This is a genomic window from Shewanella sp. ECSMB14101 (assembly GCF_000773485.1).
Taxonomy (GTDB): Bacteria; Pseudomonadota; Gammaproteobacteria; order Enterobacterales; family Shewanellaceae; genus Shewanella; species Shewanella marisflavi.
In genome coordinates, this window is record NZ_JSFF01000025.1 from 1 (window position 1) to 57,671 (window position 57,671).

General features: G+C 51.1%; 56 protein-coding genes (1 of these 56 running past the window's edge). 34 read left to right on the plus strand and 22 right to left on the minus strand.

Features of this window, described 5'->3' with window-relative positions; translation table 11 throughout:
- Positions 1-28 precede the first annotated feature (28 nt).
- Genes NY07_RS15805 through NY07_RS19640 form a run of 3 tightly spaced genes read left to right on the plus strand, consistent with a single transcriptional unit; the run spans position 29 to position 2,381 of the window.
- Positions 29-1,384, plus strand: a complete 1,356-nt coding sequence (locus tag NY07_RS15805; protein WP_033540329.1) for an AAA family ATPase — start codon at positions 29-31, stop codon at positions 1,382-1,384.
- 3 nt (positions 1,385-1,387) lie between these two features.
- Positions 1,388-1,987: a hypothetical protein gene (locus NY07_RS15810; protein ID WP_033540330.1), complete on the plus strand. Its 600-nt coding sequence runs from the start codon at positions 1,388-1,390 to the stop codon at positions 1,985-1,987.
- Positions 1,980-2,381 (plus strand): hypothetical protein, encoded by a 402-nt coding sequence (locus NY07_RS19640; RefSeq protein WP_033540331.1) that lies wholly within the window; start codon positions 1,980-1,982, stop codon positions 2,379-2,381. The genes NY07_RS15810 and NY07_RS19640 overlap by 8 nt, the downstream gene beginning before the upstream one ends.
- A gap of 157 nt (positions 2,382-2,538) precedes the next feature.
- Here the strand turns inward: NY07_RS19640 and NY07_RS15820 are convergent, their stop codons facing one another.
- Positions 2,539-2,754, minus strand: coding sequence for a TIGR02450 family Trp-rich protein (locus tag NY07_RS15820; RefSeq protein ID WP_033540332.1), 216 nt, complete (start codon positions 2,752-2,754; stop codon positions 2,539-2,541).
- A gap of 455 nt (positions 2,755-3,209) precedes the next feature.
- On the opposite strand from NY07_RS15820, the gene rimK reads away from it, so the two are divergent.
- From rimK to NY07_RS15845, 5 genes are all read left to right on the plus strand, one after another.
- A complete protein-coding gene (rimK, locus tag NY07_RS15825) occupies positions 3,210-4,115 on the plus strand; it encodes a 30S ribosomal protein S6--L-glutamate ligase (RefSeq protein WP_033540333.1) in 906 nt (301 codons plus the stop codon).
- Entirely contained in the window at positions 4,116-5,138 is a 1,023-nt protein-coding gene (locus NY07_RS15830) for a succinylglutamate desuccinylase/aspartoacylase family protein (protein WP_033540334.1), read from the plus strand.
- Positions 5,139-5,170: 32 nt separating this feature from the next.
- Positions 5,171-5,596 carry an ATP-dependent zinc protease family protein gene (locus NY07_RS15835; protein ID WP_033540335.1) on the plus strand — a complete coding sequence of 142 codons (426 nt, stop codon included), beginning with the start codon at positions 5,171-5,173 and terminating at the stop codon, positions 5,594-5,596.
- Positions 5,597-5,753: 157 nt separating this feature from the next.
- Complete coding sequence (locus NY07_RS15840) at positions 5,754-7,124, plus strand: magnesium transporter (protein ID WP_033540336.1); 1,371 nt, start codon at positions 5,754-5,756, stop codon at positions 7,122-7,124.
- 148 nt (positions 7,125-7,272) lie between these two features.
- Positions 7,273-8,220: a YeiH family protein gene (locus NY07_RS15845; protein WP_033540337.1), complete on the plus strand. Its 948-nt coding sequence runs from the start codon at positions 7,273-7,275 to the stop codon at positions 8,218-8,220.
- Here NY07_RS15845 and NY07_RS19455 read toward each other — a convergent pair.
- The 8 genes from NY07_RS19455 to NY07_RS15880 form a co-directional block, all read right to left on the minus strand.
- Positions 8,161-8,352 carry a hypothetical protein gene (locus NY07_RS19455; protein WP_140946952.1) on the minus strand — a complete coding sequence of 64 codons (192 nt, stop codon included), beginning with the start codon at positions 8,350-8,352 and terminating at the stop codon, positions 8,161-8,163. The two genes, NY07_RS15845 and NY07_RS19455, sit on opposite strands and share 60 nt — an antisense overlap.
- A 197-nt stretch (positions 8,353-8,549) precedes the next feature.
- Entirely contained in the window at positions 8,550-9,722 is a 1,173-nt protein-coding gene (locus NY07_RS15850; RefSeq protein ID WP_033540338.1) for an HD-GYP domain-containing protein, read from the minus strand.
- A gap of 242 nt (positions 9,723-9,964) precedes the next feature.
- On the minus strand, positions 9,965-10,171 hold the full coding sequence (locus NY07_RS15855) for a hypothetical protein (protein WP_081953856.1): 207 nt from the start codon (positions 10,169-10,171) through the stop codon (positions 9,965-9,967).
- A gap of 23 nt (positions 10,172-10,194) precedes the next feature.
- Positions 10,195-10,932 carry a DNA-binding protein gene (locus NY07_RS15860; protein WP_033540383.1) on the minus strand — a complete coding sequence of 246 codons (738 nt, stop codon included), beginning with the start codon at positions 10,930-10,932 and terminating at the stop codon, positions 10,195-10,197.
- Positions 10,933-10,952: 20 nt separating this feature from the next.
- Positions 10,953-11,495, minus strand: coding sequence for a core component of ECF transporter (locus tag NY07_RS15865; protein WP_373681761.1), 543 nt, complete (start codon positions 11,493-11,495; stop codon positions 10,953-10,955).
- Positions 11,496-11,503: 8 nt separating this feature from the next.
- The gene (locus NY07_RS15870) at positions 11,504-12,094 is read right to left on the minus strand and encodes an energy-coupling factor transporter transmembrane component T (protein WP_235363949.1); all 591 of its coding nucleotides are present in this window, start codon (positions 12,092-12,094) and stop codon (positions 11,504-11,506) included.
- An 82-nt stretch (positions 12,095-12,176) separates the two neighbouring features.
- Complete coding sequence (locus NY07_RS15875) at positions 12,177-13,553, minus strand: ATP-binding cassette domain-containing protein (protein WP_033540341.1); 1,377 nt, start codon at positions 13,551-13,553, stop codon at positions 12,177-12,179.
- 10 nt (positions 13,554-13,563) lie between these two features.
- Positions 13,564-15,621 carry a TonB-dependent receptor gene (locus tag NY07_RS15880; RefSeq protein ID WP_033540342.1) on the minus strand — a complete coding sequence of 686 codons (2,058 nt, stop codon included), beginning with the start codon at positions 15,619-15,621 and terminating at the stop codon, positions 13,564-13,566.
- Between the two features lie 386 nt (positions 15,622-16,007).
- On the opposite strand from NY07_RS15880, the gene NY07_RS15885 reads away from it, so the two are divergent.
- A complete protein-coding gene (locus NY07_RS15885) occupies positions 16,008-17,366 on the plus strand; it encodes an isochorismate synthase (RefSeq protein ID WP_033540343.1) in 1,359 nt (452 codons plus the stop codon).
- Here the strand turns inward: NY07_RS15885 and NY07_RS15890 are convergent, their stop codons facing one another.
- The gene (locus NY07_RS15890) at positions 17,367-18,122 is read right to left on the minus strand and encodes a substrate-binding periplasmic protein (RefSeq protein ID WP_033540344.1); all 756 of its coding nucleotides are present in this window, start codon (positions 18,120-18,122) and stop codon (positions 17,367-17,369) included.
- A 241-nt stretch (positions 18,123-18,363) separates the two neighbouring features.
- Between NY07_RS15890 and NY07_RS15895 the strand changes: the two genes are divergently transcribed.
- Together NY07_RS15895 and NY07_RS15900 are read left to right on the plus strand one after the other, a co-directional pair.
- Positions 18,364-19,032, plus strand: a complete 669-nt coding sequence (locus NY07_RS15895) for a 7-cyano-7-deazaguanine/7-aminomethyl-7-deazaguanine transporter (RefSeq protein ID WP_033540345.1) — start codon at positions 18,364-18,366, stop codon at positions 19,030-19,032.
- Between the two features lie 80 nt (positions 19,033-19,112).
- A complete protein-coding gene (locus NY07_RS15900; RefSeq protein WP_033540346.1) occupies positions 19,113-19,574 on the plus strand; it encodes a GNAT family N-acetyltransferase in 462 nt (153 codons plus the stop codon).
- A gap of 197 nt (positions 19,575-19,771) precedes the next feature.
- On the opposite strand, the gene NY07_RS15905 is transcribed toward NY07_RS15900, so the two are convergent.
- Both NY07_RS15905 and NY07_RS15910 read right to left on the minus strand, forming a co-directional pair.
- Positions 19,772-21,913 carry a sensor histidine kinase gene (locus NY07_RS15905; protein WP_033540347.1) on the minus strand — a complete coding sequence of 714 codons (2,142 nt, stop codon included), beginning with the start codon at positions 21,911-21,913 and terminating at the stop codon, positions 19,772-19,774.
- A 2-nt stretch (positions 21,914-21,915) separates the two neighbouring features.
- Entirely contained in the window at positions 21,916-23,346 is a 1,431-nt protein-coding gene (locus NY07_RS15910; protein ID WP_052125827.1) for a sigma-54-dependent transcriptional regulator, read from the minus strand.
- Positions 23,347-23,578: 232 nt separating this feature from the next.
- Between NY07_RS15910 and NY07_RS15915 the strand changes: the two genes are divergently transcribed.
- From NY07_RS15915 to mutM, 8 genes are all read left to right on the plus strand, one after another.
- A complete protein-coding gene (locus NY07_RS15915; RefSeq protein ID WP_033540349.1) occupies positions 23,579-24,391 on the plus strand; it encodes a substrate-binding domain-containing protein in 813 nt (270 codons plus the stop codon).
- Positions 24,388-25,095, plus strand: coding sequence for an ABC transporter permease (locus NY07_RS15920; RefSeq protein WP_033540350.1), 708 nt, complete (start codon positions 24,388-24,390; stop codon positions 25,093-25,095). The genes NY07_RS15915 and NY07_RS15920 overlap by 4 nt, the downstream gene beginning before the upstream one ends.
- Complete coding sequence (locus NY07_RS15925) at positions 25,092-25,814, plus strand: ABC transporter ATP-binding protein (protein ID WP_235363950.1); 723 nt, start codon at positions 25,092-25,094, stop codon at positions 25,812-25,814. The genes NY07_RS15920 and NY07_RS15925 overlap by 4 nt, the downstream gene beginning before the upstream one ends.
- Positions 25,798-26,388, plus strand: coding sequence for a molybdenum cofactor guanylyltransferase MobA (gene mobA, locus NY07_RS15930; protein ID WP_033540352.1), 591 nt, complete (start codon positions 25,798-25,800; stop codon positions 26,386-26,388). The genes NY07_RS15925 and mobA overlap by 17 nt, the downstream gene beginning before the upstream one ends.
- A 13-nt stretch (positions 26,389-26,401) precedes the next feature.
- Positions 26,402-28,201 carry a bifunctional molybdopterin-guanine dinucleotide biosynthesis adaptor protein MobB/molybdopterin molybdotransferase MoeA gene (locus tag NY07_RS15935; protein WP_033540353.1) on the plus strand — a complete coding sequence of 600 codons (1,800 nt, stop codon included), beginning with the start codon at positions 26,402-26,404 and terminating at the stop codon, positions 28,199-28,201.
- A 61-nt stretch (positions 28,202-28,262) separates the two neighbouring features.
- The gene (gene moaA, locus NY07_RS15940; protein WP_033540354.1) at positions 28,263-29,249 is read left to right on the plus strand and encodes a GTP 3',8-cyclase MoaA; all 987 of its coding nucleotides are present in this window, start codon (positions 28,263-28,265) and stop codon (positions 29,247-29,249) included.
- Positions 29,250-29,312: 63 nt separating this feature from the next.
- Complete coding sequence (locus tag NY07_RS15945; protein WP_033540355.1) at positions 29,313-29,765, plus strand: hypothetical protein; 453 nt, start codon at positions 29,313-29,315, stop codon at positions 29,763-29,765.
- 23 nt (positions 29,766-29,788) lie between these two features.
- The gene (mutM, locus tag NY07_RS15950; RefSeq protein WP_033540356.1) at positions 29,789-30,604 is read left to right on the plus strand and encodes a bifunctional DNA-formamidopyrimidine glycosylase/DNA-(apurinic or apyrimidinic site) lyase; all 816 of its coding nucleotides are present in this window, start codon (positions 29,789-29,791) and stop codon (positions 30,602-30,604) included.
- Between the two features lie 79 nt (positions 30,605-30,683).
- Here the strand turns inward: mutM and NY07_RS15955 are convergent, their stop codons facing one another.
- From NY07_RS15955 to NY07_RS15970, 4 genes are all read right to left on the minus strand, one after another.
- Complete coding sequence (locus NY07_RS15955) at positions 30,684-32,189, minus strand: capsule assembly Wzi family protein (protein ID WP_033540357.1); 1,506 nt, start codon at positions 32,187-32,189, stop codon at positions 30,684-30,686.
- Between the two features lie 10 nt (positions 32,190-32,199).
- Positions 32,200-32,676, minus strand: a complete 477-nt coding sequence (coaD, locus tag NY07_RS15960) for a pantetheine-phosphate adenylyltransferase (protein WP_033540358.1) — start codon at positions 32,674-32,676, stop codon at positions 32,200-32,202.
- Positions 32,677-33,071: 395 nt separating this feature from the next.
- Complete coding sequence (locus NY07_RS15965; RefSeq protein ID WP_033540359.1) at positions 33,072-33,464, minus strand: adenylyltransferase/cytidyltransferase family protein; 393 nt, start codon at positions 33,462-33,464, stop codon at positions 33,072-33,074.
- On the minus strand, positions 33,461-34,531 hold the full coding sequence (locus NY07_RS15970) for a CDP-glycerol glycerophosphotransferase family protein (RefSeq protein WP_181404196.1): 1,071 nt from the start codon (positions 34,529-34,531) through the stop codon (positions 33,461-33,463). Before NY07_RS15970 ends, NY07_RS15965 begins: the two co-directional genes overlap by 4 nt.
- 308 nt (positions 34,532-34,839) lie before the next feature.
- Between NY07_RS15970 and NY07_RS15975 the strand changes: the two genes are divergently transcribed.
- The 3 genes from NY07_RS15975 to NY07_RS15985 all read left to right on the plus strand — a co-directional run bounded on the left by NY07_RS15975 (position 34,840) and on the right by NY07_RS15985 (position 37,832).
- Positions 34,840-35,967 carry a glycosyltransferase family 9 protein gene (locus NY07_RS15975; RefSeq protein WP_052125828.1) on the plus strand — a complete coding sequence of 376 codons (1,128 nt, stop codon included), beginning with the start codon at positions 34,840-34,842 and terminating at the stop codon, positions 35,965-35,967.
- Between the two features lie 16 nt (positions 35,968-35,983).
- Positions 35,984-36,832, plus strand: coding sequence for a glycosyltransferase (locus NY07_RS15980; RefSeq protein ID WP_033540360.1), 849 nt, complete (start codon positions 35,984-35,986; stop codon positions 36,830-36,832).
- A gap of 205 nt (positions 36,833-37,037) precedes the next feature.
- Positions 37,038-37,832: a glycosyltransferase family 2 protein gene (locus NY07_RS15985; protein WP_033540361.1), complete on the plus strand. Its 795-nt coding sequence runs from the start codon at positions 37,038-37,040 to the stop codon at positions 37,830-37,832.
- 14 nt (positions 37,833-37,846) lie between these two features.
- Here the strand turns inward: NY07_RS15985 and NY07_RS15990 are convergent, their stop codons facing one another.
- The 3 genes from NY07_RS15990 to NY07_RS16000 form a co-directional block, all read right to left on the minus strand.
- Positions 37,847-38,938, minus strand: coding sequence for a glycosyltransferase (locus NY07_RS15990; protein WP_033540362.1), 1,092 nt, complete (start codon positions 38,936-38,938; stop codon positions 37,847-37,849).
- Complete coding sequence (locus NY07_RS15995) at positions 38,928-40,004, minus strand: glycosyltransferase family 9 protein (protein ID WP_033540363.1); 1,077 nt, start codon at positions 40,002-40,004, stop codon at positions 38,928-38,930. The genes NY07_RS15990 and NY07_RS15995 overlap by 11 nt, the downstream gene beginning before the upstream one ends.
- A 100-nt stretch (positions 40,005-40,104) precedes the next feature.
- Positions 40,105-41,148 (minus strand): glycosyltransferase family 9 protein, encoded by a 1,044-nt coding sequence (locus NY07_RS16000; protein WP_033540364.1) that lies wholly within the window; start codon positions 41,146-41,148, stop codon positions 40,105-40,107.
- 124 nt (positions 41,149-41,272) lie between these two features.
- Between NY07_RS16000 and rfbC the strand changes: the two genes are divergently transcribed.
- The 4 genes from rfbC to NY07_RS16020 all read left to right on the plus strand — a co-directional run bounded on the left by rfbC (position 41,273) and on the right by NY07_RS16020 (position 44,566).
- Positions 41,273-41,821: a dTDP-4-dehydrorhamnose 3,5-epimerase gene (gene rfbC / locus NY07_RS16005; RefSeq protein ID WP_033540365.1), complete on the plus strand. Its 549-nt coding sequence runs from the start codon at positions 41,273-41,275 to the stop codon at positions 41,819-41,821.
- Positions 41,814-42,899 carry a dTDP-glucose 4,6-dehydratase gene (rfbB, locus tag NY07_RS16010; protein WP_081953857.1) on the plus strand — a complete coding sequence of 362 codons (1,086 nt, stop codon included), beginning with the start codon at positions 41,814-41,816 and terminating at the stop codon, positions 42,897-42,899. The genes rfbC and rfbB overlap by 8 nt, the downstream gene beginning before the upstream one ends.
- Entirely contained in the window at positions 42,896-43,774 is an 879-nt protein-coding gene (gene rfbD, locus NY07_RS16015; RefSeq protein WP_033540366.1) for a dTDP-4-dehydrorhamnose reductase, read from the plus strand. The genes rfbB and rfbD overlap by 4 nt, the downstream gene beginning before the upstream one ends.
- A 66-nt stretch (positions 43,775-43,840) precedes the next feature.
- A complete protein-coding gene (locus NY07_RS16020; protein WP_033540367.1) occupies positions 43,841-44,566 on the plus strand; it encodes a 3-deoxy-D-manno-octulosonic acid kinase in 726 nt (241 codons plus the stop codon).
- Positions 44,567-44,600: 34 nt separating this feature from the next.
- Here NY07_RS16020 and waaA read toward each other — a convergent pair whose 3' ends face one another.
- Positions 44,601-45,866, minus strand: a complete 1,266-nt coding sequence (waaA, locus tag NY07_RS16025) for a lipid IV(A) 3-deoxy-D-manno-octulosonic acid transferase (protein ID WP_033540368.1) — start codon at positions 45,864-45,866, stop codon at positions 44,601-44,603.
- A gap of 259 nt (positions 45,867-46,125) precedes the next feature.
- Here waaA and NY07_RS16030 point away from each other — a divergent pair, with 259 nt between their 5' ends.
- The 5 genes from NY07_RS16030 to glpG all read left to right on the plus strand — a co-directional run bounded on the left by NY07_RS16030 (position 46,126) and on the right by glpG (position 50,657).
- On the plus strand, positions 46,126-46,779 hold the full coding sequence (locus NY07_RS16030) for a TetR/AcrR family transcriptional regulator (protein ID WP_033540369.1): 654 nt from the start codon (positions 46,126-46,128) through the stop codon (positions 46,777-46,779).
- A 400-nt stretch (positions 46,780-47,179) separates the two neighbouring features.
- Complete coding sequence (locus tag NY07_RS16035; protein WP_033540370.1) at positions 47,180-48,373, plus strand: glycine C-acetyltransferase; 1,194 nt, start codon at positions 47,180-47,182, stop codon at positions 48,371-48,373.
- 10 nt (positions 48,374-48,383) lie between these two features.
- Positions 48,384-49,409, plus strand: coding sequence for an L-threonine 3-dehydrogenase (gene tdh / locus NY07_RS16040; protein ID WP_033540371.1), 1,026 nt, complete (start codon positions 48,384-48,386; stop codon positions 49,407-49,409).
- Positions 49,410-49,497: 88 nt separating this feature from the next.
- Positions 49,498-49,803 (plus strand): thiosulfate sulfurtransferase GlpE, encoded by a 306-nt coding sequence (glpE, locus tag NY07_RS16045; protein WP_033540372.1) that lies wholly within the window; start codon positions 49,498-49,500, stop codon positions 49,801-49,803.
- A gap of 17 nt (positions 49,804-49,820) precedes the next feature.
- Positions 49,821-50,657: a rhomboid family intramembrane serine protease GlpG gene (gene glpG / locus NY07_RS16050; protein ID WP_033540373.1), complete on the plus strand. Its 837-nt coding sequence runs from the start codon at positions 49,821-49,823 to the stop codon at positions 50,655-50,657.
- Positions 50,658-50,718: 61 nt separating this feature from the next.
- Here glpG and elbB read toward each other — a convergent pair whose 3' ends face one another.
- Positions 50,719-51,372 (minus strand): isoprenoid biosynthesis glyoxalase ElbB, encoded by a 654-nt coding sequence (gene elbB / locus NY07_RS16055; RefSeq protein ID WP_033540374.1) that lies wholly within the window; start codon positions 51,370-51,372, stop codon positions 50,719-50,721.
- A 387-nt stretch (positions 51,373-51,759) separates the two neighbouring features.
- On the opposite strand from elbB, the gene polA reads away from it, so the two are divergent.
- Positions 51,760-54,510 carry a DNA polymerase I gene (gene polA, locus NY07_RS16060; protein ID WP_033540375.1) on the plus strand — a complete coding sequence of 917 codons (2,751 nt, stop codon included), beginning with the start codon at positions 51,760-51,762 and terminating at the stop codon, positions 54,508-54,510.
- Positions 54,511-55,165: 655 nt separating this feature from the next.
- Here polA and yihA read toward each other — a convergent pair.
- Positions 55,166-55,822, minus strand: coding sequence for a ribosome biogenesis GTP-binding protein YihA/YsxC (gene yihA / locus NY07_RS16065; RefSeq protein ID WP_033540376.1), 657 nt, complete (start codon positions 55,820-55,822; stop codon positions 55,166-55,168).
- A gap of 168 nt (positions 55,823-55,990) precedes the next feature.
- Between yihA and NY07_RS16070 the strand changes: the two genes are divergently transcribed.
- Positions 55,991-56,611, plus strand: coding sequence for a c-type cytochrome (locus tag NY07_RS16070; RefSeq protein WP_033540377.1), 621 nt, complete (start codon positions 55,991-55,993; stop codon positions 56,609-56,611).
- Between the two features lie 774 nt (positions 56,612-57,385).
- On the plus strand, positions 57,386-57,671 hold the start of the coding sequence (locus tag NY07_RS16080; RefSeq protein ID WP_033540379.1) for a methyltransferase domain-containing protein. 383 nt of this gene lie beyond the right edge of the window; only the first 286 of its 669 coding nucleotides appear in the window; it begins with the start codon at positions 57,386-57,388; its stop codon lies off the right edge, out of view.

Here is a 57,671-nt window from a genome sequence, read left to right on the forward strand (position 1 = left end):
ACACCACACCGCTTAATCAGGAGGCAGCATGAAATTTAACTTTGCACACTTAGGCGGTATTGATAACGGCACCGTTGAGCTGGGTGATTTAACCGTGATTTGCGGCCCTAACAATATGGGCAAAACCTATATTAGCTATGCCATTTATGGTTTGTTGCGCCATTTTAAGCAGTGGATTGATTTGTCGGTATCGCGTGAGCGGTTAGCGCAACTGCGCGACGAAGGTACCTTGTTGATTGAGCTGACTGACTATCAAGCGAAATTAGCCGATTATCTTAAAAACGCCTCTTCAGAGTTTTCTGAAAACTTGCCGCGCTACTTCAACGTACCGGAAGATTTTTTTAACGGTGCGAAAGCCAAGTTTAGCCACGACCAGCTAGTGTTTGACTTTACTAATGAGTTCAAACAAACCGTGAGTTTTGGGCAGTCAGAACAGTTAAGCTTTTACAAGGCTGAGAATGAAACCGTGTTATCTGTCACTTTCCAAACCAAAAGCGGTAGCCGTGTACCGAATCAGATTTTGGATGATGTGATTAGCGATCATATTGCTGATTGTTTGTTTGCTGATTTGTTGCCGCGTCCCTTTGTCGTGACATCAGAGCGCACCGGCATTGCCTTGTTCTACAAAGAGCTTGATATCAGCAAAAACGCCATTATCGAGCACATTACTAGCGGCGATAAGGTTAATCCGCTTGAACTACTCAACAGTATGCGCTCTCGTTATGCCCAGCCAATCCACGACAATATTAACGTCGTGCGTGAGTACGAAAACCTCTGTAAGCGCAAGAGTTTTATCCGTGAAGAGAGCGACTGCAAACCGATTCGGGATGCACTGCAAGACTTAATGGGCGGCTCTTACAAGGCGGTCGATAAACAAGTGATGTATATGCCCAAGAAAGAGCGTGGCCGCGATAAAGTGGCGGTGCCGGTTTACGTGGCTTCCTCTTCCATTAAGTCGTTGTTTTTAATTGATCTTTACATCAATTCGCTAGCCGAGAAAAACGGCATGTTGATTATCGACGAGCCAGAGCTGAACCTGCACCCAGATAACCAGCGAAAAATGGCAGGGCTATTAGCGCGTCTAGTCAATTCTGGCGTGAAAGTGCTGGTGACAACCCATAGTGATTATTTGATCCGCGAGCTCAACAACCGCGTGATGCTTAACCTTGAGGTAGAAAACAAAGAGCAGATTATGAAGTCGGCCAAAATGACTGATTTAGACTTGCTGAAACCTGAACAAATCAAAGCCTACAGCCTAAAAGATGATCACCAGATACATTCCGTAGAAGTGGACAAGTACGGTATCAATATGGAGGTGTTTGACAACTTAATCGCCGATGCAAACGAGCTGGCCGATAAAATTTATTACGGTATCAAGGAGTGATACATGCTGGCAGCGATAAAGAAAATCATCAACCCTGATGTGGTTATCAATTACGATACCGCCAAGAAACAGTTAAAGCTGAAAGAAGAGGGAGCTGATAGCAAGGTAGCTGAGCTTTATATCGAGCATATGCCCGATAATGCACTTGCCTTTACTTTGGATTATCAGCCCAGAAGAGACAAGCAGAAATATAAACAGCTATCTCTTTATGTAAACTCGACTAACGATGTAGGCGTCAATAAAGGCTGTGACCTGATTATTTTATGGCAAGATACCGAACAAAAGCGGGCTTTAGTATTCGATCTTAAATCCGATAGGCTCAAGCCTAAGGATAATCAGAAGCAACTGGATAATTCGGAGCTGTTCTTAAAATACCTATTGAGCATGGCAGAAGTCCATTACGAAATAGATGCCAACGGTATTGAAATTGACAAAGCTATCGTGACCACCAATGCCAGAAACGTACGCAAAAGAACCACATACCAGCCAAATGCTGATACGGCACAGATCGGTAATTACAAAGTTGAAAGTGTGATGGCTAACTCCTCAAAAACAGCCTGTATTTCCTTTCGGCAGTTAACCAGAGGCGCTGCAAATGGCTAAAGACCTAACCGCATCATCACATGACCGCCAAAATAGCCTTAAAAACCACTACGCCCTGCAACAAGCCGTGCAGCACTTAGGTTTTGGGGGGGGGGTGATCTTTGAAGGTGAGGCAGTATTCACCAAAGCTCAGGTGGTGTCACTCTATGACGTTACAGAGCGAACTCTTGAGCGCATCAATTTTTCTAATGCAAAACCACTGACTCAAAATTGCATTAGTGCAAATACTTTAACGGATAATGGGGCAAACGAGTTTAATACTGAAAGACATCAGCCTCTCCTTCCACTGGAAGCACACCTTAAAGAAGTGACTAGTTTTCTGGAAACTGATAACATCAAAACTCAAGATTTAGGAAAAATAGCTAAAAATTACTATTTTTCTGGAAAAGGCTAGTAGCCTTATCACACAAACCTTTCCAGATTTATTGCTGAAATCACCTGTATAGGTAAATCAATACCATGCGTTAATCCGCTTGTTGCTTGATTGACAAAGCGACTAGAGGCCAGACAACTGTCTGGCCTTTTTGTGAGTCATGTTTCCAAAGGCCTAACTACTTCCACCCCTGAAGCCACTTATCTCGACTTTTCAATTCTGTCCAATCGATTAAATACTCATTCTTTGAAAGTATTGCTTCCAACTTGCACAAAATAACAGCCCCCTCTTCATCAAACTCCATTTCTGATACTAAGAAATGCTTTTCTCGATTCATCGGCTTTACCGCCATCCATTTACTATTAGGTAACTTAGCAGGGTTAATTCGGTTCATCTCGACTCCGCAGCGCACTGACTATGTTTGGAAAACTACTCAGTGTTACGCACAGAGCAAGACCCAAGTTCATTAACGCTTAACGTTAGCGGAGTTAACACTCCCACCACGCGTAGGCCTTTGCAATAAAATCCCTTGTGGTCACGACAAAAAAAATTAGCTTTTCTCCGCTGGGGTTTATCAATAAGGTCGCGCCCTAAACAGGCGATGGAAAACCTCAGACAATCGAATGATTACCAAGGAAAAACGAGCAAACGCATCACGCTGGCGGCTAATTATGGCTATAGTTAAGCCACTGAGTTATTCCGCAGGCACCGCTTTGCGATCGGGTGAATTGCTCCTGACGCAGCGTCTTTAGCCGTCGATATCGATTGTTCGCCCTGAGGCCAACAATCACTTAAATTTGAAAGCATTACTTTTTTATTATTAAAGTTTTACCACTAAGGAATGTAGACATGCGTATTGCAATCTTGTCTCGCAACGAAAATTTATACTCTACCAAGCGCCTGAAAGAGGCCGGGGAAGCGCGCGGCCATGAAGTAGACATCATAGACACTCTTCACTGCTACATGGATATCACCAGCAGCAACCCAACTGTGCGCTACATGGGTAAGGTATTGCCTAAGTATGATGCGGTGATCCCTCGTATCGGCTCATCAATCACCTTCTACGGCACGGCCGTGGTGCGTCAGTTCGAGATGATGGGCACCTTCTGTGTCAACGAATCTGTAGCCATCAGCCGTTCACGCGATAAGCTGAGATCCCTGCAGCTGCTATCGCGCAAGGGCATAGGCCTGCCACGTACCGGATTTGCCAGCAAGCCGGATAAGATCCAAGATTTGATCAAGAATGTGGGCGGTGCACCGCTGGTGATCAAGCTGCTAGAAGGCACTCAGGGGATCGGCGTGGTGCTTGCCGAAACCAATAAGGCGGCCGAGAGCGTGATCGAAGCCTTCATGGGGCTTAAAGCCAACATTCTGGTGCAGGAGTTCATCAAAGAAGCCGGCGGTGCCGATATCCGCTGCTTCGTCGTAGGCGATAAAGTAGTAGCGGCAATGAAGCGTCAGGCGGCCGAAGGTGAATTTCGCTCTAACCTGCACCGCGGAGGGATAGCCCAGTTGGTACGCCTATCGAAAGATGAGCGGGCAACCGCCCTCAACGCCGCCAAGGCGATGGGGCTCAATCTGTGTGGTGTGGACATTTTGCAGTCTAACAACGGTCCTGTGGTGATGGAAGTGAACTCTTCACCTGGTCTGGAAGGGATAGAACAGGCGACCAGTAAAGATGTGGCCGGACTGATCTATGAATTTATTGAGAAAAAGGCGAAACCCAACGCCAATAGAACTCGCGGAAAAGGCTAAATGAATTCAGCACTAACCATAGCCGGGATAGACATTCTCCCCGGCACCGAGCAGCAGCTAGAACTCCCTGTGGCCAGTCTCTACACTGACACTCAGGTCTCGATTCCGGTCCATGTGATCCGGGCTAAGAAGGATGGCCCCAAGGTGTTTGTCAGCGCCGCGGTGCATGGCGATGAACTCAATGGTATTGAGATCATCCGCCGCCTGATCCAGAGCAAGCTCAAGTTGCTAAAGGGAACATTGATCTTAGTCCCCATGGTCAATGTTTATGGGGTGCTTAATCAGAGCCGTTATATGCCAGACAGACGCGACCTTAACCGCTGTTTTCCGGGCTCCCCCAAGGGCTCACTGGCTGGCAGGGTGGCGCATACCTTCTTAAACAGCATAGTGCAGCACTGCGACTACGGCATCGACCTACATACCGGGGCGATCCACAGATCTAACCTGCCGCAGATCCGCGCTAACCTGGATGACGAACAGACGCTGGCGCTGGCCCAGGCCTTCGGCGTGCCTGTGCTGCTCAACGCCAACGTGCGCGACGGCTCATTGCGGGAATCCGCCGTCAACAAGGGCACACGAGTACTACTGTATGAAGCAGGCCAGGCGCTCAGATTCGACGAGCTGTCGATCCAGACAGGTGAGCGCGGTATTCTCAATGTACTGTCATCACTTGGGCTGGTACGTAAGCGCCGCCTGCGCAAGAAGATAGAGCCCTTTATCGCCAACCGCAGCGACTGGACCCGCGCCTCGGTCAGCGGCTTTGTGTGTGAGTTTGCCAAGCTAGGGGCCCATGTCGAAAAAGGTGAGGTACTGGCGGAGATCAACAGCCCCTTGGGCGAACTGATCCAGAGCGTGGTATCCAACCGGGCGGGTATTGTCATTGGTAAGCAGAATATCCCCCTGGTACTGGAAGGGGACGCCATGTTCCATGTGGCCTACTTTGGCAGCGCCGCCGACGAGGTGGCCGAACATATAGAGATAATGAACGATCAGATTATGCCGCTGACCACCCAGACCATCTAGGTCGCGGCCTGACGCTAAAGGAAGAATAACGGATGAACAAGATCATCATAGGCAACTTAGAGGCATGCGATCTGCCGGATCTCGGCATCAAGGATCTGCATGTGCGCATCGACACCGGCGCCAAGACCTCCGCCCTGCATGTGGACAATCTCAAGCGGATCAAGGTAGGTGGTCGCCCCTATGTCGCCTTCGACCTGCACCCGGATGTTTATGATCTCGAGCAGATAGTCCATTGTAAGGCTCCGGTACATGACTCACGCCGCATCAAGTCCTCCAATGGCGAAGTGGAGCAGCGCTGCGTGATCGAAACCACCCTCAAGCTGGGGGAGCATGAGTGGCCCATAGAGCTAACCCTGAGTAATCGTCAGGACATGACCTATCTGATGCTGCTGGGCAGAGAAGCGATGGGCGATCGGGTTCTGGTAGACCCGTCGGAGAGTTTTCTGATCAACGTCTAGCCATCTAAGTGCTTGCCTTAGGCAAGCACTTTTACTGCCGTAAGCTTTCAATGACGCCGATGTGCAACAACCAGACTTTGATTAACCCAGTGTTTCAATGGTTTAGTTAAGGTCTTTGCCTTAAACTGTCCCTCAAGTTCACCCAAGGACATCAACTATGACAATGCCAGACCCCTCACCACAAGCAGAGCAAGCGGCCAGAGACGATCTTCTCGCCCGCGTCATCGACATTGTCAGTCATCCCGAGGCCGAGGAACTGCCCTCACTTGGCTTTATCAGCGACTATTCCGATGCCGATCTGGCCGACCTGCTGGAGTCGGTCAGTGATCAATATCGTTCGCCCATCTGCCGTAAGATCCCGGTAGAAAGAGGCTGGCCCATACTGCACCTGCTGCACTATGAAACCGCACGCCACGTACTCGATCTACTCAGCCCAGAGCAGCTCCAAGGATTGGCGAGACGTATCTCTGAGATAGATATTCTCACCTTCGCCGAGATCCTACCTAGCGACATAGTCGAAGATTATCTGGATCAGCAAGAAGCCCTCACCACAGAGCAGATGCAGCAGGCACTGAGCTATCAGGATGAGGCGGTTGGTCGTTACCTTAACAACAACATCTTACGCTCACGCCCCACCGCAACCGTTGGCCGGGTGTTAGACCGGCTCAACCGACAGAAGCAGCGCGAATACGTAGCGGTTTACGCCGTGGATGCCGAGGGACAGTTTCATGGTGGCTGCACCTTGGAGCAGCTCTATCGCGAGGATCCCGCCACTCCGCTAGCCGAATGCATTACCGAACTAGAGGCCATCGGCGACGAGCTGGATATCACTCAGGCGGCGCAGCAGTTTAATCCGGTGGCAGGCTTTGCCTGGGTGCCGGTTGAAAAAGGCGGCAAGATCATCGGTGCAATCGCGCTCTCCACCCTGATGCACCGCCTCAAGGAACGAAGCCTGGAGGTGTTGGTGTCTGAGACCCCCCAGGATGAGGAAGACCTCTTTACCCCTGTAGGGGTGGCGGCGCGTATGCGAGCCATCTGGCTGACGACCAACTTGCTGACGGCCTTTCTCGCCTCCTGGGTGATCGGCCTGTTTGGCGATGCCTTGCAACAGGTGGTGGCACTGGCCATTTTAATGCCTGTCGTCGCCAGTATGGGCGGTATCGCCGGCAGTCAGACCTTAGCGGTAGCGCTTAGAGGTATTGCGCTCAACCACTTGAAACGTAGCAACTTGACTCTGCTACTGGACAAAGAACTCAAGATTGCCGCCTTCAATGGTGTGCTGCTAGGCGCATTGATTGGCCTAGTGGTCAGTTGGTGGTTTAGCTCCTGGGCGCTGGGTGGCATCATCTTTGTAGCGATCGTCTTCAATAGTCTGGCGGCAGCGTCATCGGGCACAGTGATCCCTTTCGTGCTCAAGCAGATGCGTATCGATCCTGCGGTGGCAGGCTCGGTGATCCTGACCACTGTGACCGATGTGGTGGGCTTCTTCATCTTCCTTGGACTAGGTAGCCTACTGCTGCTTAACTAAGGGAGAGGTCCATCATGCCTTTGTGGGGCGGCTTTTTCCGCTGCCCCAGCAATTAAATAAAATTGAATCTACAGCTAAGCCATATTGAATTTTATAAACGCTTGACGGGCCTTATACTAGCCACCTCGTTAAACAAGATATGAGTCCGATGAAAGCATTCTTCGAAAAGTGGCCGTTCCATCCCAACCAGGCGATCTTCTTTCTCGCCGGCGCCCTCTGTCTGACGCCGGTGATCTCCTCGCCCATTGCACTGGTGATAGGTTTCACCCTGGCAAGTCTGGGCTTAGTCCCACAGCAGCTGGATATCGGCGCACTCACCAAGAAGTTACTGGCCTACTCTATCGTAGGGCTGGGATTTGGCATTCAACTCGATGCCGCCATTAGCGCCAGCAGCCAAAATATGGGGCTCATCCTGGGCTCAATCCTGTTTACCTTGCTGCTGGGCACTGTGCTGGGCAAGCTACTCAAGATAGACGCCAAGTTGAGTCATATGATCGCCTCAGGCACCGCCATCTGTGGTGGCAGCGCCATCGCCGCCGTGGCGCCAGCTATCAAGGCCGACAGCCAACATACGGCCATCGCGCTGGCTACGGTGTTCGTGCTCAACTCCGTTGCCCTGTTTCTGTTTCCGGCGCTGGGCCATCTGTTGCAGCTCAGTCAATATCACTTTGGGGTATGGAGCGCCATCGCCATCCATGACACCTCCTCTGTGGTGGGTGCAGCGTCGGCCTATGGTGATGAGGCCCTGCGGACAGCCACCACGCTCAAGCTGGCTCGCGCGCTGTGGATAGTGCCAGTAGCCCTGATTAGTGCCATGGCCTTTGGCGGCAATCGCCGTAAGATCGCCGTGCCCTTCTTTATCCTCTTCTACTGTCTGGCGATATTGCTGGCGCACTATCTGCCACAGGGACAAGTGTTCTACGACGGACTATTTGCCTTGTCCAAGCGGGTGTTGGTGCTGTGTCTTTTTCTGATCGGCGCGGGGATCACCGTTGGTAAGATGCGTCAGGCGGGTATGCGGCCGATGGTGTTGGGATTACTGCTCTGGTTTGCTATCGGCGCTGGGTCTTTGCTCTATATCATCAACTTTGTTTGAGCCACCAGTACGCCACACCAGAGCCAAAATAGCGATAAAGGCGGCCAGCTCCACCAAGGCGCGAGTCAGCCCAGAGGTAAACCAAGACGCCAATAGGAAGGCGAAGCATAACAGCACAAGCCACTTTTTCATCTTTGCCTCCTCAATAATTAGGCTAAGTGATCGAGTGGCTATTATTTATTGGTGTCAGAGTCTCAGCAAATACCCGTTTTTACTAACAAATAGCTGAATCGGCTAAGCACCAAATTATCTACCTTATGACGGCATAAGAGACCTTACTGTCCCAAACATTTGGTAAGCTCCTCAATCCTTCAGATCTCAGCCTGCCATCAATAGAAGGGGGTTGGGTCCACGTCCAAGCTGCTGGGCGAAATACCACGCTCGATAAAGAGATCCGATTTAAGCAGATCCACCATAGCCACCTCGGTATAACGCTTGTGTTTCACCGAATAGAAGGTCTTGAGTACCGGATGCAGTGCGTCCCTGTCTTTGGCCTCCCAGACAATCCCCACCCGCCCGTCAGAGAGCTGCACCAAGGAACCAACCGGATAGACGCCAACACAGCGAATAAATTCATACACCAACTTTTCATCCAGATGGAAGGGGGTCAGGCTGAGCAAGATCTTAAACGCCGCTGCTGGGCTCATCGCCTCCTTGTAACAGCGGGTCGCCGTCAAGGCATCGAAAATGTCGACGATACAACTCATGCGACCATGGAGAGAGATCTCCTCCCCCTTAAGACCTGCCGGATAACCCTTGCCGTCGAGTTTTTCATGATGCATCAGACAAACATCACGACTGATCTGCGATAAGCCTGCCGTTTCGGCCAAGATCTCCTGGGCGTAGACTTGGTGCAACTTCATGTGCTCAAACTCTTCCGGCGTCAAACGTCCCGGTTTATGCAAAATACGGTTATTGACCCGTACCTTGCCGATATCATGCAAGATACCGCCGACCGCCAACTCTTTGAGTACGCTGCGCTTAAGTTTGAGGTAACGACCGAAGGTCACAAGCAAGAAGGCGACATTGATAGAGTGCTCTAACAGGTAGGCATCTTTGGAGCGCAGGGCTGAGATACACATAAAGGCATCGGCATCGAGCATCACAGACTCGAGCATCTTGTCTGCCATAGCCTCAAACGGTGCGACTTCGACCGCCTTACCCTCAAAGGTCTCCGACAGCACCTTCTTGACCAGATCCTTTGCCTCACTCATCAGGCGCTTGGCCTTGTCCTGAGACTGAGTTCGGCTCAGTACCTTGGTTTTCGTCGGTGTCTGCTTGGGCTTGAGCCCGCACTCAGGAGATGAGCGTTCCACATCGACCCACACATACTCGATACCGTTTCGTACCAACTTGTCTATGGCTTGTCGATCCTTAATCTGTCCTGGATTAGTTATATTGACTCTTCCCTGATGATCGATAGCCGTAACATACATACCCAGGGCCAGGTTTGGCACGGGCACCTTCATTACATCTGCTTTATCATTTACGCTTTCGGTCATACAGCTCACTCACCCAAAATGTCACTTACATCTCGCGGTCGCCACTTTTTAGCCTAGTCTAAATCCCTGCCATTCGGGATAGCGAACCAGAAAAACACTGTGATAGAAGAGGCTCATAGTATGCCTGGCGGCGCCAGAGAACCAGAGGTAGAAGGAAAAGCTTTGTACTCAGGAGAGGCCAAAAATGCCCTTATTGGGGATCTTAACTATGTATGTGACTGTAAGCAAAGCCTAAATTAGCACTACAAAAAGGTACATTCTATTGCGTCAACCAACCAGCGCCGTCTGGCGCAATTGACACAGGAACGTTCAATATCATCGACCTGCTCATCTTCATCGTCATCGATAAAACCATCGCACTGGTTAGCCTGCTGCCGGGCGAGGCGGTAATCCTCCCCCTCAATGGCCAGCAGCCAGCGCCCCTGGCTTAACACAAATACTCTTTGCATATATCCCTCGTTAAATAGGTACCTTAATAGCGTTTCAGCTGTTGCTTGCGCGCGTTGCGCCAGCATCCCTGATCCCGATAGACCAAGAGCGAAACCTGATGATCGCGATAGACAGCCTTCACCTTGCCCGACAGGAGCAGCGTCGTCTTGAAGCAAAGCTGCTCACCACAGTCACTCAGCACCCTGTCGACCCCCGTCAGTTCGATCACCTCTGCGACCGAGAGAGCAACCTCGCCCTCCTCAAGACCTGGCAAGGTAAACTGGCCCTTGATGCGACCATCGTTACCCTGAAGTCGAAGCCCTAAACCCGCTAAGGCGCCAATCACACCTTGTCCCGTGCCGCCATGTTCGCTCAGGTGTACCCCGAGACGATCGGCCAGCTCATAGGCCTGGGCCTTGGTTTTTACCTCCACCTTGGTCTGCTCACCAAAGGCGATCAAGGCCTCGCGATCCAGCGGGCGGTAAAGATCTAACAGGCCGAGGCCCGGATCGGACGCCGCGGCGCTTTGACTGCGCAGATGCGCTGTGGCGATCGTCAATATCTCATCTTGGGTCTTAGTGGTGCGCACCTGAAAACACATGGCGCTATTGTGTGAGGTATAAGGAATATCCGGATGCACATAGAGCTGATGCCGGGTTACAAAAGCGCAGCGACTCAAGTGACTGTCGCTCAACAACTCCGCTATCTCTTCGGCAATCTCTCCCGTACCTTTGGTCCCTATATCATCGGTATCGTCGATACACACCAACCAAGATCTCAGACCCACTTCTCTAGCCATCACTAAAACTCCTCTCTATCTAATAGATCATGGCTTCTAAGCCGCTCCAACACGCCTGGCACTAACACCGCCGCCAGCACAGCAAAACCGCTGCCAAACAGCAGGCTTTTGGCAAATTGCACCGCCATCACCTGAGCGCTCAGTCCGACCAATGCCCCTTCGATCAGCCCCTTACTGGCCCAAGCCAGGGTCGCCACCAGCGCCAATATGATGCAGCGCCACTTAAGTGACATCAGCGCAGGAACCAAGAATAAACAGAGGTCCATGGCCAAAGCTGGTAAACCAAACTTCACTAACAGCAAAGGGCCTCCTTTGCCCACTCCCAGGGTCATGGCCATCATCCCGGCCAGCAGACCACAGGCACTGATGGCGCCGCGCTTACCCACGGCGCCGTAACAGATCAGATAGAAGAAACTCATCAGAAACATAGAGTGACCCGACAAACCAAGCTTTAGCCGTAATACTCCCTTCAAAGCCACCAGCAAGGTGGCACAGAAGCCGATAAACAAGGCGTCATGTAGGTTAAAATCTCTGTTATTCATCATGATTCATCTCACTCATAGGGCCAATGGGTCGGCTTGCGAGCACGACCAAACTGGCGCAGCTTGGCCGCAGTAGCCATCTGCTTGGATAGTTTTAATAGCTGGATCAACAAGGGATACAGCACACAATAAATCAGCTCTTGCCAATTCTGGGGGCGCCACAATGCCTTAGGCTGAATCTTGGCGCCGCGCATGACCTGCATCTGATAGATCTCCCGCGCCTCCTGTCCCAGATAAGGCAAGAGACCAAAACAGGCACCCAGCACGAAGGCCCATTTGCTTGGCAAACAATAGCTAAGCACCTCGCCAATCCGCTGTGGGGCGCAGACGATGGACAACCACCAGCCTGGGATCATGGCCAATAAGATCCGCGTCACCGCTATCACCCCCTCGGGCAAACGCGCTGCGCCGTGTAACAGGAGATAGAGCAAGCTGGTGATCACTAACTGACTGATGAAGATTACCGCTAGCCCCTTTAGCCGTCCCCCAAAATAACGCCCCTGCAGCAGAAGCAACGCATTGGTAAGGCCAAGATAAAGCAGCCACCCCTGAGGCACTAAAAACGCGCCACCAGACAGCGCCAAGACCAAGAAGATCGCCAATGCGCACCAAGTGACATCATTGATGACAAAATATCGCTCACCAGCACCATGAGCGCTTTTCAGGGCTCGTGCCCCTGACCGCCTAGCCCACACTGGAGAAGGCCGGTATCGCACCGGCGCCCCGGTTTCCCAAGCTCTGCAGATGCCCTTCAGCCACCTGCCAGACGCGATCGACAGGCAAGGCGTCTATCGGCCTGTGGCTGGCCACCACCACAGCGGTTCCCTCATGACTAAGCTTGAGGATCAGGTCCACTATCTTGGCGCTAAAATAGGCATCTAACCCTGCAAAGGGATCATCGAGCAACAAGAGTTTCGGCCTGAGGCAGGCAAGAGAGGCCAAGGCAATCAAATGCTGCTGACCGTAAGAAAGCGTATGCGGTGAATGACCCGCCAAGGTAGTTAACCCGAGCTGGCCAAGCATCTCGATGGCCCGCGCCAAAGGCAGGCCATAACGCTTGAGGCTAAACTGCATCTCTTGCAGCACGCTGTTTTCAAATAGCTGCCGACTCGGCCGCTGATGCAGCAAGGCCAGATCAGCCCCATAGCGTCCCAGCTTAGGTCGCACGCCCAATACCTTGATCCCAATAGGGGCGATATCGGCCTGAATACCCGCCAGACACTTCAGCAGGGTGCTCTTCCCACAGCCATTGTCGCCTACTAGGGCTGCGACCTCGCCGGGGAACAAACAGAGTCCCTTTGCATTGAACAGTTGCTGACCACCATGAAAAGCCAAGCTAAAACCTTGGCTGTCGATAACCGGCGCACCGAGGAATGGCCCAGTCGTCTGACGCCAACAGAGTGATTCACCTTGAAACGTTTGCTGCAACAGGGCCAGCGGCTGCAGCTGCCTCTTAGTCAGATGCCACCTATGGGTCACCAACTCGGCAAAGACGCCTCTGTTATGCTCAACGATCAGCAGGGCCAGCCCTTCACGCTGCAACTGCACCAGCACCTGTGATAATTCTCGCACACCTTGGTCGTCCAACTGGGCCCAGGGTTCATCCAGCAGCAAGATATCAGGCTTAAGCACCAACTGAGCCGCGATCATGAGTCGGTATCTTTGCCCCAGTGAGAGACTGGCGATGGGAGTATTCAGGCTAATATAAAGGCCAACGCGTCTGAGGGCAGAACGCACCTGCAACAGCATCTCGTCACTGGCCACGCCTAAGTTTTCCAGCGCAAAGGCCACCTCTGCGCCCAAGGTCTGACGTAGCAGTTGCACGTTGGGGTCTTGCATCACGACGCCCAGGGTCACGCCTTGGCCGATAAGGCGCTCTCCCTCCCAGGGGCGATCTAAGATCCCCAGCAGTAAGCGCAGCAAGGTTGACTTACCACACCCGGTTGCGCCGTGAACAAGATGACACTCTCCGCGCTGCAAGATCAGATTAAGATCCTCAAACAGCGGCGCCGCCGCTGAGTGAAAACGAAAATCAACCTGACTAAGTTGCATCAAGGCCATAGCAGATGTCCTACAGCTGCCAGTTCACACCAAGGAACACCTGACGACCCGCTTGAGGCAGCCCCTCGCTCTGATAATAGCGTTCATCGAGCAAGTTGGTGGCTCTGAGGTAAAGCGATAACGCATCCCCAGCAATAGGGTGACTCAGCTTGAGATCAACCAAGGTATAGTCATCCAGCGACTTCTCCATCAGCAGTCTCTTACCGGCGACCTTCTCTTGGGCCTGATAAACCTGGCCCATGATATGTTCGATGTTGAAATGGATACGGGTCGCAAAGCTAAACTCATAATCTGCCTGCAGCCTGAGCTGATGACGCGGACGGTACTCTAAGGTCTCCAAGCCTGGCTCCGCATCTCTGTCTTCGCTGTCTAAGAAGCTATAGCCGAAGCTGAGCGACAAGTTGTCGATGCTCTGATCACGCACCAGTAAATCGATCCCTTTGAACTGATAACGCCCCATGTTCTGATAGATGCCATCGACATCCTTGGCAATATAGTTATCGGCGTCGGTGTAGTAAGCCGCCAGACTAAGGTCCGTATTGTGCCCCAGCCCCTGTGCCAGGCTCAGCTCAAGATGTTTAGAGATCTCAGATTGTAGATCCTGATTACCCGATGACAACGAATAGAGGTTACGCATAGAGGGAAAACGCACCTTACGGGCCAGACCTAAATTGATGCGCGTCGCCTCAGCAGCCTGCCAGTAGGCCGAGGCCTGGGCCGAATAATCTGATTCATCCTCACGCACACGCTGCTGCTCGTGTAGGGCGCCGCCCAGACTGGCACCAAAATGAGCCTGTTGATACTGATATTCAGCCGCCAGGGTGTATAGCCAGGAGCTATCATCGAAGGCCTCGGCGCCGCCTGAGCCATTACCCGAACCTGAACCCGAGCCACTACCTGAACCGCTACCGCCACCAGTACCCGAGCCAGAACCCTTGCCTGAACCGCTATCAGCATTATTGTCATCCAGCTGTTTGCTGCTGGACTCCCAGCTCTGGTGCTCGGCGATCACGGCGCCGGTCAGCAGATGCCCCTTATCAAAATCGGCAATTAACTGAATATTGCCGCCACTCACCACAGAGCGACCATCAAGCGTCTGCTGCAAAGCCTCGAAGCTATCGTCCAGATAGCGTGTTTCCAGCACATCCGACTGATTCTGATAAACAAAGCCCCTCAAGGTCAGCAGTTCATTGAAGCTATGGGCCACGCCAAGCTGCAGAGTATGTTCGTCATAATCATCGACGCGCTCAAACTTCGCCTTGCGACTTGTGGTGCCATCTAGGGTAGGCTTGCCCCACTCACCGCTACGCAGGCTCACATTCGCCATCAGCTGAGTACTGTCCGACAGCCAATAACTGCCCTGAGCAAACAGGTTATTCACTGTCTTGTCGCTGTTGACCCGTGTATCCCCTTGTTGCAGTTCGGTATCCGGCTGGTCGTCAGACACAGGCCAGCCATCGCTCTGCTGACGGGAGAACGACACCAGCCCCTGCCAGCGATCACCAGATCCAGCAAGGGTGACGTCGCCATTAAAGGTATCATTTTCGCCGCCCTCGAGATGGCCAGAGAAACCAGGGATATCGGCGCCTTGCTTAGTGCGAATATTAATCACACCACCCGCACCGCCCGGACCATAAAGCACAGAGGTAGGGCCCATAGAGACAGTCACTGATGCAATTTGACTGGCAGGCACCACACTTGGATCGAATTGACCATCTTCGGCGCCGTTGGCGGGTACACCATTGATCAGGTAGATAACATGCCTGGATTTAAAGCCGCGTATATCCACCCTGGGCGTGCCTTGCCCACCGGTGCGTACATAAACACCCGGGGCATTTTTCAATATCTGGTCCAGACTCTGGGCGCCCGATGCTTGGATCTCTTCGGCGCTGATGCTCCAGGTACTGGTCGTCTGCTGTAACGGGGTCGGTTTTTCACCTTTAACCACTATGACTTCGGTAACATCTAATAGCGGCTCATGCTTGACCTGTTCGGCCATCGCCTGTGGACTGGCCGCAACGGCGGCCGCAATGAGTGAATATTTGAGAACTTCTTGTTTGTTTTTCATGCTTTTATCATTGTGTGATTTCCCTATGGCCGTCATTCTTCCGGCTTACAGGCCTAGCAACAAGCTAACGAAACCCAAAAACAAACCCAGATCGACAAATTTGAACAACTTCCGTAAAAATCTGATTGTGATACGGACATTTTGTCGCACAAGAAGCACTGGTTAGACAAAAATACACAGGAATTAAACGCTTACCCAAAATATCTTAACCTCTCATTTCTTGGGCAAGCTCACAGCTTAACTGCCTGTAACTTGACAGGTTACAGTCGGCACATTAGTTTGTGGTAAAGATTCTTATTACCAATTCAGATAAGTCTCAACTTAGAGAGTTTGAAGTCCTTACCCGCCCTCAAACCAGGATACTTTTTACAAGGTTGGAGTATTTTTTGAGCGTTTCCTCGCTGCCACAGGCCATACAATCCCTAGCCCAAAAACTCGAAAAACTCGACATACACCAGCATGGTGAGCCGATTATTCAGTTGTCGGTGACGGCCTGTGTGATGCCTATGATCGCTTGGCTTGCCAGCCAACCTTGCTACCCCAGAATTTACTGGCATGGCCGCGATACTCAAGAGGAAGTGGCCGCCCTGGGCTGCTGTAAGGATTTTATTTTCGAAGATGCGGTAGACGACAATCAACTGTCTCAGGCCTATCAGAACCAACGAGCCCTTTCGACCAATCAAGAGATACGTTACTACGGTGGCGTAGCCTTCGATCGGCATACCGAGTGTTGGCCCGAGTATGGCCGCGCCCACTTTATTCTGCCCAGAATAGAGCTCAGACGTAGCGGTGACGAATATAAACTGTTGGTGAATCTGAATGTGGAAAATCGTGGCATTGAAGAGGAGCGCGCCCAGGCATTAGATGCCCTAAAGCAGCTTGCCCCCCCCAGCCCACTGGCGCCACCCAATAAGATCCAACTCTTGAGTCGTAGCGACAGACCCAATAAGCGTCGCTGGCATGAGTTGGTTAATCAGGTTACCCAGGATAAGTTTATTCAAGACACCCCCAAGGTGGTCTTGTCTCGCCTGACTCAGCTCGAGATTAACGAGCGAGTCGACCCATGGATGCTGCTCGCCAGTTGGCAGGGCCGCAACCAAAACAGTTTTCAGTTTGGTTTTCAATTTAGCCCGGATAGTGCCTTTATCTCCTGCACGCCAGAGCGGCTCTACCGACGCCGCCAGCGAGAGGTTTTCACCGAAGCGCTAGCAGGCACCACCACACGCGGCCTTAATGAGGCTGAAGATGCCATGCTGGCTCAGCAGCTCTTAGATGACAGTAAAAATAGTCATGAAAACCAGCTGGTGCGCGAACATATCGTGGCCGCATTGACACCCCTAAGCAACTATGTGGGCGCCGACGAGCTGGCCAAGGTGTTCAAGTTAAGCCATATCCAACATCTGCACCGGGCGATACGCGCCGAGCTAAAACCTGGTGTGAACGACTTTCAGCTGTTACAAGCACTGCACCCGACGCCAGCCGTTGGTGGTCTGCCAAAGGCTTCGGCCATCAACTTTATCCGTCAGCGTGAAGGCTATACCCGTGGCTGGTATGCTGGCGCCTGCGGCTATTTCAACAAGTATGAGAGTGAATTTGCGGTCGCTATTCGCAGCGCCTTAATTGAACCGGGCCGTATTAACCTGTTTGCCGGAGCGGGGATAGTGTCAGGCTCAGAGGCCGATGCCGAGTGGAATGAGCTAGAGAACAAGCTCAAGACCATATTATCCATTTTGACCGAAGTCTGATTAATGGGTTTGTGGCACCCGTGAGCGGTGGGTAATATAGGCCTCAAACAGCCTGTCCAACTCACCGCTGGCGAGCAGACGCAACATAGCCTGATTGAAACTCCGCTTGAGCCGCTTACCCTTCTCGGTTTGAGGGAAAACAAAAAAGACCTCAGGGTTGAGGACGTTTTCTTTGATCACATACTGCTGAGGCCGTTTTAGTTTGCTGGCAAGTCCCTGCAGTGAGCGCTTATAGTCGAGTACGGCATCAATTTGCCCGGCATTGACATGGTTAAGCATCTGCAAGAGATCGCTGCCCTCCTCATAATACATAGGCACCTTGATAAAAGTATCGTAGCGATACTCCAGCATCGCCTTCACCTTCTTTCTTTTAAGACTATTGATATCTTGCCAGATAGCGGCGAGTTCCGGGGTCAGGGCAACGTCAACCTGATCCACCTCTACCGGTAGATCACTGTAGTATTCTGGATTGACTTCATCTATGTAAAAACCCAGTCCAACATCCACCTGTTGCAGTTTCACCATGTGAATCGCCCGAGAAAATGGCACATAATCTACCTGCAACTGCCATTGTGGCGTAGGAAAAACCTTTCGCATCAGTGCCAGATAATACCCATCACCATCTGGCGTGCTATAACCGGGCCAATTGCCAGTAACCACTTTGATCACCTCAGCCTGGCTGGGCTCGGCGTGAGCACTTGGCGTCAGTAGCCAGCAGGCGCACACACAGGCCAAGATGAAACGCCACACGCTCATGGACACTCCTAGAAATCATGGTAATAATCAATCAAGTGTAGACCCTTTACACCCACCCAGAGCGACCAAGGCAGAGAAATCGGCGCAAAAACCTTGCTCAATCAGGCTTAATGACTATAATTTGCCGCCCTGTCTCCAAGCCGAACATTTGGCGCCAGGCAATTAACAAAGGCATTAATGCCATAAGATTCACTTTAGCGGGTTCCCTCACCCCGCGTTAACTCACTAAAAAGGCCACAAGATGTTAATGTTATCCCAAGCGCAGATTCAGCGTGCGCTCTTGCTGCTTGTCAGCTTTCATATCGCCATCATTACTGCGAGTAACTATCTGGTTCAACTCCCCTTTCAGTTGTTTGGTTTCCATACGACCTGGGGCGCCTTTAGCTTTCCCTTCGTCTATCTGGCAACGGATCTCACCGTGAGGATCTTCGGTCAGCAGGCGGCACGAAAAATCATTTTAAGGGCTATGGTACCGGCGCTGTTTATCTCCTACCTGATCGGTGTGCTCTTTCATCAGGGCAGCTTTCAGGGCAGCGAATCGCTGATGCAGTTCAACAGCTTTGTGTTTCGTATCGCTTTTGCCAGTTTCGCCGCCTATCTGGTGGGCCAATTAATGGACATTACCGTTTTTGCAAGGCTCAGACAGGCCAAGGCTTGGTGGGTAGCTCCTGCCGCCTCAACCGTGATGGGTAACCTCATCGATACTCTGGTCTTTTTCAGCGTGGCTTTCTATGCCTCAAGCGATGTCTTTATGGCCGAGCATTGGGTGGAAATCGCCAGCGTCGACTATGGTTTCAAGCTAATTGTCAGTCTGGGTTTGTTCCTGCCCGCCTACGGTGTGCTGCTGAAGGTGTTACAAGAGCGGATTTTGCGAGAAAACCCGCTTAAATCGCACAACAAACTGGCCTGACCAGTTGATTTGTACTATCATCGCGGCACTCAATTTTTCACCAATGCTGCGATGGTAGCGAGCAAGTTTGGAGAGCCTAGATGTACACCACAAGTATCGAACACCATACCCAATTGAGCGATGAGCTCATCGACACAGTGATTGGTCTTAGCCAACAGGTACCTGAGTTCGATGCACGTCATCAGGCAGAGGAATATCGTGCCAGACTCAACGGCAAGACTTTCTTGGTTCAGTTGATCCGCATTCAGGGTGAGTTGGCCGGATATAAGATTGGCTATGGCGAAAGCAACGGTGAGTTTTATAGCTGGTTAGGCGCCATTGTGCCCGAGTTCAGACAGCTGGGACTCGCCAAAGAACTGATGAAAGATCAGGAGCGTTGGGCCAAAACGCAGGGTTTCAATACCTTGGCGGTTAAGACCTATAACCGCTTCGCCAATATGCTACAACTGTTGGTCCAGCAAGGTTACAAAATTACCGGCCTGGAAAATACCAGTCAGCATATCGATGATAACAAATTGGTTTTAAACAAATTATTGAATTAGAGCAGGTTGTTTCCAATCTTTACATAGGAAAAGCTTGCAAACCTAAATGATAATTATTACTATTTAGGTGCGTTCCAAAGCTCAGTCTGTATTAAGCACTTCATCTCTGCTTTCTATGATGAGTTCGCAAGCACAACATTGCTCACACACTCTTTGTGGCCGGAATATGACTATTCCGGCTCTTTTTTTGCCAGCCTTTAAGCCTCGCGTGCCTTCTTATCTATTCCACTCGAGAAATGCAGGCCTTCATAGGGCGGGTTAAATTGATCATCTATCGCCTTGTGATACAAGCCTATGGTAAACAGAGTGCCCTTACCCACGGTCGAACTCACCTCTATGGTGCCACCAATCCGTTTGATAATGCCGTAGCTTAAAGACAGCCCCAAACCCGTGCCGTCTTTACGTGTGGTATAGAAAGGATCGAAAATGCGCCCCAGCTGCTCCTCGGGGATCCCTTTACCTTCATCTTCCACCTCTATTTTCACCCCAATGGGCTCACCACCTTGCACCCAGTCATAGGTACGGATCCAGATACGTCCCTGCCCATCCATGGCATGGGCAGCGTTGACCACCAGATTAATCAATACCTGCAATAACTGCGGCCGATTGACCTCGATAGGATAGCTGGCATTGAGATCTTGGATCAGCACAACCTCCTGCTTTCGGATTGAGTGGCGCACTAGAATCGCCATCTCCTCGACAATAGGTGTCAGCTGATGCATCTCCAGCGGCGCATTAAACTCGCCGGGACGACTGTATTGCAACAGGCTACGAATAATGGTGCTGATACGCCCTACCTGCTCGATAACGATATCTATCTCTTCCTCGACATCCTCAGCCTTATCCCCTAACTCAAACTTGAGCAGCTCCATGTTCCCCAAGATCACCGCAGTCGGGTTGTTGATCTCATGGGCGATACCCGCCGTCAGTTCACCCAGTGCAGTCAGTTTCTCGTTGGTCACAAGCTGTTGCCGGGTCTCGTTCAGCAGGGCAACGTTGAGCTGTAGCTCCTCCGTTTTCTCCTGCAGGCTGCGGGTACGCTCCTCAACCTTAACTTCCAGCTGCTCCGCCGCCGCCTGAATCTGCGAGTTACGGCGCTGCAAGAGATCCAGCATGCGGTCGAACTGCTCGGCCAAATTGGCCAGCTCGTTGTCGCGCTCAAGTCCCAGTGAGCCGATACGCAGGTTACGACCCGATTGTACCGCCTTCACCACATGGTGAATACGCTCTATGGGTTGCAGCAAGCTGTAGGCGCCGCGATAGACCAACAAGCCAGAGACCAACAGCACCAGCATAAGAATGGTGCCCAGTTCTATGATGTTCAGCAGATAGTTGTGAATAAAGGGCGACTCAGAAAAACCTGTATAGATCATGCCAATACGTTCACCGCGAATATCTCTAAGTGGCGCATAAGCCGAGATAAACCAGTCGTTATAGACGAAGGCGCGATCGACCCAGAGCTGCCCCTGAACCAGTACCTTTTGTCTAACTTCCTCCGACACCAAACTGCCTAAGGCGCGGCCACGTTTCTCACTATCTTGGGGAAAGAAATTCAACGGCACATTGGTACTGATGCGGGTATTGTCGAGGAAGATGGTTACAGTACCAATGGAACGCTCCGGCAGGGTGCCCTTGTCATACACGAGATCACGAATATGGTCGACAATGCGAATATCTCGATTTAATAAGATCCCGCCATCTAGGTACCAACCGACGCTACCGTCGGCGCCGAAAATGGGCAGTAGGCTACGGCTCAACATGCCGCGTTTCTCCACATCCTTACTGGGCTTTTGCGATCTGGGCGTATCCACTAAGGTGATCACCGCTTCCTGATCTAAACCTGGTGCCAATCGGGCAAGGCGTTGTGGCTGGAGCACCATGAGGCCGGAATATGGCTGGTTATCTTTGAGTTTAGGTAGCATGACCCTGAGATCTGGGTCCTGAGCCGCTTCGGACACACTGATAAGACGCAGAAAATCCAGATCCAGTTCAACCTGCTTCTGTTTAAGCAACGCCGCGAGTTTGGCCCTAGCCGCTTTGCTGTCTGTATCTATACTGCGAAAATCGTTTTGAAACTCCCAGGACGCCCGCACCAGTTCCAGCTGATTTTCCTGCTTATCCTGCACTGAGATAAGCGTATTGCTGGCCACAGTCAGATCAGCCTTCACCTTCATAAACAGCTGCTTACCTGTGTAGCTGATGTTCCAGTAGATGGTAATAAATACCAGGCTGACCAAGGTCAATAGAATAGGAAGCAGAGTCAGTATCAAGATACGATAACGCACCTTAGCCTGCAGCTGTTGCCAGTTAACACCAAATATACGCGAGAAAAAAGACACGGTTATTCTTCCTCGTGATGGTTGAGATCAAACCATTCTTTATATTTGCGATCCAGCGTCTTGCGAGAGACCCCCAGATCACGCGCGGCGGCAGACTTGTTGCCTTGGTGCAGATCCACCACTGAGGTCACATGGTGTTTTTCCACCTCTTTGAGGGACCAATCGAGGGGATAACCCAACTCGCCAGCCACCTCGGCCTTGGGCTGCTGTTTCCAATATTCTGCCGGGGGTTTACCCAACAAGATACAGCGCTCAATCATGTTGCGCAGTTCGCGAATATTACCCGGCCACTCATGCTGTTTCAGCTTGAGCATATCTTCATGGCTCCACACTACCTCTTTGACGCCAAGCTCTGCGGCGAGCAGGCGGGTAAAGTGATGGGTCAGCTCCACCACATCTTCGGGGCGTTCACGCAGTGGTGGGATCACTATATCCAACACATTGAGTCGATAGAAGAGATCCCGACGGAAGTTGCCCTCCTCGACTTCGTCCGCCAGCTTGCGGTTGGTGGCCGCCAGCACCCGGACATCAATATTGATCTCTTTCTCGCTGCCGACCGGGCGTATAGTGCGCTGTTCGAGCACCCTGAGCAGGGCCGTCTGCATCTTCAGCGGCATCTCGCCAATTTCATCGAGGAAGATAGTACCGCCAGAGGCAAAACTAAACAGACCCTCCCGGTTACCCTTGGCGCCGGTAAAGGAACCCGCCGCATGGCCGAAAAGTTCGCTCTCCAGCAATTCGGGGGCGATAGCACCACAGTTAACCGGCACGAAAGGCCCTTGGCGACCACTTAACAGGTGTAACTGCCTGGCCACCAGCTCCTTGCCTGTGCCCGATTCGCCTTCAATCAGGATCACCGCATTAGTGGGTGCCACCCGTTCAATCACATGCTTGACCTCCATCATGGCATCACTGCTACCAATAATGGTGGAAGACTGGCCAATGGAGACTTCGCGGCGAAGCATCAGGTTTTCACGTTTCAGCAGACGGCGTTCGATACAGCGATCGACCGCCTTCATCATCTGCTCAAGGTGGAATGGTTTCATGATAAAGTCAGAAGCGCCGGCACGCAGTGCCTTAATCGCCACGTCCATATCGGCATAGCCTGTCATAAAGATGATGTCAGAGCGCCGTTCCTGATCGCTGAGGGCCTCATCCCATTCGATACCCGAACGACCTGGCAGGCGAATATCCACAATCAGCAGATCGAAGTGACAACGACTCCTGAGCTGCTCTGCATCTTCGACACTTCCCGCCGTTTCCACCAAGGCAAACTTCTTCGATAGCGCCTTCTTAAGAAAACTACGCATGCCGGGCTCATCGTCAACGATCAGCACAGATACAGCGGAAGGTAGGGGCTTCATCTCTTTATTAGCTTGGCTCATATTGTCTTCTTTAGGACATTTTGACTCACATTGAACAGATTCTAGCATCAAACATCAGCCAATTGGTCACCCTGAACCAGTAGAATCACGCCCTGGGACATAATGTCTGCCGATAATTTATTGAGCTTGCGATCTGCTTCACACTTTAGTAGCAACTTGTGAGCTTTTTTTACCAAGTGCCAAGCTGGCACCCTTCTTGCTGAATGGAGGGGCGTGAATAACTCATAACGAGCGTGGTTTCGGCAAGGCCGCGTGTTCTAGCACATGCCAAGGAGTAAAAATGTTAAAGCTAAAATCCATATTGAGCCTAGCGGTTGTCGCTAGCGCCTTAGTCCTGATCCCAGCCCATGGTGAAGAGGTGATTAAACTCGCCACGACCACCAGCACTGAAAACTCAGGGCTGCTGAAACACCTGTTGCCTAAGTTTGAACAAGAGTCAGGCTATAAGGTTCAGGTCATTGCCACAGGTACCGGCAAGGCGCTCAAACTCGCTCGTCAAGGCGATGTGGACGTGGTTATGACCCACGCACCCGCTGCAGAAGCCAAATTCGTTAACGAAGGCTATGGCATGATGCCACGTGGCATCATGGAAAACGATTTTGTGATCTTGGGCCCGAAAAATGACCCAGCTAAGATCCGTGGCAGTAAGACAGCCGAAGAGGCCTTTGCTAAAATAGCCGATTCTGGCGTAGGCTTCATCTCTCGCGGTGACAACTCTGGTACCAATATGAAAGAGTTGATCATCTGGAAAGGTGCCAAGGTAGAACCTAACTTTAAAGGCTATCGTTCAGTAGGCCAGGGCATGGGTAAAACCTTGCTGATGGCGAACGAGCTGCAGGCCTATACCCTCTCAGATCGTGGTACCTTTGTCGCTTACAAAGCCAAAATGGATCTGGCGGTCGACTATGATGGCGGTAAGGCATTGGCCAACCCCTATCAAATCATGCTAATCAACCCAGAAAAATACCCAGACCTTAACCACAAAGGTGCTAAGGCCCTGAGTGACTGGCTGATTAGCAATGAAGCACAAGGCATGATTAACAGCTACACCGTACAAGGTGAGCAACTATTTAAGGCAACATATAGCGAATGAGTGAAGGCTGGTTAGCCCTATTGCAGCAGGCGTTGAGCCTGCTGTTTTCATTAGACCCCGATGTTTGGTCTATTGTCAGCGTCTCTTTTACCGTGTCTTTTGCGGCGCTGGCAATCACCCTAATTCCATCGCTGGTACTGGGATTTGTACTGGCGTTTGCGCGTTTTCCAGGGCGCTGGTTTGCCACGAACCTGATACAGACCATCCAATCTATCCCCACCGTAGTGATCGGACTATTGGTCTATCTGATGTTGACCCGCATGGGTCCGCTGGGAGACCTAAAGTGGCTATTTACTCAGAAAGGCATGATACTGGGTCAGATGATGATCTGTGCACCCGTATTAATCGCCATGAGTCAGGCTGCCTTTACCAGTGTCGACAAACGCGCCTGGGAAACCTCTCGAACCTTAGGCGCCTCTTGGGTACGTTCTGTCTGGCTGGTTTGCCGGGAACTTAAGGTGCCACTGTTGATGGCGATAGTCGCTGCGTTTAGCCGTATTCTGACCGAAGTGGGTTGCTCTATGATGGTGGGCGGAAACATCGCCGATGTGACCCGTAATATTCCTACCGCTATCGCCCTGGAAACCAGCAAAGGCGACTTCGCCCAAGCGATCGCCCTGGGACTCGTGCTGCTTATTCTGTCACTGGTGCTCAATTTCACCTTAGGCACCCTCAGAGGCCGAGCCGAACCGAGGAGCTTATAGTCATGGTCAAGATCATTGCCAATAACATAGAGATGCGCTTCGGCAACCGCTTATTGTATCGCTTCGAACGCCTCAGCCTTTCCCAGCACCAAACGATACACCTGCAGGGTGACAACGGCAGCGGCAAGACCACACTGATGAAGATGCTGGCAGGGCTGCAGGCCCCCAGTCATGGAAAGATTTACACCGAGGGCTTTACCCCCACTCCTTGGTGGCGCCGTAACCCGCTGCTCGGAAAAGCCGTTTACCTGCATCAGCATCCTTATCTATTTGATGGAACTGTGGCTTACAACCTCAACTATGTACAGCCCCTGTGCGACCTGACAAAGCAGGAGATCACCTCGCGAACGCAAACCGCAATCGACATGGCGCAACTCGGTGACTTGCTCAACCAGAGAGCCGCTAGCCTTTCGGGTGGTGAGCGCCAACGTTTGGCCATCGCCCGCGCCTGGATCATGCGCCCACAACTGCTGATGTTAGATGAGCCCACCTCCAACATGGATAAACTGTCTCAGCAACTGGTACTGACCATGATTAGTCACCTGAAACAGCAGGGCACAGGTATGCTGATCAGCAGTCACCAAACTTGTTCTCTGACCAGCCTTTGTGAGCAAACCTGGCAAATCCAGGCACAATCTATTCAGGTAAGCCCCTCGACACTCGATGAGCTTACCATCATCCCATCACAGCAGGAGCTGAGATATGTCACCGCAAATTGATGCCGTGATCCTTGCCGGCGGAATGGCCAGACGCATGGGCGGCAACGATAAAGGACTGGTCGAGTTAAACGATCGGCCTATGATTCAACATGCTATCGACAGGATAAAACCGCAAGTTAAGCAGATCCTGATCAACGCAAATCGCAACCAAAGCCGTTATGCTGAGTTTGGCTATCCGGTATTAAGCGATGAAGACTCGGGTTATCTGGGGCCATTAGCTGGCATGATCACCGCCCTCGGACAAACCCAGGCCGACTATCTGATGGTAGTGCCTTGTGATTGTCCCTTGCTACCGACCGACCTGGTTCAGCGCATGCTAAGTGCGATTCAGGCCGAAGGGGCCGAGATGGCCGTGGCCAGCGATGGTAAGCGGGAACAACCTGTGGTGTTACTGATAAAACCTGCACTACGAGAGTCGATGAAAGCCTTCTTAGACGCCGGCGAGCGTAAGATCGATTTCTGGTATGCCAAACACCATTGCGTTGTGTGTGACTTTTCCGATCAGCCTAATGCCTTCGTGAACGTCAACACGCCAGAACAAAAACAACAATTATCTGAGGCAATTGCCCACTAAAACAGAGGTGTACATGAGCGTACCGTTTAACAATCCACTGCCGATCCCTGTCCTTGGATTTTGCGCCTACAGCGGCACAGGCAAAACGACACTACTGAAAAAACTGATCCCCGAACTCAATCGTCGTGGTCTACGTTTAGCCGTTATCAAACATGCTCATCACAACTTTGATGTGGATATACCGGGTAAAGACAGCTTTGAAATGCGCAAGGCGGGGGCTCGCCAGATGCTGGTCGCTTCCCATGTGCGTTGGGCCTTAATGACAGAAGATTTGGTAGAAGACGCGCCCAAATTACCCCACCTGCTGGCACAAATTGAAGCCGACAAGGTCGATATCGTTCTGGTTGAGGGCTTCAAAAAACTGGCGCTGCCCAAGATAGAGCTACACCGCGCCGTCCATGGCAAGCCTTTTATCCATACCCATGACGACAACATACAGGCCATCGCCTGCTGTGATGACACCCAGCTTCCTACAGACCTCAGACGCTTGGATATCAACAACGTGGGCCAAATTGCCGACTTCGTCATCGAATATGCCAACAACTGGCAACCTTGCAAGCCAACACTCCCCCTAGCCCCCGAATGCGGCTGTGAATTGGATACCAGCAAGACGCTGTCGGTCAGACAAGGGATAGATAAGATCCTCTCCTATGTCACGCCTGTCTCGACCACAGAAGAGGTGGCTATCGACGACAGCACAGACAGGGTATTGGCAGAAGATGCCATCTCCCCTGTCGATGTCCCCCAACACACCAATTCGGCGATGGATGGTTTTGCATTTGCCTACTCAGAGCCTATGTTAGACAGCTACCAACTGGTGGGTGATGTGATGGCCGGTCATAGCTATCAAGGTACGCTTAAGCCTGGTGAAGCGGTACGTATCATGACGGGCGCCCCCATGCCTGACGGCGCCGATACCGTGCAGATGAAAGAGATGGCCGAAGACGGCGGCAACAGCGTGAGCTTCCAAGGCAATATCAGCCTGGGGCAACACGTACGCCAGGCCGGTGAAGATATTGCCAAGGACCATACGGCCCTTGCAGCAGGTCACAGACTCAAGGCCGCCCATCAGGGCATGTTAGCCTCCTTGGGCTTTGGCCAGCTCCCCGTCTATCGCCGTCCTAAGGTCGCGGTCTTCTCGACCGGTGACGAGGTATGCCAACCGGGTGAGCCTTTGAAGCCCAACTGTATCTACGACTCTAATCGCTTCACCATCAAATCCATGGTGAAACAGCTAGGTTGCGAGGTGATCGATCTTGGCATCATAGAAGATAACCAAGATGCCCTGGTCACGGCGCTACAAGGTGCGGCGCAGCAGGCCGATGTGGTGATAAGCTCCGGCGGTGTCTCTGTCGGTGATGCCGACTTTATCAAGCTGGCATTGGCACAGGTAGGTCAGATCAACTTCTGGCGCATCAACATGCGTCCGGGCCGACCATTAGCCTTCGGTCAGATTGGCGACAGCCTCTTCTTCGGCCTACCAGGTAACCCTGTTGCCGTGATGGTTTCCTTCATGCAGTTTGTTCAACCGGCCCTGCGTAAATTAGCAGGTGAGCTGGAGTGGGCGCCAACATTAGTGCCGGCTGTGGCCGACTGCACGCTGCGTAGTCGCACTGGCCGCACCGAGTTTACCCGCGGCGTCTACCACCTTGGCAGCGACGGTCGCCTGCATGTCACCAGCACAGGCGCCCAGGGCTCGGGCATGTTGAGCTCAATGGTTAAAGGCAATTGCCTTATCGTGATCGCCGAGAAAGATGAGCAGCTCAACCCAGGCGATACCGTTTACATTCAACCCTTTGCCGATCTTTTATAGTGGACAATAGCATTAGCCAGGCGGACGAGCCCATCTTGTCCGCCGCAGTAGGTGATTCTGTATGAGTTTGATAGTCGATACCTTTGGCCGCACGGTGGAATATCTCCGCCTCTCGGTAACCGACAGATGCGATTTTCGCTGTGTCTACTGTATGAGTGAAGATCCCTGTTTTCTCGACAGAGAGCAGGTGCTTAGCCTGGAAGAACTGGCCTGGATAGGTCAGGCCTTTACCGAACTCGGTGTAAAGAAGATCCGCCTCACAGGTGGTGAACCTTTAGTGCGTACCGACTGCGATCAACTGGTGAAACTGCTGGGACAACTGCCCGGCCTGAAAGAGTTGTCCATGACCACCAATGGTTCGCGCCTGAGCAAATTTGCCGGCAAGATGCGTGAGGCGGGACTGAGTCGACTTAACATCAGCTTGGATACCCTGAAACCTGAACTCTTTACCCAATTGACCCGCAACGGCAACCTGGAGCGGGTGATACAGGGGATCGATGCCGCCAAGGCCGCAGGCTTTAACCGCATCAAGATCAACGCCGTGATTCTGCGTGGTCAGAATGATGATGAGGTACTGGATCTGATCGAGTTTTGTCGTGAGCGGGAACTGGATATCGCCTTTATCGAAGAGATGCCCTTAGGCATTATCGACGAGCGCAAGAAGAGCCGTCACTGCAGTAGCGAAGAGGTCAAGGCGATCATCAGCCAGCGCTACCCGCTGAGTGTGTCCGATAAGCGCACCGGCGGCCCAGCGCGCTACTACACCATGCCCGGCAGTTCGATACATGTAGGCTTCATTTCCCCCCACAGCAACAACTTCTGTCACGAGTGCAACCGGGTACGGGTCACGGTTGAGGGTCGTTTACTCCTCTGTCTGGGCAATGAAAACTCGGTAGATCTCAAGGCAATCGTTAGAGAATACCCCGGCGATATCGAGCGTCTAAAACAGACGATTCTTGATGCAATAAAGCTCAAGCCTAAGGAACACCATTTTGGCCCTGAAGGTGATACCCAAATCCTCCGCTTCATGAATGCCACCGGCGGCTGATGCTCTGGGCCATTTTCGATGATAGACTCTAAAGCATCTTATACTTATTGATTCTGACTCGAGATGGCCCTGACCCGAAGAAAATGGAATAACATCATCATCTTCGCCTCCGTCGCTATGGTGGGCATACTGACCTTTTTAGATGGTCAACGCCAGACGATACCGGACGATGCCCAGCCGCTCTTCGATAAACAGGCTCCTCTGTTTCAGCTGCAATATGACGATCTCTGGCTGGCCCAGCAAGGCTTTGGCTGGCAGTGCGACCCTAAGATAATCAACTGTCGCCAGTGGGCCGAGGCCTGGAGTGGCATTTTAGTCTCCCCTATCGCCAAACCGGCAGACTTAGCCACACCCGCCCATGAGCTGGTGATCCAGATCCGTGACATAGAGACGCCACAACTCTGGCTTATCTACCCAGAGGCAGGCCTGCTCAGTTCACCGGCGGGTAACTGGTATCAGATCCCACCTAGCCTACGCCCACAGCTAGAGCCGATCCTCAAACTCGATAATCCCTAAGCAAGCTAAACGAAGAGATTAATATGCCCGAACTCCCCGAAGTCGAAGTAACCCGTCAAGGGATCTCTCCCCACCTGCTCGATCAAGAGGTCACAGGGTTAACCGTGCGCAACGCATCCTTACGCTGGCCAGTCCCAGAGATAGCCCAGCAGATAGTCGGGCAGACCATCAGAGGCATACGCCGCCGCGCCAAATACCTACTGCTGGATACCGATGCCGGCACCACCATAGTCCATTTGGGCATGTCGGGCAGCCTGCGCATATTGCCCAAGTCGACGCCGGTGGAGAAGCATGACCATATCGATCTCGAGCTTGCCAGCGGTAAGGTGCTCAGGTTTAACGACCCCAGACGTTTCGGCGCCTGGCTATGGTGCGAGCTACCGGAAGCCGCTCACCCCTTGTTGGCTAAACTGGGACCAGAGCCCCTGCAGTCTGGCTTCAATGTCGACTACCTGGCTAAGGCATTGGACGGCAAGAAGAAGGCGATAAAACTCTGCCTGATGGACAATCATATCGTGGTGGGTGTTGGGAATATCTATGCCAACGAAGCCCTGTTTGCCGCCGGTATTCACCCGCAAACCGAGGCAGGCAGAATCGATATGGAGCGGCTCACTGTGCTGGTCGCCGAGGTAAAACAGATCTTGGCCCAGGCGATTAAACAGGGGGGCACCACACTCAAAGACTTTACTAACGCAGAGGGTAAGCCCGGTTATTTCGCCCAGAAGCTGCATGTCTATGGCCGGGGCGGCGAAACCTGCACCCAGTGTGGCAACCTGCTCAGCGAGATCAAACTCGGCCAGCGCGCCACCGTATTCTGTGGTCTCTGCCAGCCTAGGTAGCGTTATTTTGACCCGCTAGGTCAATAGGCAATAAAAAAAGGCTGACACTCTGTCAGCCTTTTTGTTATCTCAAACAGGTTTAGAAACGATACTCATAACTACCGAATAGGGTGGCATTAGTATCAGTTTCGTCGGCCTCAAATTCTGACTGAGAAACAGTGCCACCCAGGCTCATCATCCCCTTCCAGATCGGCAAGCGATAGCTTAATTCCAACATCAGGAGATCTTCCTTACGCGGCTGAGGTGCCCACTCGCCACCACGGTTCTTGCCATCTTTATTTAGCTGAGCGAAACGCAGCAGAGAGGTAAAGCCATGACTGTTGGCAAACTGGCCGATAAGCCCTAAGACATAAACATTGGCATCACTGTCATAGGTACTGCCGAATGAGCGACCATAATAGCGCGAACCACTCTGGTAAGTACTGTGCTCATAGAAACAGTTAAAGGCGTTCTGATTTTCACCACAGGCCACCATGGTATCTGAATACTCAAAGAACAGCTTATACTGCTGCGAATCGAACTCGAAACGTGTGTCGGCGCCGAACAGCTTGGCACAATCGGCAAGATCCCACGGCATAGGGCCGCTAGAATCTTCACAGGTGCGCTCTAAATAGATCCCCACAGGCACATCGAACCAGGTATCGGCATAGCGAATATCAAAGCCTGCCATCTGGTTGCCTATCTTGGACTGCAGTGCAGGATCACAGCTCGGCTCGCCATTCACACAGGTGGTATTACCGGCAATCGCATCTAACAGAGTAGATAGCCCGCACTCCTCGCCCTCACCGCAAAACATAGTGGTCCAGGAAAGCCCCAGCTCTAACTGGCGCAGCGGCCTGATGGTGCCGCGAAAGTTCCACAGTAATGGATTGGCGACGGCACGCTCCTCTTCGAGATAACTGATCCCTGTCGTCAGAGTCCAAGGGCCAATCCAGGAGAGCCAAGGGGTTTCAAACGCCGCGGCGTTATTACGGCTAAACATTAAACTAGGCAAAGGGCGGGCATTATTGGAACGATGAAGCGCGGTATCAAACCCTGGCCCCCACCATTGCTCAATCGCACCGGCGGTTACCATCCAGTTGCCCAAGGCAACCGCAAAATAGGAATCATCCAGACGCACCTCTTTCTCATCGAAAGGATCATAGTGCGCCGAGGCGGCCAGCTTAAAGGCAAACCTATCCCCTAAATATTCATAGGAGGCCTGCAGATCTGCTTTCTCTCGATAATCAGAGCCATAGTGTTGAAAACGAGCGGGATCGCTGCCGCCTGCAAGCTTAATACGGGCATTACCACGATTCTCGACGGCATTGCGGTAATAGAAATTCACCCTGGCAAAGGCAGTGGCAAGACCCGGCGAAAGCACAGAGGGCTCTACCTTACTCAGATCGCTACCAATACCCGACCACATCAAGGGATAGGTGTTAACAGGAACCGTGATCACCCCCGCATCGGCGAGCGCCTGAATATCGGCTCTAAGATAGATATCGGAAACATCGACCCAAGGGGCCGAATTGGCTAAGGAGGAGAGCAACAGGCCTAAGGCCGCAACGCCTCCAACAACATAAGCGCGAACTTTTTCCATCATAACGGGCAAATTAATCCTTTTTTTGCAGCGCTTTGGCTACTTCTTCATGCACAAACTGACTGACATCACCACCATGTAATGCCACCTCTTTCACCAGGGTCGAAGAGATAAACGAATTCTCTTCGGCCGGAGTTAAAAACACGCTCTCCAGATCGGCGCTCAGGCGCCTGTTCATATTGGCAAGCTGAAACTCATACTCAAAATCAGATACTGCCCGCAGGCCACGCACTAACACGCTGGCATTTTGCTTCTTGGCAAAATCCACCAGCAGCCCACTAAATCCCACAACTTCAACGTTGTCCAGATGCTCAGTCACCCTTTTGACCAGTTTAACCCTTTCGTCCAGGCTAAATTTGGGCTGTTTAGAAGGATTAGCCGCTATGCCGATCACCACCTGCTTAAACAATTTAGCCGCGCGCTCGATAAGGTCGGTATGACCGTTAGTGACGGGGTCAAATGTTCCTGGATAAATCGCTTTGGTGTGCATCTTTCAAAAACCTAATCTGAGGGTCTAATGGCGCATAGTTTAACGAGTTTCCCCCAGGTATTGAACCACTGACGTCGAATTGTTTATTGGTGAAAAAATCGCGAAAGGCGACATTCTGTATCAAGGGTGTACAAATGCCACGAGGGAATGTTTAGTAAGCAGTCACCGATGCCAAGACAGGCAGGATAAACCGTCATTCAATACACAGCAGCATTAAGCCTCCCAAAAGATAAATACCTATGATTAAACGCGGTATGGGAGGCTTCTAACCTTAGGCTAAGTATGCGGGAAAACAGCGGGTTAACCTTTGCGGCGGCCCATAAGCCAATGCCAAGATAAGACGGAAGTATCACTGTGTGATCAAAAAGCCCCAGATAATCTAATAGAGGCTTTTATTATTTAATTTCCTTAACTACCTCAATCAGTTGAGTAGTTGAAATGGCCGGGGTTCGCGGTAAATAGACCACTTGGCACAATGATTTGAGATGATCAAACTTCCCTTGCCAGTCATCGCCCATCACCAGGCAATCAGCCTTATGCGCCTTGATATAATCAGCCTTTAACTCGAGTGACTCCTCCAAAAACACCTCATCAACACAGGCAAGTGCCTTAACGATGCGCATTCTGTCACGCTCGTTACAGATGGGATATCGCTGCTTCTTGGAGAAGTTCAGCGCGTCCGACGAAACCCCCACCGTTAGGTGATCACCAAGCTCTCTGGCGCGCTCGATAATGTTGAGATGCCCGATATGAAACATATCGAAAGTCCCGAAAGTAATAATTCTCATGAAGCCTCTTCGGATAAAAGATAGTCGACTATTCGCTGGCTACAGTGGCCATCAACCTGACCGGCTAACTCTAAGGTATATTGAGCTCGCTTTGCCGCATATGATTCGGGCTCAGCGATCTGTTGATCCACTACCGCCTTGAGCTCCTTGTAGGACGCCGCGTGTGCCGCCACACCAGCGTAGCGATAAAGATCTTCATCCATGCGATTTTTAAAACGAAAACTTAAGATGCCACGATAACTCCAGCGCAGATGATAGAAATCGCACCAGACTACAGGCTTATCCAGGGCCGCAAACTCAAATAGGGCCGATGAGGCATCACTGATCAAGAGATCCGCACTGGCCATGAAAGGCAATAAATTCGCTTGCTCCACCGGCGCCAGATACGCATTATCAAAGGTACCCCAGTGTTCCAGCAGACGTTTCTGCTTCTTATAGCTGGGCTTGCTCAACGAAAAATAATGTGGCTTAAGTAATATGTTGTATTCGCTAAAGGCACTAGGCCAGTCCTTAGCCATCTTCTCTATGCTGCTGGGATAAAAAGTGGGCGCATAGAGCAGCGTCGGCTTGGCAGGATCGAGCCCAAGCGCCGCAAGGTCTAGTCCCTTCTCACAGCCCTGCACGATAGGATCTAACTTAGCGTAGCCTGTATCGATAAAGTTTTTTTGGGGATAGAGCTGCAGCAGACGCTTGAGGCGATATTCACCCTCGACAAAGCGCACATCCATATCTGATTCGGACACTGTGTAATAGCAGGCTTTAGGCCCGATACCATGTTGCATCAGCGCCGTTTTGCAACAGCCCTTTAGCTTAGTGGCGGCATCAAAACTGTTGCCGAAGATCACCCAGCTCGGTTTCTCCGTCAGGTAGTAGGCCAATGCCTCTTCCTCAGAGTTAACCCACTCGACTTCTAACTCATGCTGCGCTACCAGCGCATCGAGGGCTGCCTGCTGATCTTGGCTGCGATAAATAACGAATCGCACCGCTTCACCCCGAGCCTTCAGCTCCTGCATAACGGGCAAATACTGCGGCAAGTAGTATGGATGCAGAACATCAAAACAGATCACTATCAATCTTCTCGCTGGTTATCGAAACCTAAGGTTTAGCTTGATTGTGCAGCGGCACCCCGCCACCAAACACTTATCAAGCAGACACTAAGTCTATCAATGGGCATACTGGCGCAGATTGTAACACATTCCATTAATACTACAGCCCATTTGTCGCGCAGCCGCGTGAAACCATGACAAAGCCCATGATATCGTGATCTGTCACCCACAGCTTGCCCATCCTCAAGAACAATTAACAAGGGCAAGGTTTTCAGTGTCATCAAAGCCATGTATCCTTAGGCCAACCTCATTATATCGGCTAGGGCACAATGTCTCTTATACCACTTGAGCGATTAGCACAGGCAAAAAGACTCCTCTTTATATCACCACTGGCACTGGGCGACTTTCTCTATCTCAAAACCTTTTTAGCGGCCCTTAAGTGGCAGAACCCGCATCTAGAGGTAGATATTTGGCTCGATGACAATCGAAATAATCAAGATAGCTGGCGCTTATCCCGCAGCAAGATCATGCTGCAATGGATAACAGCCGAGCCCGCTTTCAGTCGCAGCTATGGCTGCTGCGACAGCAAGGCGATGCAAGACAGTCAAATCGAGACCGCCAAGGCGCTAAATTATGATTTGGTGATCACTCACTCTGGTAGCAAGAGTGAACAGTTCTCCCAGCTCGCCAGGCGCATCAGTCCCAAAGGATTTATCGTCACAAGCCTGGCCAAGTCTAAATTTGGCGGGCTGCTCGATGCATGGTTTTTCCGTCACAGCGACAAGACCTTTAAGATCGACGTGGATGCCCTCGGCGAGCAACACCACATTACCGATCGCTACTATCAGCTACTGCACCGCATTACAGGACTCACAATGAAAAAGCAGGACTTTATGCCCTCTTTAACCATTGCCCCTGAATTTGTGCAAACGGTTAACGATTGGCTTACGAAACAGTTTAACGCTAGCGCCCAGGGCCCTGTGTATTTCCTCAACCATCTATCGACCAATAAGAAGCGTGACTGGCATCAATCACAACTCTTTGAATTGATTGCACGCATCACAGAGCAGTCACCCGACAGTCGCTTTATCGTCAACAGCACGCCTGAAAACTATGGGGCGCTCAAAGACGCTATTGCACAAGAGAAACAGCTGGCTAACTCGCATGTCGCCGTGTTTACCGTCGAGAACAATTTCTTCGAGCTTCCGGCCTTAATAGCCGCCGCCGATAGAGTGATCACGGTCGAAACCGCTATCATGCACTTTGCCACCGCCAGCCAGCGGCCGCTTATCGCCATGATGCGCCAGAAAAAACCTTACTGGGCACCGCCGGAAACCGCGACCTCAAAAGTCCTGTATGCCAATACGGGCAAGGGATATGTTAGCGATATTAGCGTCAATGAAGTGATGGCAACGCTCGCCCAAGTTCAAGCATCTTGTTTACCTTTAAGCTCATAACAGCCAAGGCCTAATTATGAAAAAAGCAATCTTCACTCTCGCCATTGGCGACAACCCCATGTATCGGGCTGCCATTTCGAGCTTCAAACAATATGCGGAAAAGGTCTCGGCCGATCTCATCATCTCAGATCGCCTTCACTACAAACTCCATGTAAATAATAAAAAATTTGATGCTAGTCCCGCCTGGTCTGAAAAGCTATATATGCAAGAAATCCTCAAAGAATATGATCGCGTACTCTATCTAGATGCCGACATGCTGATTTCTCCTTGGGCGGAAAATATATTTGAACAATGTCCCGAACTCGATACCGTCTACATGTTTAATGAGGGCGCGCACATTGATAGGTCTCAACAGGCAGCTCAAATTAATCAAGTGCTGGGCGACGTAGAATGGCCCATCGATGATGGCAAAATGATCTATTTTAATTCAGGCATGATTTTGGTTTCTAAGCAGGCTGGCCTGTTCGATAACGCTAGCGCAGAAGAGATGCAAAAAATCTGCAACGAAGTGAAGTTTTACGATCAAACCTATATCAATTATTTGATTCGGCGAGATAAAATCAAAAGTGTTTGCGTAGATAAACGCTTTAATCGCATGCCGCTATTAGGTGCTGAGAATTATCAGGAAGCAAGCTTCATACATTACGCAGGCAGAGGCTATCGCGGGAAGATTCCCATGAGAGAACTCAAGTATATTGCCGATTACTGCGACATGTATAAAGAGCGCCTATCAAGGTCAGAGATATTAGAATACAAGCAGCAGGCTTGGCACTGGTACATGCTGAAACAACAGCGAAAAACCAAGCTGCCTATCCCTCTTCTTAGCTGGATATTTGGTCTGATACACCCCTCTCAAAAATACTAATGACCAACACAAGAATGTAGGGGCAATTAATGTCGCCCCTACGCTCACCCTTTGCTCATATTTTATGCACACACCCGACAAAAAAGCTCAACACCCCTACAAAAAAATTACACTCTCAACTCAAAAACAACATAAAAACGAGTAAATTCGTATAGTTATAGATAATGAGTTATACAGAACTTAGGTTTTTACTTAACTCACGTTTATGTCCACTAGCTTAATTATCACCACCTATAACTGGTCTGCAGCACTGAATGTCGTGCTCGCCAGTGTGGAAACACAATCTTGCCTACCCGATGAGGTGATCATCGCCGATGATGGTTCAACGGCAGAGACAAGAGAGCTTATCGCCCGCCTAGCAACCGACTTTCCCGTGCCCCTGGTTCACAGCTGGCATGAGGATAAGGGCTTTAGGCTATCGACCAGTCGCAATCGCGCTAAACGCCTTGCCAAGCACGAGTACATAATAATGATCGATGGCGATATGGTTTTACACCCGCACTTTGTCGCCGATCACCTAGCCATAGCCGAGCCAGACTGCTTGGTTACGGGAAAACGCATCAAGATGGGGCCCAAGCTCAGCAGCAAGGTATTATCTGGAATGAGTCAGCCAAGTTTGCTTTCTCGCGGGATCGCCAGAGGACGGAAGCTCGCGCTAAGAAGCCAATGGCTCAGTCAGCGGTGCGGATGGGGTCAACCAGACTCGGTTGAGGGAATACATGGATGCAATCTTGGTTTTTGGCGTCAGGATGCGTTAGCAATTAATGGCTTTAACGAGGCGTTCGAGGGGTGGGGACCAGAGGATAAGGAATTCGCCCTACGGATGTTTCATAACGGCAAATGGCGTAAGCGGGTCAAATTCTACGCCGTCGCCTTTCATCTGCATCATAAGGAGAGTTGTCGCCAACAGCTAGAGGTCAATAGCCAATTATTTCACAGCACTTTGAAAAACAAGTCTATTCGCTGTGCCCAAGGCATTGCCGAACTGCCTAGTCTTTAACCGCACTCGAATCGTCAGCAGAGGGCAAGATAATCGGCGACAATCTTGTCGATATTGACCTTAGCTAAAATATCACTCTGGGCCAATGGCGGGTAACTGACCAACGCCTGATTAATCTTGCGACTCAAGGCATCAGCATCCCGTCGGGGCACTAGATACTGTGCAAGCTCGCCGGTCATTATCTCATCTGGGCCATGGGGACAAAGAGTGCTCACCACAGGCGTTGAGCAAATCAGCGACTCAATCAAAACGGTGGGCAAGCCTTCATAATCCGAACTTAACACCAGCAGTTTCGCCCCTTTGATCCAGGGAAAGGGATTAGCCTGAAATCCGGGGCAAATGATACGATCGGCCACGCCATGCTTTCTGGCGAGCTTCATCGCCTTCTTGGGGTTATTGCAAAGCAGCACCAGTGGCAAGGGCTTGTCCATCTTGGCCAGCGACTTAAACAGTATGTCGTGGCGTTTCTGACGTGCGACGCGCCCGACATGAATAAGATAATCCCCCTTGGGAATATCTGGGATCTGCTCTTCAGCCTTAACCTTTATCGCTTCGACATCGAATGGATTATAGATGGTGCGCATGCTGCGGGGCGCGATACGCCCACTTTGTCTTATCTCTTGTTCTATCCCACGAGAAACAGTGATCAACGCTTGGCCGTTCAGTGCCCGCTTGGCCCTGAGCATAGTGAGATAAGCCAGAGGTCCAAGTTTACGCTCACGCGTTAACTCCTCTTCGATAGAGTTATGTACCACGATATAGAGCGGCGAGACCTCGGCGCGGGTCAACAACAAGTTACTCTTATCCAGATTAGACAAGATAAGATCGAAACTACCATAGGTTTGCTCGATTCCATCGATCCACTGCTTTACCCGTGCGGAAGAACGACCCAGTCGCCACCAGGAGATGATATGCCGTTCGCGCGGTTCGAAACAGACATGCAGGGGAATATCATCGGGCAACCCATAGTCATACTGAGGCATGAGCACTAAGAGGTGGGGCTCATGCCCCTGACGTTTAAGCTCGGCGGCTAAAGTGAGCACAATTTTTTCTGCACCACCACCAGCTAGACTATCTATGACTAAGGCAATACGCTTAGCGCTCACCGGCCAGCCCTAATAATCTGGCGATCTCGGCCATACAGATATCTAGCCCCTTGGCATCGGCCTCGCTGTCCATTTTGGCAGTGAGCTGCGCGACTGTCTGCGGTTCCAGCAGGCGCTGAGCCTGAGCAGACATAGTCTGTACATCAATATCACTGCTAAGAGCTAGGCCTCGCTGCACGCAGCGCTGAATTCGCTTGGGTTGATCCTTAGAGACGGCCACCGTCAAAGTGGGCACCTTAAGCGCTATCGACTGTAACAGGGTATCGCCGCCGCTGAGCACAGCCCCTGCGGCACCATCGAGCAGATTGATAAATTCCAGGCTTGAGAGCTGCTCTATGGCTATCACGCCGTCAAGCTGAGGCAGGCTTTTGGGATAGTTAGGGCCATAAACCATGACGCAGCGCATGCCCGTCTGTTGGTAACAGGCCTGGGCCACCTCGGCAAAACGCTCCGCCGCCAAGGTTGATCCCAAATAGTGTCCGCCAGAGCCTGCGCTATAGAGAAGATACTCTTTAGGCTGCAGGCCATATTTTTGCTGTAACTGACGCTGCAAACTCTCATCTGGCCGGGCAAAGATAGAACCAGTAAAGATAGGCTCAGCGCGGTTGATCAAATTAAGCTTCAAACGATCGAAGCGGCTGATATCGCCAATCACAAACTCAGGCTGCACCACCCAATGACTGTCGGTCACCAATGCCCGCTCCAACTTCATGCCGCGGGCGCGTTTACGCCTATGCTGGCTAACGAAAATCACTTTGGCGCCGCTACGATTAGCATGCTTGAGCTGCGCCTTACGTCCGGCGGCATCAAAGATCACCAGATCCGGCTTTAAACGCGAGACCAATTGATTGACCTCTTTCACTCGCTTGGTGGGGGTGTCATTGACCAGATGGGTCGGATAGGGACAATCTTTGGCGTAGGGCGCATGGCTATTGAGCACAAACTCAATCTGGGCTTCAGGCCAACGACGCTTGATCTCATCGGCCACTATGGTGGAACGCATATATTCACCTATCCCTTGTTCGCAGGAGACAGGTACAAACAAAAATTTTGGCGCCACTGACATCGACGATATCCCTAACAATGCATGGGGCAAGCCCATGCTCCTTGACAGCATGATCTAGCGGACTGTGATCCAACTGACCAATTAAACCTGAAGTCTACCATCATTGGCACTCTTGTTGCGAGAGACGATCAAATTGCTCAAGCACAGGCGCTACCTGAATCAACGCCATCAAATGCTCGCCCTTGGCGCGCGTCCCCCAAGGCACACTACCGCTTTTTTGCTGGGCAATCGCCTCTTCATAGACGCTGACCACACTATCTAAACAGGTATATGGCCCTGTCCGCCCAGGATTAGAGTGTGCATAGAGACCGATAACCGGCGTGCCCTGAGTCACCGCCATGTGTGCAGGTCCAGTGTCTGGCGCCAACACTATGCTTGCCTGCTTGAGCAGCGCCATCAGTTGCGTCAAGGTAGTTTTGCCCACCTGATTCTCTATGCGGGCATCGCCATGTGTGAGGATGGCCTCGGCTAACTCCCGCTCCATCGGTACAGGGCCACCGCATAGTATAACGCGATATCCCTGAGCCAAGGCATGGTCAGCCACCTGAGCGTAACGCTCTGGTAACCAGTTACGCTCGGCCTTACTCGCTGCCGCGCAGATCACTAAGGTTTTGTCGCCATCAGGGATCAAGCCTCTGGCAAACTCGGTATCGGCGGCGGGTACGGGAATGTCCCACTTGGGCTGAATATCTGTCACACCCACGGCCTTGGCAAACCCCATGAATCCCTCAAGCACGTGGGGAGTCGCCAGGGGTTCAACTCTGTGATTCGTCACCAGCCACTGACCCTCTTTGGCACGAGCACGGTCGAAGCCCACACGTATCTTAGCCGGGATGGCTAATGAGGCGAGTGTCGCCCTGAGTGCCACCTGCATATGCAGCAGCAGATCGAAACGACGTCCTTTAAGGGCGCTGCGCAGGTTAAAGTAGCTGCGCCAGCCTTGGGACTTATCGAAGATCACAAATTCTATACCCGGAAGATGCTTAAGCAACTGATACTCCACCTTGCCAATCACCCAAGTGATCTTAAGCTGTGGATATTGCCGCTGAATGGCCTGCACCATGGCCACCGCATGACACACGTCACCGATGGCAGATAAACGTAGAAGACACAAAGATTGGGCAGTCTGCAAATTCAAGCTCATATAGGGGCCATTGAGAGATTTAAGGGAGTAAGGATCCGCACCGAGTTTAATGTAGAATGTCCCTAGGTTCCATGATTAGGCCGCCATGGGCATAAAAAAACCAGTTTCGCGGCCGGGTGACAGGATGAAAATTCTCAACACGCCAATTCCAGATGTCAAACTGCTCGAACCTCAGGTATTCGGCGATGAGCGTGGCTGTTTTTTCGAAACGTTTCGCCAAGACGATTTCAAGCAACAGATAGCGGATCTCGACTTTGTGCAGGAAAATCAAAGCCACTCGGTGCAAGGCACCCTGCGTGGGCTGCACTATCAACTCACCAGACCCCAAGGCAAGCTTGTGCGTGTGGTTTACGGTGAGATCTTTGATGTCTGCGTCGATCTGCGCCGCAACAGCCCAAGTTTTGGTCAGTGGACGGGGCATATCCTCTCCGCAGACAACAAGCGCCAACTCTGGGTGCCCCCGGGATTTGCCCATGGTTTCTATGTGCTCTCAAATCAGGCTCACTGCCTCTATAAGTGCACCGACTACTATGCGCCCAATGACGAGCACAGCATCAAATGGGACGATGACGCCCTCAACATAGCCTGGCCTTTGCTAGCCGAGCCATCGCCGATACTGTCAGCCAAAGACCTGGCTGCCAGCTCGTTTAGTCAGGCCGCATATTATGAGTAAAGAGATGCATAACCCTCTCGCTCGGCGCCGTATCTTAGTCACTGGTGGCGCCGGTTTTATCGGTTCTGCCTTGATCCGTCATCTGATCGCCCTAGGCGATTGCCTGGTGGTGAACTATGACAAGCTCACCTATGCTGGCAACCTACTATCACTCAAATCCGTGGCGCAAGATCCCAACTACCATTTTATCCAGGCGGATATCAATGATGGCGACACACTGGGCAAAGCCCTAAGGCAATACCAGATTGATCTGGTGATCCATCTGGCGGCTGAGACCCATGTGGACCGATCAATCGAGGGGCCACGAGCCTTTATCGACACCAATATTGTCGGCACCTTCGAGCTGCTGCAGCAATGTCTAGACTATTACCGCAACTTGCCGATAGAGATGGCGGCGCGCTTTCGTCTGCACCATGTCTCGACCGACGAGGTGTTTGGCGACTTGGGCGACTTAGATGAATTGGGTCATGCGAGATACTTCGACGAGCAGTTCCCCTACGCCCCCAGTTCACCATACTCGGCCAGCAAGGCCGCAGCGGATCATCTGGTCAGGGCCTGGCATCGTACCTATGGTTTACCAGTTGTGCTGTCTAATTGCTCCAATAACTATGGGCCCTATCAATATCCGGAAAAGCTCATTCCGGTTACCCTGCTCCACGCTCTGCAAGGCAAGCCTATCCCTGTATATGGTGATGGCCAACAGGTTCGTGACTGGCTCTATGTCGAAGATCACGCCAAGGCGCTGTGCCTGGTCGCCGCAAATGGTGAAAAGGGAGAGAGCTATAATATAGGCGGCATGAATGAGATGACCAATCTCGATGTTGTCAGCCTAATCTGTGAGTTACTAAATCAAAAAGTCGCTGAAAAACCTCACACTATTAGCGATTTCAAACAGCTCATTCATTTCGTGAGCGATAGACCGGGCCATGATACCCGCTATGCCATCGATGCCAGCAAAGTCAGCCGCGCCTTGGGCTGGCAGCCGAGTGAAAGCTTTGTCAGCGGGCTTGAAAAGACGGTTAGCTGGTATCTCAAGCATCTGGATTGGTGCCAGGCCGTTACGGACCAGACGCAATGAAACCTATCTTAGTGATCGGCAAACATGGACAGCTTGCCCAGGCCCTAAGTGCAACTCAGCCAGAGCACTACCCGGTTGACTATCTTGGCCGGCAAGCACTGGATATCTGCAATCATATCCAGCTCAGGCAGCACATCACAGAAAAGCAATATGGAATAGTGATCAATGCCAGCGGCTATACTCAAGTCGACGCAGCCGAGACAGATAGCCAGGCCGCCTTCGAGCTCAATCATCTGGCGGTAGAGAACTTGGCCGAGCACTGCGCCAGACATGCCATTCGACTTATCCACCTCTCAAGCGACTATGTTTTTAATGGAGTATTCGATGAGCAGCCTACACCTTACCCTCCGAGTGATATTCCCCGTCCTATCAGTCGTTATGGCGAGTCTAAATGGCGCGGTGAGCAGGCGGTGCTGAAGTACAACGAAGGCCATGCCTGCATAGTGCGGACCGCTTGGCTCTACTCTCCCTTTGGGCATAACTTTGTTAAGACCATGCTGGCCCTGATGCGCCAAGGCAAAGCGCTTAGCGTGATTGACGATCAGTGGGGCACCCCCACCTCAGCCATCGCCTTGAGCCAATTTATCTGGCAGCTCACAAAGGTTTCGTCGCCGTCGCCCATCTATCACTGGAGCGATCTTGGCGTGACAACTTGGTATGAGTTTGCCCGACAGATTTCAGCTACCGCCAACGCCTTAGGCCTACTTAACCAAGCGGCAACCATCAACCCCATCAGCACTGCGGCCTACGGTGCGGAGGCGCCTCGCCCGCGATACAGCGCCCTGGATTGCAGCCAGTCCCAGGCGATTTTGCAAGCCAAAAGCTGGCAAGAGAATCTCTATCAGGTGCTACAACAAGTGTCGAAAGAGGGCTGACAGGGCGCCAATATCGGGTACAATCTTCCCTTAGCAAACATCCAAGCCCGTTGAGCCAGTGAATCTATGCAATTAAAACCTACCGATGCCGGCTATATCGCCTTTCGTCACCCCTCGCTCAAGGCGATCACCCCAGACTGGTTCACCTTCGATTACTGGCAAGAGCTGGGCGCCGTCACAGGTTCATCCAAAGGGCGTTACACCACTTGGTTTGTTAAGCCTCACCCCTTGGTGAGCACAGAGAATGAAGAGTGGGTACTCAGGCATTATTATCGCGGCGGCATGATGGAAAAAGTCAGCCGTGATGCCTATCTCTATACCGGACTGAAACGTTGCCGGGCGATTGCCGAATTTACCCTGTTAGAACAGCTTTTCGAGGAAGGTTTTGCCGTGCCGGAACCCGTCGCGGCTCAGATTAAGCGCAGTGGCATCCATTATCGCGGCGATATCATTATCAAACGCATTCCCGGCGCTCAAGATCTAGTCGCCGTGCTGAGCAAAACCCCCATGTCTGAAGCTCAGTGGCAAGCCCTTGGCGCAAGCATTGCCAAGTTCCATCGCCGCGGCGTTTACCATGCCGATCTCAATGCCAAAAACATACTGCTGGCCGATGAAACTTTTACCCTGATTGATTTCGACCGTGGCGAGATCCGCAAGCCCGACAACAAATGGCAACAGGCCAATCTTGATCGCCTGCTGCGTTCCTTCAAGAAGGAGCAAGGTAAGTTACCCTCGCTGCATTTTACCGAGGAGAATTGGCAGCAACTGTTAACCGGTTACGCCAAGCGATAAGAAAGTCGTTAGAAGCGCGCCCAAGCCAGGCGCGTTATGCATCGATCAAGTCGCATGCAAGGGCTAGCTGCGCCGCCAACGCGCCCTTGTTAGTATCTACTACCTTAAGCCCTGCCTCTCTGGCCACAATATAGGCCGCCTTATCATCAAAGCGACTCACCAACTGCTGAGCCAACTCATCGGCTGACGACACCAGCTGTAATGCGCCAGCCTCTTGCAACAACTGGGTGATTTCGGCGAAATCCCAGTGATGAGGACCGACATAGACAGGCAAGCCCATGGCAGCAGGCTCCAAGGGGTTATGCCCACCGTTTTCAATCAGGGTGCCACCGACAAAAGCCTGATCCGCCGCGCCATAGAAACTGAGTAATTCGCCCATAGTATCGCCGAGCACCACCTGAGTGTGTTCATCCACCGTCTCTTGGTGACTGCGCCGCGCTAGTGTAAAGCCAGCCGCCTTGACCCGGCTGGCCGCGGCCTCAAACTGCTCCGGATGTCTTGGCACCAATACCAGTAATGCTTGAGGAAAGCGTATTAACAGGCTCTTATGGGCCTCTAACATGAGATCAAACTCACCGGGATGCACACTGCCCGCCACCCATACGGGTGTCTCCATTCGCTGCCACTGTTTCCTTAGCTGTTTAGCTTTCTCTAACAGTCCTGGCTGAATCGTCAGATCGAACTTAAGACTTCCCGTCACTTTCACCCGCTTGGCATCGACACCCAAGTCGATAAAACGCTGCGCCGCCTGGGTGGACTGGGCAGCGATCAAATCCAGTGAGCGCAACATGGGCAGCGACAATCTAGGGCGACTCTGATATTGCTTGGCCGACTTCTCCGACAACCTGGCATTGGCCAGCATCAGCTTAATGCCTCGCTTCTTAGCCTGGTGAATGAGGTTGGGCCAAAGCTCAGTCTCCATGATGATCAACTGCTTAGGCTGTAGTTGCCCCAAAAAACGCGCCACACACAAGGGCAGATCAAAAGGGAGATAACAATGCTGCACGCTGTCGCCAAAGGCTTTAATCACCTCTGCCGATCCGGTAGGGCTGGTGGTGGTAATGGTAATGTTCAATTTGGGGTAGGCAGCACGTATCTGCTTAATCAAGGGAATAGCGGCCAGAGTCTCGCCCATAGAAACAGAATGGATCAGCAAATCTGTCGCCTCAAGGGATGACAAGCCAAAGCGCTCCGACCAACGGCCTCGGTAATCAGGGCTCTTAAGGGCTCGAATGGACAGATATACCAGCAGTAACGGGGTCAGCAGATACAATAATGCTGAATATAAAGGACGGTTCATATCAGTCGGTACTTGAATAGGGCAAAGGATTCATTAGGGTTAATAGTAACATAAGCCAGACAGTAAGCGTCAGATAAGCCAAATGAACCCAGGAGACTCGACTGTTACGCGAAATATAAAATGGCAGAAAAACAGCGTGTTATTAGTCACTGGTCTGAGTAGCCATTGATTGACATTTGCCCGCTGGCTGTTAACTTTCAACTGGAGCCTTTACTCAATTCTATTCCATGGCCATTAACCGACCGCATTTAGGATCAAGATGAAAACCCGCGACAAAATCGTCCACGCCAGCCTAGCCCTGTTTAACGAACATGGCGAACGCAGTATCACCACTAACCATATTGCCGCGCATCTAGGGATTAGCCCTGGCAATCTCTACTACCACTTTCGCAATAAAGAAGACATTATTCGCTCCATCTTCAAGCTCTACGAACAACACCTGGAGTCTGGGTTTCAACCCTACGAAGGCAAGAAGGTGGATGTTGACCTCTTGATCGGCTACTTCGATGCTCTCTTTTATACCCTGTGGCAATTCCGCTTCATGTACGCCAATCTGGTGATCATTCTCAGCCGCGATGAGGTGCTTAACAAAGAATATACGGTTACTCATGAACAGGTACTTAAGCGGGCCACCAGCATCCTGACCCAGTTAAAACAAGATGGTGTTCTGGTGATCGACGACGAAGAGATCACCCCGCTGGCCGACACTATCCGCATGGTAGCCTGTTTCTGGATAAGCAACGAACTCACCCACTCAGAGACCACCAGGATCACCAAAACCTCCTTGTACGAAGGCCTGCTAAGGGTATTAATGATCTTCAAGGCTTACGCCAGCGAGTCCGCCAAACCTACCTTTATTCGACTAGAACAGCATTATAAAGCACTGGCCAAAGCGGAGCAGGAAGAAGACTAATCCTGCTTACCATGCCCTCTTCGCCGCCGATATTCACAGGCGGTGGTTGTAGCATTTCGCATTATTAATTGTTATGCAAAAGTTGCGTTAGCACTAGCTTAGTTAATAGCGCAAAAAAAAATGTGGCGCTGGCCGGGTTTAAGGTTAGAATTCGGCCAGCCTAGCGCTATTCGTATCCAGGGACGAGCCTCTGCTGGCAAGCATGCCAGCGCAAAAAGATGGTTAAAACTGAACTAAACTTAGTCAGTCATTAACCAAGGTGACGCCAGACGACGACAAGCCTGACTTATGCGTAATAGATGGTTCCTAACTTATCGCCTTTACTCAAGTTTTGGATATTTTCCAAAACACAGGGCAAAGCATAAAAACTAAAATGAGACAAAAAAGAAGGAGACTACAGGTGGCAACGACCTCATTCTACGATCAAATCAATCAGCAGCTGGCTGAAGTGAAAGCGGAAGGCTTATACAAGAGCGAGCGCGTTATTGCCTCTCCTCAAAAGACTGAAATCGAAGTCAACGGCCATGAAGTGATGAACTTCTGCGCCAACAACTATTTAGGCCTGGCGAACCACCCAGAGCTGATCGCCGCTGCACAGCAAGGCCTGAGCGACCATGGTTTTGGTATGGCGTCTGTGCGCTTTATCTGTGGCACTCAAGATATTCATAAACAGCTGGAAGCCAGCCTGAGTGAGTTCCTCGGCATGGAAGACACCATACTTTACTCTTCTTGTTTCGATGCCAACGCAGGCCTTTTTGAAACCCTGCTGGGCGCCGAAGACGCCATTATCTCTGACGCCCTGAACCATGCATCGATTATCGACGGCGTGCGCCTGTGTAAGGCAAAGCGCTTCCGCTACGCCAACAACGACATGGCCGATCTGGAGACCCAACTGCAAGCAGCCAAAGCAGCTGGTGCCCGTCATATCCTCATCGCCACCGACGGCGTATTCTCTATGGACGGCGTGATTGCCAACCTGAAAGGAGTCTGCGACCTAGCCGATAAGTATGGCGCTCTGGTCATGGTCGATGACTCTCACGCCGTGGGCTTTATCGGTCAAAACGGTCGTGGTACTCACGAATATTGCGATGTGATGGACAGAGTCGACATCATCACAGGTACTCTGGGTAAGGCATTAGGCGGCGCGTCAGGCGGATTTACCTCGGCGAAGAAAGAGGTCGTCGACTGGTTACGTCAACGCTCGCGTCCTTACCTCTTTTCAAACTCGCTGGCACCTTCTATCGTCACCGCCTCAATCCATGTGCTGGAGATGCTAAAGTCTGGCCAGGCACTGCGCGAAGCCGTATGGGAAAACAGCCGTTACTTCCGCGAAAAAATGACTGCGGCAGGCTTTACCCTGGGCGGCGCGGATCATGCCATCATCCCTGTGATGATTGGCGATGCCAAATTGGCGAGCGATTTTGCTAACCGTCTGCTGGAAGAGAACATCTATGTGATCGGTTTCTCCTTCCCTGTAGTTCCTAAGGGTCAGGCACGTATCCGTACTCAAATGTCAGCCGCCCACACTCGCGAGCAGCTAGATCGCGCCATCGATGCCTTCACCCGCATCGCCAAAGAGATGGGAATTATCTAGGAGTCTATCGATGAAAGCCTTAAGCAAACTCAAGCCTGAAGAAGGCATCTGGATGGTTGATGCGCCAAAACCTGAAGTTGGCCACAACGATCTATTGATCAAGATCCGCAAGACAGCCATCTGCGGCACCGATGTCCATATCTACAACTGGGACGAGTGGTCGCAAAACACCATTCCTGTGCCTATGGTAGTTGGTCATGAATATGTAGGTGAAGTGGTCGAAATTGGCCAGGAAGTGCGTGGTTTCCAGATTGGCGATCGCGTCTCTGGCGAAGGTCACATCACCTGTGGCCACTGCCGCAACTGTCGTGCGGGCCGCACTCACCTATGCCGCAACACCTCTGGTGTCGGTGTTAACCGCGAAGGTGCCTTTGCGGAATATCTGGTTATCCCAGCCTTCAACGCCTTTAAGATCCCCGACGATATCTCTGACGATCTGGCTTCTATCTTTGATCCTTTCGGTAACGCGGTACACACGGCACTGTCGTTCGACTTGGTCGGCGAAGATGTGCTGATCACAGGCGCAGGCCCTATCGGCATCATGGCCGCCGCGGTTTGTCGTCATGTGGGCGCGCGCCATGTGGTGATCACCGATGTGAACGAATATCGTCTGGAACTTGCCAAGAAGATGGGCGCAACCCGCGCCGTTAACGTGGCCAAGGAGAAACTGGAAGATGTGATGCAAGAGCTGGGCATGACCGAAGGGTTCGATGTCGGCCTCGAGATGTCAGGTGTTCCGGCCGCCTTCCACTCCATGCTCGATACCATGAACCACGGCGGCAAGATCGCTATGCTAGGTATTCCCGGCGGTGACATGGCCATCGACTGGAGTAAGGTGATCTTCAAAGGACTCATCATCAAAGGGATCTACGGCCGTGAGATGTTCGAGACCTGGTACAAGATGGCCAGCCTGATCCAATCGGGTCTGGATATCTCACCTATTATCACACATCACTACAATGTCGATGATTTCCAAGCAGGTTTCGACGCTATGCGTTCGGGCCAATCGGGCAAGGTTATCCTTAGCTGGGATTAATCCCTTAGCCTAAGCCATACGGGGCTGTACTCTCACAGCCCCATGTTGCACACTTAACTTATCCCTCTTTATTCATTACAGGTTGATTATGTCTGCTTTCCAACACCTGAGTGTGAATCAACTCATTCAGATGCTCGACGAAAATACCCATGTGCAGGTCGTCGATATTCGCGACGGTGCCAGCTTTGAGGCGGGGCAGATCCCCGGTTCAACGAATCTCAACAACGAAAATCTGGCCCACTTTATCGGCGAAGCCGATATGGATAGCCCCTTGGTCGTGGTCTGTTATCATGGCATCAGTAGCCAAAATGCCGCGCAATATCTGCATGAGCAGGGTTTTGATGAGGTCTATAGCCTGGACGGTGGCTTTCAGGCCTGGCGAGAAGCCCACTAACTGCAAGAGGTCATCCTATGCTGGAACTTGGTCATCTTCCCAACGAACGTGCCGCACAGGCATTGATCGATTACCTTAAGGGACAGGGCATAGACTGCCAGCTACAGCATGCTGAGCAAGGCGTCATACTCTCTGTAATGAAAGAACAAGACTATGGCATAGCCAAGCAGGAGTATGACCACTTTATTCGCAACCCCTATGAAGACAAGTATCTTAAAGCCTCCTGGGACAACGGCACCACAGGCACTAAGATAGATTATGGCGCACCGGGACTGCAGCTGGTTACTCAGTTTTTATCGGGTGCCGGCCCCTTGACTCTCAGCGTCATGCTCAGCTGCACCTTAATCTATCTCGGCTTTATCTTCGGCTTTGCCAATCCTATCTTCGAGGCGCTCTCCTTCTTTGGCGCCGTCCCGGGCAGCGATGTCAGTCAGGTATGGCGAGTATTTACTCCGAGCCTGATGCACTTCTCCGCCATGCATATCATCTTTAACCTGCTCTGGTGGTGGTATCTGGGAGGCAAGATTGAAAACAAGCTAGGGGTCACTCCCCTTTTAACCTTACTGCTGATCGCAGGCACCCTGCCCAACCTGCTGCAATATGCTATAGGCGGGCCTAACTTCGGCGGCCTGTCGGGTGTGGTCTATGCGGTTGTGGGTTACACCTGGATCATGGGCATCAAACGTCCCGAGAAAGGAATAGGCCTGCCCCCTGCCTACATATGCTTTATGTTGGTCTGGTTAGTCTTCGGCTTCACCGACATGTTCGGTCTCTCCATTGCCAACGGGGCCCACATCGGCGGCCTGTTAGTTGGACTAGCACAGGGCTTTATCGACAGTCGTCGACGCACCTAATACCCGCCTAAGATCGAAAAAGGGACCTACAGTATGTGGTCCCTTCTTCAATTTACTGAAATTACGCCAGCTCAATCACCTTCTTCACCAGCTTTTCAATACCTATATGGGCCTGGGCAATATTCTCAGCCAACATATAGGCAGGTGTACTCACCAACTTGCGGGGCTCATCTACGACTATCTGCTCAACATTAGCATCCACATGCTCGCCGCCCATCAGGTTAAACGCGTGAGCCGTGTCGCTGTCGTGCCCTATCGTCCCTTTAGCTTTCTCGCCATAAAGCTTAGGGATCATCACAGGTGAAATACAGATAAAGCCAACAGGCTTATGGGCCTCAACGAATTCGTTAATAAAGGCCTTAACGCTAGGTACCACCTCACACTCGCTGCCAACCACGGCAAAATTACACAGGTTCTTCGCCGCGCCAAAACCACCAGGGATCACCAGTCCATCGAAAGCCTCGATATCCAACTCATCAGTCGCCTTAATATCGCCGCGGGCAATACGCGCCGACTCCACCAGCACATTACGATGCTCATCGGCCGCCACTTCCCCCGTCAGATGATTTACCACATGCATCTGCTGGATATTGGGAGCAAAACATTGATAGCTCACTCCGGCCTGAGTCAGCGACAGCAGGGTCAATACCGCCTCATGAAGTTCGCTGCCATCGAACACGCCCGCTCCGCTTAATAAAACAGCAAATTTTTTCATTAAAAACTCCTTTAATAGACCGAATAGTTTTAACAATCAAATAACAAAAGGCTTGATCTGATTATTTTTCATGCTAAGTTAGTTCATCGACTCTAACAAGGCCGAACCATTTCGCCAAGTCAGAGCATAAATATGGATGACAAAATAAAAAATCCACAAATTAGGAAATTTTACTCGGAAGTAATACCTAGTTCACAAAAAAATATAATACAAATAAAAATCAACAAGTTACATCACCCGTTTAAGTTCGTCGTCGTGATCCCAACTCGCTGAAACTTTTTTAGCTCACAGACTTATCCACAGGCTGCTGAGTAATTTGGCGTGGCCGAAATCGCCCTAATATGGCATGCTAGCGCCATCATCGCATACCGAAAAATAGATAACATTATGCCTAATATCGCTGAAAACCCACTCGTCCTTGTGGATGGTTCTTCCTATCTTTACCGCGCTTACTATGCACCGCCGCATTTGACCAACTCCAAGGGTGAAGCCACGGGGGCCGTATATGGCGTGATCAACATGCTACGCAGCCTGCTCAAACAATATAAACCAACCCAGATGGCCGTGGTCTTCGATGCCAAAGGCAAAACCTTCCGCAATGAGATGTATGCCGAATACAAGGCTCATCGACCGCCGATGCCGGACGATCTTCGCAGCCAAATCGAACCGCTGCATCGCATCATTCGCGCCCTAGGCCTGCCTTTGGTCTGTGTTCCCGGCGTTGAAGCCGATGATGTCATAGGCACCATCGCCAGACAGGCGAGCCAAGAAGGCCGCGCCGTACTGATCAGCACGGGCGATAAGGACATGGCGCAATTGGTGGATGAGCAGATCACCCTAATTAACACCATGACCAACACCATCCTTGGGCCTCAAGAAGTCAGCGAGAAATTTGGTGTCGGCCCAGAACTGATTATCGACCTATTAGCGCTGCAAGGCGATAAGGCCGATAACATTCCTGGCCTGCCGGGCGTTGGTGAGAAAACAGCGCTGGCAATGCTTAATGGCGTCGGCGGCATTAAGGAGATCCTCGCCAATCCAGAGAAAATGCCAGAGCTCGGCTTTAGAGGCGCCAAGACCATGCCAGCCAAACTCGCCGAACATGGCGACATGCTCCAACTCTCCTATGAGCTGGCGACCATCAAATGTGATGTCGAACTGGAACAGGACTGGCACCAACTCAATATTCAAGACACCGATCGCGACGAACTGATCAAATGCTATGGCGAAATGGAATTTAAACGCTGGCTAGCCGAGGTGTTAGACAATAAATCAGCACCAGAAAATCAAGATGAGGCCGACGAAGCGCCGGCGCCTCAAACCGTAGATACTCAGTACGACACCATTCTTACTTGGGAAGCTTTCGATGAGTGGCTCAAGGCGCTGACCACAGCGCCGCTGTTTGCCCTAGATACAGAGACCACCAGCCTCAACTATATGGAGGCCAAACTGGTCGGGCTATCTTTTGCCATCGAGCCAGGTAAAGCAGCTTACCTGCCACTGGCACACGATTATGCCGATGCGCCAGAACAGCTCGACAGTGAGCAAGTGCTCGCTAAGCTAAAGCCGATATTGGAAGACGCCAAGATACTTAAAGTCGGCCAAAACCTTAAGTATGACATGAGCATACTGGCAAATGTCGGCATCACACTTAGAGGTGTGGCCTTCGATACCATGCTCGAATCCTATGTGTTCAATTCGGTCGCGTCTAAGCACAATATGGACGACCTGGCGCTGAAGTATTTAGGCCATAAGAACATCAGCTTTGAGGAGATAGCAGGTAAAGGGGTAAAACAGCTGACCTTTAACCAGATCTCACTGGAGACGGCCGCGCCTTACGCCGCCGAAGATGCCGATATCACTCTTAGACTGCACCAGCACCTCTGGCCAAGATTAGAGAAGGCGGGAGAGCTTGCGAGTGTATTTACCGACATAGAACTGCCTCTGGTCAGCGTCTTGTCACAAATTGAGCGCCAAGGGGTATTGATCGATAGCATGGTACTAGGCCAGCAAAGTGAAGAGCTGGCCCGTAAGATCGATGAACTTGAGCAGAAGGCCTACGAGATAGCCGGCGAGCCATTTAACTTAAGTTCCACCAAACAGCTACAAGCCCTCTTCTTCGATAAGCTTGGCTACCCTGTGTTGAAAAAGACACCTAAAGGCGCGCCATCCACCGCCGAAGAGGTATTGGTCGAGCTGGCACTGGATTATCCGCTGCCTAAGATCATCCTGGAGCACAGAAGCCTGTCTAAGCTAAAGAGCACCTATACCGACAAGTTGCCACTGATGGTCGATGGCAAAACCGGCCGGGTACATACCAGCTATCATCAGGCCAATGCCGCCACGGGGCGCCTGTCATCCAGCGAGCCTAACCTGCAGAATATTCCTATCCGCACCGAAGAAGGACGCCGCATTCGCCACGCCTTCGTTGCGCCAGAGGGGCGTAAAATCCTCGCCGCCGACTATTCGCAGATTGAACTCAGGATCATGGCGCACCTGTCGCAAGACAAGGGGCTACTTACCGCCTTTGCTGAAGGTAAGGATATTCATCGCGCCACCGCCGCCGAAGTGTTTGGTGTCGATTTCAGTGAAGTCACCAACGAGCAGCGTCGCCGCGCTAAGGCGGTGAACTTCGGTCTCATCTATGGCATGTCGGCCTTTGGTTTAGCACGCCAACTCGATATTCCACGTCACGAGGCCCAGCAATATATCGACATCTACTTTAAGCGCTATCCCGGCGTGCTCAAGTATATGGAGGACACGCGTGCTGCCGCTGCCGAACAGGGCTATGTGTCTACCCTTTATGGTCGCAGACTCTATCTACCGGCCATCAAGGATAGAAATGCCATGCGTCGTCAAGCAGCTGAGCGCGCCGCAATTAACGCCCCCATGCAGGGAACCGCCGCCGATATCATCAAGAAAGCCATGATCAATATTGCTCAGTGGATCGACCAAGATACCCAAGGGGAGATCACTATGATTATGCAAGTACATGATGAATTAGTGTTTGAGGTCGACGCCGACAAAGCCGAGTCGCTTAAGCTCAAGGTATGTGAGCTGATGGCTCAGGCAGCCTCACTCGATGTCGAATTATTGGCGGAGGCGGGCATAGGGGATAACTGGGAACAAGCTCACTAATTTATGCCATCTCAATACCAAAAGCCTCAGCCCTGCTGGGGCTTTTTGATGGATAAAGGCCTGCCTTCTCGAAAATCTAGCCCTATCTCAAGGATGAGCTGGAAAAATCACCAAAATTAGTAATATTTTTTCACTCAAGGGCGATTTTTAGCTAAACATCTCTTTTAAGGGTAATTTTGGTAATTTTTAGATCAAAAACCTGTGCTTTTATTGAGCATATTTTTAGACATCGCTCACATTATTGTCGTTTATTACAAAAAACAGTTTCCCATAATACGGCCAATGCAGTATTATTCTCTGCGTAGGGTACAGAGGTTAAGATGTTCTATCTTTCAGACCTTTTTTTATTTCACGTTAAGTGAAAGCCAAATTCTGGCGCCCCAGCAAGTTACTTGCTGGGGCTTTTTTTCGTCTGAAATTTATTTTAGAGCAAATACTTTAAATGGGTGGCAATTCAGGCTATCCTATAGTCATTGAGAGCTATTGGTCTTCGACTAATAGAACTTGAGTCTTGTTGAAATTTAGCTTCTCCCCAAAAGAGCTAATGTATTTTTTGCCGATGGTGTAACCGTCGGCATTTTTTTTGCCTTCAATAAACTAGGTATAAAAAAACGCCTCCTAAAATAGGAGGCGCTCCACTTGCCTATCGATATCACTACTCTTGTTCAGCGTCGGCCAATGCCTCTACCAACCAATCTGGGTGGCACCACTCATTGAGTATGCTCAGCACCTTAGGTTTACCCGTTCCCTTTAGCGAGGAGAAAGGCTCAACCTTAACCCCATCACCAAAGTCGGCTAAGGCCTTACGTACCTCGTTAACCGTCTTCATCTTGGCGCTTTGGGCTAACTTGTCACACTTGGTCAGCAGCGCCAGTACGGGAATATTGCAATCCACCGCCCACTCAATCATCTGCATGTCGAGATCTTTAAGGGGATGGCGTATGTCCATCAGCACCACCAACCCACTTAAACAGGCTCTCTCTTGCAAATATTGGCCTAACGCCTGCTGCCATTTTTTCTTCATCGCCAATGGCACCTGGGCAAATCCATAACCCGGAAGATCCACTAATCGTCTGTGTTCATCGAGTGCAAACACATTAATTAACTGAGTACGTCCAGGTGTCTTACTGGTTCTTGCCAGGTTCTTCTGCTCAGTCAATTGGTTTAATGCGCTCGACTTTCCAGCATTAGAGCGACCAGCAAAGGCGATTTCGACGCCTACATCACCGGGCAAGTGTTCATCTAAATGCGCAATATCCGGCGCACTAATCAAAAACTTGGCCTGTCGAAAATCGATACGAGAATCAGTCACTACCCACTCCAAAAATTGTTATTTCTTCAGTTTAAATATCGAAGACTTGCTTACATTTGCACAATTTCGTGTAAAATATTACCCCGATCACATAAATCATATTTTATCACGCTTGCAGGTCACTCTCGTAAGCTCAGGACAAAAAATTTAACTAAAAGTTGGAACGCCATGAAAAAGTTAGCTATTGCGCTATCAATGTTAGCCACTCTATCAACTCCGGCTCTAGCAGCAGGTGATGCTGAAGCGGGAAAAACTAAAGCAATCATTTGTTCTGCCTGTCACGGTGTTGATGGTAACAGTATGATCGACATGTACCCCAAGCTTGCGGGTCAACAAGAAACCTACCTGAAGAAGCAGCTAACCGAATTACGTCAAGCTGCTCACACAGGCGGTAAAGAAGGCCGTAACGATCCTATGATGAGCCCAATGGCGGCAGCATTGTCAGATCAAGATATCGAAGATTTAGCGGCTTACTATACTTCGCAAACGCTTACCGTTAGCGAAGTAAAAGATGTGCCTGAACTTGGCGAACAACTATATAAAGGTGGAGATGCCGTACGTGGTATAACCGCATGTATCGCCTGCCATGGTCCAAGCGGCCAGGGTTCTGAAGCTGCCGGCTTCCCAGCAATTGCAGGTCAGCACGCTAACTACATCAAGATCCAGCTGAATAAGTTTCATGATACAACTCGTAACAACGACTTAAACGGCATGATGCAGGATGTTGCCAAGAAGCTTACTAGCGAAGACATCGAAGCATTATCTAAATATATATCAAGCATTAAGTAAATTATTGCTAGATAGTCAAAGGGTGGAAGTTTCCACCCTTTTTTACACTTCCAACTTTACGTTTACGTAAACTGTATAAAATTGGTGCTTGACATAGATCACAGATTTCGTTTTAATTGTGCCCGTACCGAGGTGAACCCAACTGTTTGTATAAAATCTATCTAATAACAATGAACAGATTTCGGTATGTAAAATCATTTAAGATATAAGAATAAAGTTAAGCAAAAATAATAATAATACTTAGACCACTCACTAAAAATAATAAGAGAAGTACTTCGCATCTGAAGTCAGGTCATTATGATTTAGTAAGGATATTGGTTAGGAAGGCCAATGCGCTAATTAGCATTTTCCTTACAGTTCAGAAAACAGTGGAACTGCTTACTGCTGAACTTAAAAGTAAACCTAACAAGGATGGTTTATTATGCGTCAAAGATGACGATATGGATTGTGATGTGTCAAGAAGACCATCTACGGAAGCTGTGGTCAGGAAGGCGACAGGGAAAGAAAAAAAGCGTCTGGAAGACCGAAAACTAAAATAACTATGCATGGAAAGCAGATTAAAAAATAAGATGGAATCCGACTGGGAAAGTCGCATAGCAAGTAAGGATACTTGGAATCAGAATTGAGTACCTTTGGTACTTTTTGGAAGGCGACAGTCATACTGTCGCCTTTTTTTTATATCTAAGCAAAAATACGCTTCTGTTTAGCATTAGGCTAAAGTAAATTAATTAAGCGAAGACTGTCGAATCACTTTTATAGAGTCATGCCTCACCCATGCGAAGATGCCCCCTGTGCACTAGCGACAATACCTCTCCTTTCTATCAAGATAGAAAAAGATCTATCTATCGATGTAAACGTTGCATGCTCCTGTTTGCCGATGCCAGCTCCCACCTTCCCCCAAGCGCCGAATTGAAGCGCTATCGCTCGGCCAATAGTAAGCACAAACCGCTACAGCAATTCTTATCCAGCCTGATCACACAATGTGAGCAGCAGATTCAGGGGCCACTGCTTGGACTCAACTTCGGGCGTCTACTGGAGCAGCAGGCCATGGATGCCATCG

Bases quoted from the DNA above. Each gene is read 5' to 3' on its own strand.
- NY07_RS15805 (WP_033540329.1), top strand. From the start codon at position 29: ATGAAATTTAACTTTGCACACTTAGGCGGTATTGATAACGGCACCGTT.
- NY07_RS15810 (WP_033540330.1), top strand. From the start codon at position 1,388: ATGCTGGCAGCGATAAAGAAAATCATCAACCCTGATGTGGTTATCAAT.
- NY07_RS19640 (WP_033540331.1), top strand. From the start codon at position 1,980: ATGGCTAAAGACCTAACCGCATCATCACATGACCGCCAAAATAGCCTT.
- NY07_RS15820 (WP_033540332.1), bottom strand. From the start codon at position 2,754: ATGAACCGAATTAACCCTGCTAAGTTACCTAATAGTAAATGGATGGCG.
- rimK (WP_033540333.1), top strand. From the start codon at position 3,210: ATGCGTATTGCAATCTTGTCTCGCAACGAAAATTTATACTCTACCAAG.
- NY07_RS15830 (WP_033540334.1), top strand. From the start codon at position 4,116: ATGAATTCAGCACTAACCATAGCCGGGATAGACATTCTCCCCGGCACC.
- NY07_RS15835 (WP_033540335.1), top strand. From the start codon at position 5,171: ATGAACAAGATCATCATAGGCAACTTAGAGGCATGCGATCTGCCGGAT.
- NY07_RS15840 (WP_033540336.1), top strand. From the start codon at position 5,754: ATGACAATGCCAGACCCCTCACCACAAGCAGAGCAAGCGGCCAGAGAC.
- NY07_RS15845 (WP_033540337.1), top strand. From the start codon at position 7,273: ATGAAAGCATTCTTCGAAAAGTGGCCGTTCCATCCCAACCAGGCGATC.
- NY07_RS19455 (WP_140946952.1), bottom strand. From the start codon at position 8,352: ATGAAAAAGTGGCTTGTGCTGTTATGCTTCGCCTTCCTATTGGCGTCT.
- NY07_RS15850 (WP_033540338.1), bottom strand. From the start codon at position 9,722: ATGACCGAAAGCGTAAATGATAAAGCAGATGTAATGAAGGTGCCCGTG.
- NY07_RS15855 (WP_081953856.1), bottom strand. From the start codon at position 10,171: ATGCAAAGAGTATTTGTGTTAAGCCAGGGGCGCTGGCTGCTGGCCATT.
- NY07_RS15865 (WP_373681761.1), bottom strand. From the start codon at position 11,495: ATGATGAATAACAGAGATTTTAACCTACATGACGCCTTGTTTATCGGC.
- NY07_RS15875 (WP_033540341.1), bottom strand. From the start codon at position 13,553: ATGGCCTTGATGCAACTTAGTCAGGTTGATTTTCGTTTTCACTCAGCG.
- NY07_RS15880 (WP_033540342.1), bottom strand. From the start codon at position 15,621: ATGAAAAACAAACAAGAAGTTCTCAAATATTCACTCATTGCGGCCGCC.
- NY07_RS15890 (WP_033540344.1), bottom strand. From the start codon at position 18,122: ATGAGCGTGTGGCGTTTCATCTTGGCCTGTGTGTGCGCCTGCTGGCTA.
- NY07_RS15895 (WP_033540345.1), top strand. From the start codon at position 18,364: ATGTTAATGTTATCCCAAGCGCAGATTCAGCGTGCGCTCTTGCTGCTT.
- NY07_RS15900 (WP_033540346.1), top strand. From the start codon at position 19,113: ATGTACACCACAAGTATCGAACACCATACCCAATTGAGCGATGAGCTC.
- NY07_RS15910 (WP_052125827.1), bottom strand. From the start codon at position 23,346: ATGCTAGAATCTGTTCAATGTGAGTCAAAATGTCCTAAAGAAGACAAT.
- NY07_RS15915 (WP_033540349.1), top strand. From the start codon at position 23,579: ATGTTAAAGCTAAAATCCATATTGAGCCTAGCGGTTGTCGCTAGCGCC.
- NY07_RS15920 (WP_033540350.1), top strand. From the start codon at position 24,388: ATGAGTGAAGGCTGGTTAGCCCTATTGCAGCAGGCGTTGAGCCTGCTG.
- mobA (WP_033540352.1), top strand. From the start codon at position 25,798: ATGTCACCGCAAATTGATGCCGTGATCCTTGCCGGCGGAATGGCCAGA.
- NY07_RS15935 (WP_033540353.1), top strand. From the start codon at position 26,402: ATGAGCGTACCGTTTAACAATCCACTGCCGATCCCTGTCCTTGGATTT.
- moaA (WP_033540354.1), top strand. From the start codon at position 28,263: ATGAGTTTGATAGTCGATACCTTTGGCCGCACGGTGGAATATCTCCGC.
- NY07_RS15945 (WP_033540355.1), top strand. From the start codon at position 29,313: ATGGCCCTGACCCGAAGAAAATGGAATAACATCATCATCTTCGCCTCC.
- mutM (WP_033540356.1), top strand. From the start codon at position 29,789: ATGCCCGAACTCCCCGAAGTCGAAGTAACCCGTCAAGGGATCTCTCCC.
- NY07_RS15955 (WP_033540357.1), bottom strand. From the start codon at position 32,189: ATGATGGAAAAAGTTCGCGCTTATGTTGTTGGAGGCGTTGCGGCCTTA.
- coaD (WP_033540358.1), bottom strand. From the start codon at position 32,676: ATGCACACCAAAGCGATTTATCCAGGAACATTTGACCCCGTCACTAAC.
- NY07_RS15965 (WP_033540359.1), bottom strand. From the start codon at position 33,464: ATGAGAATTATTACTTTCGGGACTTTCGATATGTTTCATATCGGGCAT.
- NY07_RS15975 (WP_052125828.1), top strand. From the start codon at position 34,840: ATGTCTCTTATACCACTTGAGCGATTAGCACAGGCAAAAAGACTCCTC.
- NY07_RS15980 (WP_033540360.1), top strand. From the start codon at position 35,984: ATGAAAAAAGCAATCTTCACTCTCGCCATTGGCGACAACCCCATGTAT.
- NY07_RS15985 (WP_033540361.1), top strand. From the start codon at position 37,038: ATGTCCACTAGCTTAATTATCACCACCTATAACTGGTCTGCAGCACTG.
- NY07_RS15995 (WP_033540363.1), bottom strand. From the start codon at position 40,004: ATGTCAGTGGCGCCAAAATTTTTGTTTGTACCTGTCTCCTGCGAACAA.
- NY07_RS16000 (WP_033540364.1), bottom strand. From the start codon at position 41,148: ATGAGCTTGAATTTGCAGACTGCCCAATCTTTGTGTCTTCTACGTTTA.
- rfbC (WP_033540365.1), top strand. From the start codon at position 41,273: ATGAAAATTCTCAACACGCCAATTCCAGATGTCAAACTGCTCGAACCT.
- rfbB (WP_081953857.1), top strand. From the start codon at position 41,814: ATGAGTAAAGAGATGCATAACCCTCTCGCTCGGCGCCGTATCTTAGTC.
- rfbD (WP_033540366.1), top strand. From the start codon at position 42,896: ATGAAACCTATCTTAGTGATCGGCAAACATGGACAGCTTGCCCAGGCC.
- NY07_RS16020 (WP_033540367.1), top strand. From the start codon at position 43,841: ATGCAATTAAAACCTACCGATGCCGGCTATATCGCCTTTCGTCACCCC.
- waaA (WP_033540368.1), bottom strand. From the start codon at position 45,866: ATGAACCGTCCTTTATATTCAGCATTATTGTATCTGCTGACCCCGTTA.
- NY07_RS16030 (WP_033540369.1), top strand. From the start codon at position 46,126: ATGAAAACCCGCGACAAAATCGTCCACGCCAGCCTAGCCCTGTTTAAC.
- tdh (WP_033540371.1), top strand. From the start codon at position 48,384: ATGAAAGCCTTAAGCAAACTCAAGCCTGAAGAAGGCATCTGGATGGTT.
- glpE (WP_033540372.1), top strand. From the start codon at position 49,498: ATGTCTGCTTTCCAACACCTGAGTGTGAATCAACTCATTCAGATGCTC.
- glpG (WP_033540373.1), top strand. From the start codon at position 49,821: ATGCTGGAACTTGGTCATCTTCCCAACGAACGTGCCGCACAGGCATTG.
- elbB (WP_033540374.1), bottom strand. From the start codon at position 51,372: ATGAAAAAATTTGCTGTTTTATTAAGCGGAGCGGGCGTGTTCGATGGC.
- polA (WP_033540375.1), top strand. From the start codon at position 51,760: ATGCCTAATATCGCTGAAAACCCACTCGTCCTTGTGGATGGTTCTTCC.
- NY07_RS16070 (WP_033540377.1), top strand. From the start codon at position 55,991: ATGAAAAAGTTAGCTATTGCGCTATCAATGTTAGCCACTCTATCAACT.